48 protein-coding genes and 1 pseudogene (1 of these 49 running past the window's edge) are annotated in these 57,671 nt (G+C 70.5%); 25 read left to right on the top strand and 24 right to left on the bottom strand.

The genetic code is table 11. The annotated features are described in order from the left end of the window. Positions 1 to 1,105: the 5' portion of an AMP-binding protein gene (locus A5706_RS24325; protein WP_068136456.1), read on the bottom strand. It extends 497 nt beyond the left edge of the window; 1,105 of the gene's 1,602 nt are visible here — the first part of the coding sequence; its start codon is at positions 1,103 to 1,105; its stop codon lies beyond the left edge, outside the window. Between the two features lie 111 nt (positions 1,106 to 1,216). Between A5706_RS24325 and A5706_RS24320 the strand changes: the two genes are divergently transcribed. Next, positions 1,217 to 2,131 carry a class I SAM-dependent methyltransferase gene (locus A5706_RS24320; RefSeq protein ID WP_068136453.1) on the top strand — a complete coding sequence of 305 codons (915 nt, stop codon included), beginning with the start codon at positions 1,217 to 1,219 and terminating at the stop codon, positions 2,129 to 2,131. A 13-nt stretch (positions 2,132 to 2,144) separates the two neighbouring features. Further along, positions 2,145 to 3,332 carry a CoA transferase gene (locus A5706_RS24315; protein WP_068136451.1) on the top strand — a complete coding sequence of 396 codons (1,188 nt, stop codon included), beginning with the start codon at positions 2,145 to 2,147 and terminating at the stop codon, positions 3,330 to 3,332. Here A5706_RS24315 and A5706_RS24310 read toward each other — a convergent pair. From A5706_RS24310 to A5706_RS24285, 6 genes and pseudogenes are all read right to left on the bottom strand, one after another. After that, positions 3,329 to 3,778 carry a response regulator gene (locus tag A5706_RS24310; protein ID WP_068136448.1) on the bottom strand — a complete coding sequence of 150 codons (450 nt, stop codon included), beginning with the start codon at positions 3,776 to 3,778 and terminating at the stop codon, positions 3,329 to 3,331. The genes A5706_RS24315 and A5706_RS24310 overlap by 4 nt on opposite strands. Next, complete coding sequence (locus tag A5706_RS24305; RefSeq protein WP_082964594.1) at positions 3,753 to 5,264, bottom strand: CHASE3 domain-containing protein; 1,512 nt, start codon at positions 5,262 to 5,264, stop codon at positions 3,753 to 3,755. Before A5706_RS24305 ends, A5706_RS24310 begins: the two co-directional genes overlap by 26 nt. 71 nt (positions 5,265 to 5,335) lie before the next feature. Continuing rightward, complete coding sequence (locus A5706_RS24300; protein ID WP_231985398.1) at positions 5,336 to 6,481, bottom strand: PP2C family protein-serine/threonine phosphatase; 1,146 nt, start codon at positions 6,479 to 6,481, stop codon at positions 5,336 to 5,338. 255 nt (positions 6,482 to 6,736) lie between these two features. Continuing rightward, on the bottom strand, positions 6,737 to 7,906 hold the full coding sequence (locus tag A5706_RS24295) for an acyl-CoA dehydrogenase (RefSeq protein WP_068136440.1): 1,170 nt from the start codon (positions 7,904 to 7,906) through the stop codon (positions 6,737 to 6,739). Between the two features lie 25 nt (positions 7,907 to 7,931). Then, positions 7,932 to 8,447 (bottom strand): 5-(carboxyamino)imidazole ribonucleotide mutase, encoded by a 516-nt coding sequence (gene purE, locus A5706_RS24290; protein ID WP_068136436.1) that lies wholly within the window; start codon positions 8,445 to 8,447, stop codon positions 7,932 to 7,934. A gap of 3 nt (positions 8,448 to 8,450) precedes the next feature. Continuing rightward, positions 8,451 to 9,735: pseudogene (locus A5706_RS24285) on the bottom strand (5-(carboxyamino)imidazole ribonucleotide synthase); the annotation flags it as partial. 66 nt (positions 9,736 to 9,801) lie between these two features. Between A5706_RS24285 and A5706_RS24280 the strand changes: the two are divergent. Further along, positions 9,802 to 10,461, top strand: a complete 660-nt coding sequence (locus A5706_RS24280) for a GtrA family protein (RefSeq protein WP_068112495.1) — start codon at positions 9,802 to 9,804, stop codon at positions 10,459 to 10,461. Here the strand turns inward: A5706_RS24280 and A5706_RS24275 are convergent. After that, positions 10,416 to 10,934, bottom strand: coding sequence for a PH domain-containing protein (locus A5706_RS24275; protein WP_068136433.1), 519 nt, complete (start codon positions 10,932 to 10,934; stop codon positions 10,416 to 10,418). The two genes, A5706_RS24280 and A5706_RS24275, sit on opposite strands and share 46 nt — an antisense overlap. A gap of 10 nt (positions 10,935 to 10,944) precedes the next feature. After that, entirely contained in the window at positions 10,945 to 11,769 is an 825-nt protein-coding gene (locus A5706_RS24270; RefSeq protein WP_068136431.1) for a biotin--[acetyl-CoA-carboxylase] ligase, read from the bottom strand. 50 nt (positions 11,770 to 11,819) lie between these two features. Between A5706_RS24270 and A5706_RS24265 the strand changes: the two genes are divergently transcribed. From A5706_RS24265 to A5706_RS24235, 7 genes are all read left to right on the top strand, one after another. Then, positions 11,820 to 13,460 (top strand): acyl-CoA carboxylase subunit beta, encoded by a 1,641-nt coding sequence (locus tag A5706_RS24265; RefSeq protein WP_068136428.1) that lies wholly within the window; start codon positions 11,820 to 11,822, stop codon positions 13,458 to 13,460. After that, positions 13,457 to 13,684 (top strand): acyl-CoA carboxylase subunit epsilon, encoded by a 228-nt coding sequence (locus tag A5706_RS24260; protein ID WP_068112508.1) that lies wholly within the window; start codon positions 13,457 to 13,459, stop codon positions 13,682 to 13,684. Before A5706_RS24265 ends, A5706_RS24260 begins: the two co-directional genes overlap by 4 nt. Continuing rightward, the gene (locus tag A5706_RS24255; protein ID WP_068136425.1) at positions 13,681 to 14,316 is read left to right on the top strand and encodes a nucleoside triphosphate pyrophosphatase; all 636 of its coding nucleotides are present in this window, start codon (positions 13,681 to 13,683) and stop codon (positions 14,314 to 14,316) included. Before A5706_RS24260 ends, A5706_RS24255 begins: the two co-directional genes overlap by 4 nt. Positions 14,317 to 14,326: 10 nt before the next feature. Then, complete coding sequence (locus A5706_RS24250) at positions 14,327 to 15,217, top strand: sulfurtransferase (RefSeq protein ID WP_068136422.1); 891 nt, start codon at positions 14,327 to 14,329, stop codon at positions 15,215 to 15,217. Then, complete coding sequence (locus A5706_RS24245) at positions 15,217 to 15,636, top strand: SufE family protein (RefSeq protein WP_068112517.1); 420 nt, start codon at positions 15,217 to 15,219, stop codon at positions 15,634 to 15,636. Before A5706_RS24250 ends, A5706_RS24245 begins: the two co-directional genes overlap by 1 nt. Before the next feature lie 123 nt (positions 15,637 to 15,759). Then, positions 15,760 to 17,553 (top strand): acetyl/propionyl/methylcrotonyl-CoA carboxylase subunit alpha, encoded by a 1,794-nt coding sequence (locus tag A5706_RS24240; RefSeq protein ID WP_068136416.1) that lies wholly within the window; start codon positions 15,760 to 15,762, stop codon positions 17,551 to 17,553. A gap of 192 nt (positions 17,554 to 17,745) precedes the next feature. Further along, positions 17,746 to 18,165 carry an STAS domain-containing protein gene (locus tag A5706_RS24235; RefSeq protein ID WP_068136496.1) on the top strand — a complete coding sequence of 140 codons (420 nt, stop codon included), beginning with the start codon at positions 17,746 to 17,748 and terminating at the stop codon, positions 18,163 to 18,165. Here A5706_RS24235 and A5706_RS24230 read toward each other — a convergent pair. Then, complete coding sequence (locus tag A5706_RS24230) at positions 18,136 to 18,924, bottom strand: RNA polymerase sigma factor SigF (RefSeq protein WP_067010372.1); 789 nt, start codon at positions 18,922 to 18,924, stop codon at positions 18,136 to 18,138. The two genes, A5706_RS24235 and A5706_RS24230, sit on opposite strands and share 30 nt — an antisense overlap. Next, on the bottom strand, positions 18,921 to 19,358 hold the full coding sequence (locus A5706_RS24225; RefSeq protein WP_068136413.1) for an anti-sigma factor: 438 nt from the start codon (positions 19,356 to 19,358) through the stop codon (positions 18,921 to 18,923). The genes A5706_RS24230 and A5706_RS24225 overlap by 4 nt, the downstream gene beginning before the upstream one ends. Positions 19,359 to 19,606: 248 nt before the next feature. Between A5706_RS24225 and A5706_RS24220 the strand changes: the two genes are divergently transcribed. Continuing rightward, entirely contained in the window at positions 19,607 to 19,990 is a 384-nt protein-coding gene (locus A5706_RS24220; protein ID WP_068136411.1) for a phage holin family protein, read from the top strand. A gap of 19 nt (positions 19,991 to 20,009) precedes the next feature. Beyond that, positions 20,010 to 20,345, top strand: a complete 336-nt coding sequence (gene usfY / locus A5706_RS24215) for a protein UsfY (RefSeq protein WP_231985395.1) — start codon at positions 20,010 to 20,012, stop codon at positions 20,343 to 20,345. 10 nt (positions 20,346 to 20,355) lie between these two features. Here usfY and A5706_RS24210 read toward each other — a convergent pair whose 3' ends face one another. From A5706_RS24210 to A5706_RS24200, 3 genes are all read right to left on the bottom strand, one after another. Next, a complete protein-coding gene (locus tag A5706_RS24210; protein ID WP_068136407.1) occupies positions 20,356 to 20,739 on the bottom strand; it encodes a hypothetical protein in 384 nt (127 codons plus the stop codon). 116 nt (positions 20,740 to 20,855) lie between these two features. Further along, on the bottom strand, positions 20,856 to 22,178 hold the full coding sequence (lat, locus tag A5706_RS24205) for an L-lysine 6-transaminase (protein ID WP_068136404.1): 1,323 nt from the start codon (positions 22,176 to 22,178) through the stop codon (positions 20,856 to 20,858). A gap of 44 nt (positions 22,179 to 22,222) precedes the next feature. Beyond that, complete coding sequence (locus A5706_RS24200; RefSeq protein WP_068136400.1) at positions 22,223 to 22,675, bottom strand: Lrp/AsnC family transcriptional regulator; 453 nt, start codon at positions 22,673 to 22,675, stop codon at positions 22,223 to 22,225. A 42-nt stretch (positions 22,676 to 22,717) separates the two neighbouring features. Between A5706_RS24200 and A5706_RS24195 the strand changes: the two genes are divergently transcribed. The 6 genes from A5706_RS24195 to A5706_RS24170 are packed head-to-tail and all read left to right on the top strand — an operon-like array spanning position 22,718 to position 32,014. Continuing rightward, positions 22,718 to 23,956: a VOC family protein gene (locus tag A5706_RS24195; protein WP_068136395.1), complete on the top strand. Its 1,239-nt coding sequence runs from the start codon at positions 22,718 to 22,720 to the stop codon at positions 23,954 to 23,956. Beyond that, on the top strand, positions 23,953 to 25,494 hold the full coding sequence (locus A5706_RS24190) for an aldehyde dehydrogenase family protein (RefSeq protein WP_068136393.1): 1,542 nt from the start codon (positions 23,953 to 23,955) through the stop codon (positions 25,492 to 25,494). Before A5706_RS24195 ends, A5706_RS24190 begins: the two co-directional genes overlap by 4 nt. A gap of 54 nt (positions 25,495 to 25,548) precedes the next feature. Next, the gene (locus A5706_RS24185) at positions 25,549 to 26,214 is read left to right on the top strand and encodes a TetR/AcrR family transcriptional regulator (RefSeq protein WP_068136391.1); all 666 of its coding nucleotides are present in this window, start codon (positions 25,549 to 25,551) and stop codon (positions 26,212 to 26,214) included. A gap of 49 nt (positions 26,215 to 26,263) precedes the next feature. Then, entirely contained in the window at positions 26,264 to 30,868 is a 4,605-nt protein-coding gene (locus A5706_RS24180; RefSeq protein ID WP_068136389.1) for an ATP-dependent helicase, read from the top strand. Between the two features lie 3 nt (positions 30,869 to 30,871). Next, positions 30,872 to 31,636: an endonuclease VIII Nei2 gene (gene nei2, locus A5706_RS24175; RefSeq protein ID WP_068136385.1), complete on the top strand. Its 765-nt coding sequence runs from the start codon at positions 30,872 to 30,874 to the stop codon at positions 31,634 to 31,636. A gap of 57 nt (positions 31,637 to 31,693) precedes the next feature. Then, on the top strand, positions 31,694 to 32,014 hold the full coding sequence (locus A5706_RS24170) for a DUF732 domain-containing protein (RefSeq protein WP_068136382.1): 321 nt from the start codon (positions 31,694 to 31,696) through the stop codon (positions 32,012 to 32,014). Between the two features lie 6 nt (positions 32,015 to 32,020). On the opposite strand, the gene pstS is transcribed toward A5706_RS24170, so the two are convergent. Then, positions 32,021 to 33,130: a phosphate ABC transporter substrate-binding protein PstS gene (gene pstS / locus A5706_RS24165; protein WP_068136380.1), complete on the bottom strand. Its 1,110-nt coding sequence runs from the start codon at positions 33,128 to 33,130 to the stop codon at positions 32,021 to 32,023. 44 nt (positions 33,131 to 33,174) lie between these two features. Continuing rightward, the gene (locus tag A5706_RS24160) at positions 33,175 to 34,068 is read right to left on the bottom strand and encodes a PHB depolymerase family esterase (RefSeq protein WP_068136493.1); all 894 of its coding nucleotides are present in this window, start codon (positions 34,066 to 34,068) and stop codon (positions 33,175 to 33,177) included. Between the two features lie 167 nt (positions 34,069 to 34,235). Here A5706_RS24160 and A5706_RS24155 point away from each other — a divergent pair, with 167 nt between their 5' ends. The 3 genes from A5706_RS24155 (at position 34,236) to A5706_RS34550 (ending at position 35,378) form a co-directional block, all read left to right on the top strand. Continuing rightward, on the top strand, positions 34,236 to 34,589 hold the full coding sequence (locus tag A5706_RS24155) for a DUF732 domain-containing protein (RefSeq protein ID WP_068136378.1): 354 nt from the start codon (positions 34,236 to 34,238) through the stop codon (positions 34,587 to 34,589). A gap of 150 nt (positions 34,590 to 34,739) precedes the next feature. Continuing rightward, positions 34,740 to 35,051 carry a DUF732 domain-containing protein gene (locus tag A5706_RS24150; RefSeq protein WP_068136489.1) on the top strand — a complete coding sequence of 104 codons (312 nt, stop codon included), beginning with the start codon at positions 34,740 to 34,742 and terminating at the stop codon, positions 35,049 to 35,051. A 156-nt stretch (positions 35,052 to 35,207) separates the two neighbouring features. Then, complete coding sequence (locus A5706_RS34550) at positions 35,208 to 35,378, top strand: hypothetical protein (protein ID WP_231985244.1); 171 nt, start codon at positions 35,208 to 35,210, stop codon at positions 35,376 to 35,378. A gap of 6 nt (positions 35,379 to 35,384) precedes the next feature. Here the strand turns inward: A5706_RS34550 and A5706_RS24140 are convergent, their stop codons facing one another. The 4 genes from A5706_RS24140 to phoU are packed head-to-tail and all read right to left on the bottom strand — an operon-like array spanning position 35,385 to position 43,253. Next, on the bottom strand, positions 35,385 to 38,288 hold the full coding sequence (locus tag A5706_RS24140; RefSeq protein ID WP_068136373.1) for an arylsulfatase: 2,904 nt from the start codon (positions 38,286 to 38,288) through the stop codon (positions 35,385 to 35,387). A gap of 53 nt (positions 38,289 to 38,341) precedes the next feature. Next, positions 38,342 to 39,874: an APC family permease gene (locus tag A5706_RS24135; protein ID WP_255406335.1), complete on the bottom strand. Its 1,533-nt coding sequence runs from the start codon at positions 39,872 to 39,874 to the stop codon at positions 38,342 to 38,344. Next, complete coding sequence (mgtA, locus tag A5706_RS24130; RefSeq protein WP_068136370.1) at positions 39,871 to 42,534, bottom strand: magnesium-translocating P-type ATPase; 2,664 nt, start codon at positions 42,532 to 42,534, stop codon at positions 39,871 to 39,873. Before mgtA ends, A5706_RS24135 begins: the two co-directional genes overlap by 4 nt. Before the next feature lie 53 nt (positions 42,535 to 42,587). Next, positions 42,588 to 43,253 (bottom strand): phosphate signaling complex protein PhoU, encoded by a 666-nt coding sequence (phoU, locus tag A5706_RS24125; protein WP_068136367.1) that lies wholly within the window; start codon positions 43,251 to 43,253, stop codon positions 42,588 to 42,590. 109 nt (positions 43,254 to 43,362) lie between these two features. Between phoU and A5706_RS24120 the strand changes: the two genes are divergently transcribed. The 3 genes from A5706_RS24120 to A5706_RS24110 are packed head-to-tail and all read left to right on the top strand — an operon-like array spanning position 43,363 to position 51,056. Further along, positions 43,363 to 47,706 (top strand): cation-translocating P-type ATPase, encoded by a 4,344-nt coding sequence (locus A5706_RS24120; protein ID WP_068136365.1) that lies wholly within the window; start codon positions 43,363 to 43,365, stop codon positions 47,704 to 47,706. Between the two features lie 9 nt (positions 47,707 to 47,715). After that, positions 47,716 to 48,318, top strand: coding sequence for a DUF5994 family protein (locus A5706_RS24115; protein WP_068136483.1), 603 nt, complete (start codon positions 47,716 to 47,718; stop codon positions 48,316 to 48,318). Positions 48,319 to 48,335: 17 nt separating this feature from the next. Beyond that, positions 48,336 to 51,056, top strand: a complete 2,721-nt coding sequence (locus tag A5706_RS24110) for a cation-translocating P-type ATPase (RefSeq protein WP_068136363.1) — start codon at positions 48,336 to 48,338, stop codon at positions 51,054 to 51,056. Here the strand turns inward: A5706_RS24110 and A5706_RS24105 are convergent. Together A5706_RS24105 and A5706_RS24100 are read right to left on the bottom strand one after the other, a co-directional pair. Continuing rightward, positions 50,975 to 52,513, bottom strand: a complete 1,539-nt coding sequence (locus tag A5706_RS24105) for an FMN-binding glutamate synthase family protein (protein ID WP_068136361.1) — start codon at positions 52,511 to 52,513, stop codon at positions 50,975 to 50,977. The genes A5706_RS24110 and A5706_RS24105 overlap by 82 nt on opposite strands. Further along, on the bottom strand, positions 52,510 to 52,914 hold the full coding sequence (locus A5706_RS24100) for a CBS domain-containing protein (RefSeq protein ID WP_068136358.1): 405 nt from the start codon (positions 52,912 to 52,914) through the stop codon (positions 52,510 to 52,512). Before A5706_RS24100 ends, A5706_RS24105 begins: the two co-directional genes overlap by 4 nt. Positions 52,915 to 53,013: 99 nt before the next feature. Between A5706_RS24100 and A5706_RS24095 the strand changes: the two genes are divergently transcribed. Next, positions 53,014 to 55,344: a heavy metal translocating P-type ATPase gene (locus A5706_RS24095; protein ID WP_082964591.1), complete on the top strand. Its 2,331-nt coding sequence runs from the start codon at positions 53,014 to 53,016 to the stop codon at positions 55,342 to 55,344. Here the strand turns inward: A5706_RS24095 and A5706_RS24090 are convergent. Both A5706_RS24090 and A5706_RS24085 read right to left on the bottom strand, forming a co-directional pair. Further along, positions 55,333 to 56,469, bottom strand: coding sequence for a PPE family protein (locus A5706_RS24090; RefSeq protein ID WP_068136350.1), 1,137 nt, complete (start codon positions 56,467 to 56,469; stop codon positions 55,333 to 55,335). The genes A5706_RS24095 and A5706_RS24090 overlap by 12 nt on opposite strands. A gap of 1 nt (position 56,470) precedes the next feature. Continuing rightward, the gene (locus A5706_RS24085) at positions 56,471 to 57,610 is read right to left on the bottom strand and encodes a PPE family protein (protein ID WP_068136347.1); all 1,140 of its coding nucleotides are present in this window, start codon (positions 57,608 to 57,610) and stop codon (positions 56,471 to 56,473) included. Between the last annotated feature and the right edge of the window lie 61 nt (positions 57,611 to 57,671).

The raw sequence follows: 57,671 nt of genomic DNA, 5'->3' as shown, positions 1-57,671 counted from the left end.
CCACCGCACCGACGCATCCGGGCTCGACGGCCAGGTCGGCGGGCGTGGCGATGGTGGCGTAGGCGACCTCGGTGGAGCCGTACATGTTGTAGACCACGGGTCCCAGCGCCTCCATCGCGCGGGCGGCCAGCGCCGCCCCGAGTTGGGATCCGCCGACGAACACGATGCGCAACGAGGACAGATCGTGTTGGGCGAGGGCGGACCCACCGAGATCGAGGATGCGCCGCAGCATGATCGGGACCACGATCATGGCGCTGGCCCGATGCGCGGCCACGCCGGCCAGGGCTTGGGCGGGATCGAATTCGCGGCGCAGCACCAGCGTCGAGCCCAGCACCATCGCATACATCGCGTGGCTGAAGCCCAGCGAATGAAACAGCGGCACACAGCATTCGGTGACTTCCCGGCCGCGGAACGGCACCTTGCCGAGCAGCCCGCCGACCGGGATCAGGGAATATGGCTCGGAACGGGCGGCGCCCTTGGGCACGCCGGTCGTGCCGCTGGTCAGGATGACTATCTTGGGCCGGCCGCCGGATCGGGGTGGCGGACCGGGATCGCCGCGCTCGATCAACGCATCGAGCGTGTCGGGACCGGGCGACTGCGCCCAGGCCCGGATGCGGCCCAGCCTCGGCCGGACGTCCGCGACGATGCCGGCGTAGTCGTCGTCGTACACGAGCAGGTCGGCACCCTCGCGGGACAGCATCTCGGCGAGTTGCGCGCCGCCGAAGCCGGTGTTGAGCAGCAGGACGCCGGCGCCACACTTGGCCGCGCCGTAGACGGCCTCCAGGAAGCCCCGGTGATTGGCGGCCAGGATGCCCACGCTCGCGCCCGGGCCAAGCCCGCGCCGGCGCCACTCGTTGGCCAGCGCGTTGGTCCGCTCGTCCAGCTCACCGAACGTCAACGGGCCACGCTCGTCGATCAGCGCCAGCCCGTCGCGGTCCCGGGCGGCGGCGATCGCCGTCGCGGCGCCCAGGAGCCCGTAACGGTCCAGTGCCCGCAGCACCGTAACGATCCGACCGGGTGGGATCAACCGCAACCCCCCGGACCGTGCATACATAGCGAGCGACCAGGTTTCCAACCTGAGACGCCCGAACATCTTCGCCGCCATTGCCTTCACCCTGCTGGTCGAGGCGGCCGTCGATAAGTGCGTAACGCCACCACCGGCGGGGTCTTTGGTCACAGTTATTGTGGCTAACGAGTAGCGGAGAGAAGGGACGACATGGCGCGCACTGACAACGACACCTGGGACCTGGCGACGAGCGTGGGAGCCACCGCGACCATGGTGGCCGCGGGACGGGCCCGGGCGACCCGGGACGGGCTGATCGACGACGTGTTCGCCGAGCCGCTGGTGCGCGCGGTCGGGGTCGACTTCATGACCCGATGGGCCGCCGGCGAATTGAGCACCGAGGACGTCGACGAGCCGGGCGCCCCATGGGGCATGCAGCGCATGACCGACATGATGGCCGCCCGCACCCGCCACATCGACGCGTTCCTCGCCGAGGCGCAAAGCGCGGGCATCCGCCAGGTGGTGATCCTGGCCTCCGGCCTGGACGCGCGCGCGTACCGGCTGCCGTGGGCGCCGGGCACGACGGTGTACGAAATCGACCAGCCCGAGGTGATCGAGTTCAAGACTGCGACGATCGCCGAACTCGGCGCCAAGCCGACCACCGAGGTGCGGGCGGTGCCGATCGACCTGCGCCAGGACTGGCCGTCGGCGCTGCGGCAGGCAGGGTTCAACACCGCCCGCCCGGCCGCGTGGGTCGCCGAGGGCCTGCTCGGCTTCCTGCCGGGCGACGCCCAGGACCGGATGCTGGACCACATCACCGCGCTGTCCGCTGACGGCAGCCGGCTGATGGCCGAGGTCTTCTTCAACACGGGCGTCAGCGGGGACGCGCTCAATGCGGCGAGCGAGAAGTGGCGGGCCAACGGCCTCGATATCGCGCTGGGCGACCTGGGTTTCCCGGGCGAGCGCACCGACGTGGCAACCTACCTGGAGCGGCACGGCTGGCGCACGGTCCGCACACCCCTCAACCAGTTGTTGGCCGACACCGGGTTACCTTTGCAACGCAGCGAACCCGACGCGCCCTTCGCACGCAACTACTACTGCACCGCGGTGCTGGACCGGGCAGCTTAGAGGAAGGCCGCGCATGCCAAACAGCAAGCCCGCCAAGCCACTTGACGGGTATCGGGTACTGGACTTCACCCAGAACATCGCCGGGCCGCTGGCCGGACAGGTGCTGGCCGACCTGGGCGCCGAGGTGATCAAGGTGGAGGCCCCCGGTGGCGAGGCGGCCCGGCACATCACCGCCGTCCTGCCCGGGCGCCCGCCACTGCCCACGCTGTTCCTGCCCCACAACCGGGGCAAGAAATCGGTGGCCGTGGACCTCACCGACGACGAGAGCAAGCAGCGGATTCTGCGGCTCGTCGACACCGCCGACGTTGTGCTGGAAGGCTTTCGGCCCGGGGTCATGGAACGCATGGGCCTGGGACCCGACGAGCTGCGGGCGCGCAACCCGAAGCTGATCTACGCGCGGCTGTCGGCCTACGGCGGCAACGGCCCGCAGGGCAACCGGCCCGGCGTCGACCTGATGGTCGCCGCCGAATCGGGCATGACCACCGGAATGCCCACCCCGACCGGCAAGCCGCAGATCATCCCCTTCCAGCTCGTCGACGCGGCCAGCGGTCACGTGCTGGCCCAGGCGGTGCTGGCCGCGCTCCTCAACCGCGAGCGCCACGGGGTGGCCGACGTCGTGCGCGTCGCGATGTACGACGTCGCGGTCAACCTGCAGGCCAGTCAGCTGACCATCCACCTCAACAAGCCGAGCGAGCCGAAGCCCGACGCGGAGCCGAAACCCAAGAAGCGCAAGGGAGTTGGCTTCGCCACCCAGCCGTCCGACGCGTTCAAGGCCGCCGACGGCTACCTGGTGATCAGCGCGTACGTGCCCAAGCACTGGGCGAAGCTGTGCGAGATCATCGGCCGCCCCGACCTGCTGACTGACGAGCGGTTCATCGACCAGCGTGCCCGTGCGCTCAACTACCCGGAGCTGACCGAGGAATTGGAATCGGCGCTGGCGGCCAAGACCGCGGCCGAATGGGTCGAGCTGCTGCAGGAAGGCGGCCTGATGGCCTGCCACGCCCACACCTGGAAGCAGGTGGTCGGCACCCCGCTGTTCGCCGAGAACGAGCTCGCCCTGCGGGTCGGCAGCGGCGAGGACGCGATCACCGTCGTCCGCATGCCGGCGCGCTATTCCAGCTTCGACGCCGCGTCGGCCGGTTGGGCCACCGAACCCCCACCAGCGCCCGGGCAGCACAACGAGGAGTTCCTCACCGATTAGAGCCCCGGGAGCCGCACCACCTGAATGAAGAACTCGTCGATCTGGCGAACCGCGTTGATGAACGCGTCGAGGTCGACCGGCTTGGTGACGTAGGCGTTGGCGTGCAGTTGGTAGCTGCGCAAGATGTCCTCCTCCGCCGAGGAGGTGGTGAGCACGACGACCGGGATGCGCGCCAGGTCCGGGTCGGACTTGACCTTCTCCAGCAGCTGTCGGCCGTCGTATTTCGGCAGGTTCAGGTCGAGCAGGATGAGGTCCGGTCGCGGCGCGTCGGCGTATGGGCCGCGCCGGTAAAGGAAGTCCAGGCCCTCCTCCCCGTCGTGGGCGACGTGCAGGTTGTTCTTGAGCTTGTTGTGCTCGAACGCTTCTCGCGTGATCAGCTCGTCGCCCGGATCGTCCTCGACGAGCAGGATCTCGATCGCTCTACCGGCCGATGACGCTGATGTCATTGTGGGCTCCTTCCGAGGTGGCGATGGGCAGGGTGAACTGAAGCCGCGTCCCGTCGGTGTAGGTCGAGTCGACCCAGACGGTGCCGCCGTGCTGCTCGACGATCTTCTTGCACAGCGCCAGGCCCACCCCGGTTCCGGAGTACACGTCCCGGCCGTGCAGCCGCTGGAAAATGACGAAGACCTTCTCGGCGAATTCTTCGGCGATGCCAATGCCGTTGTCCGACACGGAGAGTAACCACCCGTCGGCGCGACGTTCGCAGTCGATGACCACGCGGGGCCGGCGGTCCTTGTGCCGGAACTTCACCGCGTTGCCGATCAGGTTCTGCCACAGCATGGTCAGCAGTGTGGGATCCCCCATGATGACCGGCAGCGGCTCCGTGGGCCGCACGATTTCGGCGTCCGTCTCCTCGATGGCGGCGGCGAGGTTGGCCAGGCCGGCGTCGAGCGCCGTGCCGAGGTCGACCTCGGTTTGCATCGTGGCCAGGCGGCCCACGCGGGAGAAGGTGAGCAGGTCGTTGATCAGCACCTGCATGCGCTTCGCCCCGTCGACGGCGTAGCCGATGTATTCGATCCCGCGCTCGTCGAGCTGGTCGCCGTAACGCTTTTCGAGCAGCTGGCAGAACGAGGCGACCTTGCGCAGCGGCTCCTGCAGATCATGGGACGCGACATAGGCAAACTGCTCGAGTTCGGCGTTGGAACGCCGCAATTCGACGGCTTGCTCGTCCAAAAGCGCACGGGCCGAACGGGATACCTCGAGCTCCTCGACGAGGCGCTCCCGCATGTTCTCCACATCGATCGCCATTTTGCGAATGTCCTTGGGGCGCTTGGGCGGTGCGATGCTTTCGCCGAAGTCGCCCTGCGTGATCCGCCGGCAGGCCGCGGCCAGCGCCGCCAGCGGGACGGTGACCGCGTCGCGCATCAACAGGCCGAGCGCGGCGGCCGTGGCGAAGAACAGCAACACCATCGCTCCGAGCACCCTGTCCCGCCAGACATCGGTGCGCTGCAGATCCTCGGCCGCGCTCGCCGAGGCCGCCGCCAGGTTCGCGTTTTGCCTGTCGAAAAGCGCACGCAGATGGTCGAATTCGGCTTTGCCGCGTTCGGTGGCGGGCCGGTTCGTGACGTTCCGGGAGTCCGGGGCCACGCTGGCGATCGCCGGCTCGGCATAGTTCGTCCGCCAGTTGGCGGCGGCCTTCTCGATCGAGTCCAGGTCGGCGACCAGGTCCGCGCGCTGCCCCAGCCGGCGCCGGATGTCTTCGGCCGCTTCCCGTTCGGCGTGCTCGCCGTCGTAGTACGGGGTGAGGAACTGCCGATCGGCGGTGATCAGGTAGCCCCGGACGCCCGTTTCCTGGTCCCGCAGCGCCGACTGCAGTTGGAACGCCGCCACCCGCGCGGGCTGGATCGCGTCGGTCAGCGCGCGCGACGTGTTGTCGGAGCGCTGCAGCAGCACGGCCCCGACCACTGCGCCGGCGAGCACCATCACGCCCATGCTGGACAGGACCAGGAACTGCCAGCCGCGCACGGTCAGCTCCTTCAGGCGCGGCACTCGCAGGGCGGGGCTCACGTCGTGGTCCGCTCGACGCGCACCACCGCGATGTCGTCGCTGAGCCCGCCGCGCGGGCGGGCGAGTTCCTCGGCGCCGTCGACGAGGGCGTCGACGAACGCCGGTCCGGGCAGCCGCGCATGCTTGCGGGCCAGCGCGAGCAGCCCGTCCTCGCCCAGGCGGCGGTTGCCTTCCCCGGAGTACCCCTCGAAGAGCCCGTCGGTCAACAGCAGCAGTCCGTGCCGCGCGGGCAGGCGCAGCTCGTGCCGGGGCCAGTGGTCGCCACCCAGGCCCAGCGCCGGACCGCCCGGCGGCTCCACCCATTCGACGCCCTCGCCGTGTTGCAGCAGCATCCCCGGATGGCCGGCCCGGACGGCGGTGACGCCACTGCCGTCGGGGTGGATCTCGAGGCTGAGCACCGTCGCGAAGATCCCGTTGCCGGTGCGTTCGGACTGCAGCACCCGCTCGAGCTTCGGCATCAGCTCGACGCCGTGCACCCCGGCGAAGGTGAGCGCGCGAAACGCGATGCGCAGGGCCGCCCCCAGCGCCGCCTCGTCCGGCCCGTGCCCGGCGACGTCGCCGATGAGGACGTGCACGACCCGGTCGGGTGTCTGCACGACGTCGTAGAAGTCCCCGCACAACAGGGCGTCCTCGCGGCTCGGCCGGTACCGGGCCACGATGTCGATGCCGGGCTCGTCGAGCAGCAGCGGCGACGGCAGCAGGCCGCGTTCCAGCAGCGCGTTCTCGCGGGCCCGAAGCTGGCTCGCGTGCAGGTCGGCGGCGATGAGCTCGGCCCGTTTGCGCTCGATCGCGTAGAGCAGCGCGCGCCGCAGCATCTCGGGCTCGACGCGCCCCTTGACGAGGTAGTCCTGCGCGCCCGCCGCAACCGCGGAGGCCCCGAAGTATTCGTCGTTCAACCCGGTCAGGACGACGATGGGGACCGTGGCGTCGCGCTTGGCGATGCGGTCCAGCGCGTCGATCCCGCTGGCGTCGGGGAGGTTCAGGTCCAGCAGCACGCAGTCGGGCCGCACCGATGCGAGCTCCTCTTCGGCCTGCGCGATCGACTGCGCCCAGGTCAGCCGGATGTCGGCGACCGCTTCGGCGATCAGCTCTTCCACGAGCAGCGCGTCGGCGCGGTCGTCCTCGACCAACAGCAGCGACAACGACTGCCAGTGCGCGGCGGGGCTGGAGGGAGGGCGCACGGGCGTCAATTCCCGGTCAGCCATGGAAGCCCATGGGAAGCCATGTTAAGCAATTGGACGCTCCAGTGGCCGCGATAAGACTTTGCTCTTGCACGACGGTCGGAGTGGATGGCCGGTGCCTGTTTACCGACGCTGGGGCCGGACTTACCGGCCCATCTCGTTGCCGTCGGAGATCCTATTCGGTGCGCCGACGCGTTCCCAAACGGAGTCCCGCATTCAGCGCAGCAGCGCCCGCGACATCACCACGCGCTGAATCTGGTTGGTGCCCTCGTAGATCTGCGTGATCTTGGCGTCGCGCATCATCCGCTCGACGGGGAAGTCGGTGGTGTAGCCGGCGCCGCCGAACAACTGCACGGCGTCCGTGGTCACCTCCATCGCGACGTCGGAGGCGAAGCACTTGGACGCCGCCGAGATGAAGCCGAGGTCGGGTTCGCCGCGCTCGGCCCGGGCGGCGGCCTGGTAGACCAGCAGCCGCGCGGCCTCGACCTTCATCGCCATGTCGGCCAGCATGAACTGCACGGCCTGGAAGCTGCTGATCGACTCCCCGAACTGCTTGCGGTCCTTGGTGTAGGCGATCGCGGCATCCAGCGCGCCCTGGGCGATGCCCACGGCCTGGGCCCCGATGGTGGGACGGGTGTGGTCCAGCGTGGCCAGGGCGGTCTTGAAGCCGGTGCCAGGCTCGCCGATGATCCGGTCGCCCGGGATGCGGCAGTTCTCGAAGTACAGCTCGGTGGTCGGCGAGCCCTTGATGCCGAGCTTCTTCTCCTTGGGGCCGACGGTGAAGCCCTCGTCGTCGATGTGCACGATGAACGCCGAGATGCCGTTGGCGCCCTTGTCCGGGTCGGTGACGGCCATCACCGTGTACCAGGTCGACTTGCCGCCGTTGGTGATCCAGGCCTTGGCGCCGTTGAGGATCCAGTCGTCGCCGTCGGCCTTGGCGCGGGTGCGCATCGACGCCGCGTCGCTGCCGGCCTCCCGCTCGGACAGCGCGTAGGACGCCAGCGCGCCGCCCTCCGCGAGCGAGGGCAGCACCTGCTTCTTCAGCTCCTCCGAGCCGCGCAGGATCAGGCCCATGGTGCCCAGCTTGTTCACCGCCGGGATCAACGAGGCGGACGCGTCGACGCGGGCCACTTCCTCGATGACGATGCACGCCGCGACCGAGTCCGCGCCCTGCCCGCCGTACTCCTCCGGCACGTGCACCGCGTTGAACCCCGACGCGTTCAGCGCGTCGGCCGCCTCCTGCGGGAACCGCGCGTTCTCGTCCACTTCGGCCGCGTGCGGCGCGATCTCCTTCTCCGCCAGCGCGCGGATCGCCGCCCGCAGCTCCCGGTGTTCCTCGGGCAGTTGGAACAGATCGAAAGACGGGTTTCCGGCCCATCCAGCCATGGTCGGCCTCCTTGCACTCGCTAAGCTACTCGCCGGTAACTTTACCGTGGCGCTGTTGCAGCGCCGAATCCTTGGCACGCACGGTCTCGGCCAGCTCGTCGGAGAACGCGACGAGCCGCGCCCGCAGCGCCGCGTCGGTCGCGGCCAGGATGCGCACCGCGAGCAGGCCCGCGTTGCGGGCGCCGCCGATCGAGACCGTGGCGACCGGAACGCCGGCCGGCATCTGCACGATCGACAGCAGCGAATCCAGGCCGTCTAGGCGGGCCAGCGGCACCGGCACGCCGATCACCGGCAGCGGCGTGGCTGAGGCGACCATTCCGGGCAGGTGCGCGGCGCCGCCGGCGCCGGCGATGATCACCTGCAGGCCGCGGTCGGCCGCCGTGCGCGCGTAGTCGAACATCACCTGCGGCGTGCGATGCGCCGAGACCACCCGGACCTCGGCCGGGACGTCGAACTCGGCCAGCGCCTCGGCGGCGTCGGCCATCACCGACCAGTCGCTGTCGCTGCCCATGATGACGCCGACGCGCGCCCGCTCACCCATATTGCGCCGTTCCTCTCCCCCGCAAGCGGGAGGTGCCCCCACATCGCTCTTTTGCTCTGCATCGTCACCGGCGCGCATGTGGGTCCCATCCGTCCGTCCACTGCCCGTGTGACAACCAGTGTGCCGCCAGGTCGGCGCGTTCACGCAGCTGGATCAGCCCCGCCGGGTCCGCGCCCAGGAAGTTGACGTGCCCGATCTTGCGGCCGGGCCGCTCCTCTTTGCCGTAGAGGTGAACCCGGGCGTCGGGCATCCGCGCGAACAGGTGGTGCAGCCGTTCGTCCATGCTCATCGCCGGGGTCTGCGGGGCGCCCAGCACGTTGGCCATCACGGTCACCGGCGCGATGGCGTCGGTGTCGCCGAGCGGGTAGTCCAGCACCGCGCGCAGGTGCTGCTCGAACTGGCTGGTGCGCGCCCCGTCCATGGTCCAGTGCCCGGAGTTGTGCGGCCGCATCGCGAGCTCGTTGACCAGCAGCGCACCATCGGTCGTCTCGAACAGCTCGACCGCCAGCACGCCGACGACACCGAGTTCGGCGGCCAACCGCAACGCCAGCTGCTGGGCCCCGGAGGCCACGCCGTCGTCCAGGTCCGGCGCGGGCGCGATCACCTGCACGCAGATCCCGTCCCGCTGCACCGTCTCCACCACGGGCCAGGCCGCGCCCTGCCCGAACGGCGAGCGCGCCACCAGGGCCGACAGTTCGCGGCGCAGGTTCACCTGCTCCTCGGCCATCACCGGCACGCCGTCGGCCAGGAAGCTGGCCGCGATTTCGCGGGCGTGCAAGGGGTCGCGGGCCATCCGCACCCCGCGCCCGTCGTAGCCGCCGCGGACGGCTTTGACGACGACGGGACCGCCCACCCGCGCGGCGAAGGCCTCGAGCTCGTCCAGGTTGCCGATGCCGGCATACCTCGGCACCGGTGCGCCCAGCGCCTCCAACCGCCGCCGCATCACCAGCTTGTCCTGGGCGTGCACCAGGGCGTGCGGCGGCGGCGCCACGTTGACGCCCTCGGCGACCAGCTTCTCCAGCAGCTCGGTCGGGACGTGCTCGTGGTCGAAGGTCAGCACGTCGGCCCCGGCCGCGACCCGGCGCAGGTCGTCGAGATCGGCGTGCGAGCCGATCATCACGTCGGGGCTGACCTGCGCGGCCGATTCGCCGGGGGCGGTCGCCAGCACCCGCAGCGTCTGCCCCAGCGCGATCGCGGACTGGTGGGTCATGCGGGCGAGCTGACCGCCGCCGACCATCGCCACGACGGGGGCGGCCTTCGGTGAGCGCTTGTTCGGCACGGCAATCATGGTGTCACGGCCCGCGGCGACGCCGATTTTGCGTCGTTTTCGCGTCCGTCCGTACACTGACGTGTTGTGTCCTTCGCCGATGCCGTAATTTCGCGCCTGCCAGAGGCCGTTCAGCCTCATTTGCTGCGCCATCACGAGCTGATCAAATTCGCGATCGTCGGCGGCACCACGTTCGTCATCGACTCGGCGATCTTCTACACCCTCAAGCTGACGATCCTCGAACCCAAGCCGGTGACCGCCAAGGTGATCGCGGGCATCGTCGCGGTCATCGCCTCCTACGTCTTGAACCGGGAGTGGAGCTTCCGCGACCGCGGCGGCCGCGAGCGCCACCACGAGGCGTTCTTGTTCTTCGCCTTCAGCGGCGTGGGCGTGCTGCTTTCCATGGCGCCGCTGTGGTTTTCGCACTACGTGCTGCAGCTGCGGGTGCCCGAGGTGTCGCTGACGCTGGAGAACATCACCGACTTCATCTCGGCCTACATCATCGGCAACCTGCTGCAGATGGCGTTCCGCTTCTGGGCATTCCGGCGCTGGGTGTTCCCCGACGAGTTCGCCCGCAACCCCGACAAGGCGATCGAATCCGCCCTTACCGCAGGCGGTTTCGCCGAGGTGCTGGAGGACGAGCTGGAGAAGAGCAACGTCACCCTGTTGCGGTCGTGGCGGAAAAAGGCGAGCCGATTCGGTCAGCTCGGCGACTCCTCGGAACCGAGGGTGTCGAAAACTTCGTGATACAGCAGCGCGTGCACCTCGCGCAGCCGCGGAATGTTGTAGAACTCCAACGGGTCTTGTGACGCCGACTCGATGATCAGCGTTCCGGTGCGAAACATGCGCTCGCTCAAGCGGTCCCGGAACTCCACGCTGTTGATCCGCGCCAGCGGGATGTCGATGCCGCTGCGCGTGAGCACCCCGTGCCGAAACATCACCCGGCGGTTGGTGACGACGAAATGCGTGGTCAGCCAGCCCAGGAGCGGCCAGAGCGTGAGCCAGCCGACGATCACCAGCCAGATGCCCCAGATGACGCCGTAGATGATGTTCTTGGCGAGCTGCTCCCAGTGCGTCGAGTTGAGGTAGCCGGAGCCGAACGCGGCCAGCGCGGTCGCCAGCACCAGCACCACGACGGGCCAGATCAACCGCTTCCAGTGCGGGTGGCGGTGCAGGACAACCTGCTCGCCGGCGGCCAGGGCGTTGTCCGGATAGCTCACGTGAGAAAAGCTACCGCTGCTGGCGCAGATGCACGACGTCACCGGCGGAAACGACGACGGTTTGGCCGCCGGCCTCCAGACATAACCGGCCCTGGTCGTCGACGGCGGTCGCGGTGCCCACGACCTCCTTGTCGCCGGGCAGCACGGCGCGCACCGGGCGCCCGATGGTCAGGCTGCGCGCCCGGTAGTCGGCCGCCAGCGCCCAGTCGGCGCCCCGCGCGGCCCGCCAGGCCACGATCCGCCTGCCCAGTTCGGTCAGCACCGCGCCGGCCAGCCGGCCCCGGTCCGGGTCGGGCACGCCGAGGTCGAACAGCGACGTGGCGCCGGGCCCGTCGACCTCGTCGGGGGCCTGAGTCACGTTGAGCCCCAAGCCGATCACCACGACCGGGCGGGCCACCTCGGCGAGGATGCCGGCCAGCTTGCCCGGGGAATCCGGCGGACCGGCCAGCACGTCGTTGGGCCACTTGAGGCCCGCCTGCACCCCGGTGACGGCCAGCACCGCGTCGACGATCGCCACCCCGGTGGCCAGCGACAGCCAGCCCCAGCCCTCGGTGGGGACGTCGACGACGCTGACGCCCACCGACATCGTGATCTGGGCCCGCCGGCTGGCCGTCCAGCCGCGCCCGTGGCGCCCGCGGCCGGCCGTCTGGTGCTCGGCGATCAGCACCGCCCCGGCGACGTCGTCGCCCGCCGCGGCGCGCGCCAAGAGGTCGGCGTTGGTGGAGCCGGTCTGCTCCACGACGTCGAGCCGGCGCCAGCCCAGCCCGGTCCCGATCAGCTCGGCGCGCAACGCGGCCTGATCCAGCGGCTGCCGAAGCGAATCGCGGTCCGTCACTCCACCCAGCCTAAGCACCGGCGCGGGGCCTGCCGATACCATCGAGTCCCATGACAAGCGTTACCGACCACACGGCCGAGCCCGCCGCCGAGCACACCATCGACATCCACACCACCGCGGGCAAGCTGGCCGAGCTGCACAAGCGGCGGGAGGAGTCGCTGCACCCGGTCGGCGAAGAGGCCGTCGAGAAGGTGCACGCCAAGGGCAAGCTGACCGCCCGCGAGCGCATCCTGGCCCTGCTCGACGAGGACTCGTTCGTTGAGCTCGATGCGCTGGCCAAACACCGCAGCACCAACTTCGGGCTGGACAAGAACCGCCCGCTGGGCGACGGCGTGATCACCGGCTACGGCACCATCGACGGCCGCGACGTGTGCATCTTCAGCCAGGACGCCACGGTGTTCGGCGGCAGCCTCGGCGAGGTGTACGGCGAGAAGATCGTCAAGGTGCAGGAGCTGGCGATCAAGACCGGCCGCCCGCTCATCGGCATCAACGACGGCGCCGGGGCGCGCATCCAGGAGGGCGTGGTCTCGCTGGGCCTGTACAGCCGCATCTTCCGCAACAACATCATCGCGTCCGGCGTCATCCCGCAGATCTCGCTGATCATGGGCGCGGCCGCCGGCGGGCACGTCTACTCCCCCGCCCTGACCGACTTCGTCGTCATGGTGGACCAGACCAGCCAGATGTTCATCACCGGCCCGGACGTCATCAAGACGGTCACCGGTGAGGACGTCACCATGGAGGAGCTCGGCGGCGCCCACACCCACATGGCCAAGTCGGGCACGCTGCACTACGTCGCCTCCGGCGAGCAGGACGCCTTCGACTGGGTCCGCGACCTGCTCAGCTACCTGCCGCCGAACAACGCCACCAACCCGCCCCGGTACGCCGAGCCCGCCCCCGCCGGTCCCATCGAGGAGAACCTCACCGACGAGGACCTCGAGCTGGACACGCTGATCCCGGACTCGCCCAACCAGCCCTACGACATGCACGAGGTGATCACCCGGATCCTCGACGACGACGAGTTCCTGGAGATCCAGGGCGGTTACGCACAGAACATCGTTGTCGGGTTCGGCCGCATCGACGGCCGGCCGGTCGGGATCGTGGCCAACCAGCCGACCCAGTTCGCCGGCTGCCTGGACATCAACGCCTCGGAGAAGGCGGCCCGCTTCGTGCGGACCTGCGACTGCTTCAACATCCCGATCGTGATGCTGGTCGACGTCCCGGGCTTCCTGCCGGGCACCGGCCAGGAGTACAACGGCATCATCCGGCGCGGGGCCAAGCTGCTGTACGCCTACGGCGAGGCGACCGTGCCCAAGATCACGGTCATCACCCGCAAGGCCTACGGCGGCGCCTACTGCGTCATGGGTTCCAAGGACATGGGCTGCGACGTCAACCTGGCCTGGCCGACGGCCCAGATCGCGGTGATGGGTGCCTCCGGCGCGGTCGGCTTCGTGTACCGCCAGCAGCTGGCCGAGGCCGCGCGCAACGGCGAGGACGTGGACGCGTTGCGCCTGCAGCTGCAGCAGGAGTACGAGGACACACTGGTCAACCCCTACGTCGCGGCCGAGCGCGGCTACGTCGACGCGGTGATCCCGCCGTCGTACACCCGCGGCTACATCGGCACGTCGCTGCGCCTGCTGGAACGCAAGATCAGCCACCTCCCGCCCAAGAAGCACGGGAACATTCCGCTGTGACCGACGACGCTCACCACGAGCCGCACATCCAGGTACTCAAGGGGAACCCCACCGACGCGGAGCTGGCGGCGCTGGTTGCCGTGCTCGGCGGCGTCGGCGCCGCCTCGCCCGAGCCCACCCAGCCGGAGAGCACCCGCTGGGGCTTGCCGGTCGACCGGCTGCGCTACGCGATGTCGAACTACCAGCGGCTGACCATGCAGCAGATGACACACATGCGGCATTGACCCGGCTGGTGCTGGGGTCGGCCTCGCCGGGCCGCCTCAAGGTGCTGCGCCAGGCGGGCCTCGATCCGCTCGTCGTGGTGTCCGGCGTCGACGAGGACCTAGTCGCCGCGGGCCTGGCACCCGCCGCCCCACCCGACCAGGTGGTCTGCGCGCTGGCCGCGGCCAAGGCCGACGACGTCGCCGGGCGGCTCGACGGCGCGACCGCGGCGGATTGCGTTGTGCTGGGCTGTGATTCGATGCTGGCCATCGACGGCCGGCTGTGCGGGAAGCCGGGATCGCCCGAGGCCGCGATGATCCAGTGGCGGCTGATGGGCGGCCGCTCGGGCCGGCTGCACACCGGGCACTGCCTGCTGCGGCTGCGCCACGGCGCGATCACCCACCGCGAGGTCCAATCCGCCTGCACCACAGTGCATTTCGCCGCCCCTGCCGAGGCGGATCTGCGGGCGTACGTAGCCGACGGCGAGCCGCTGCGGGTGGCCGGCGGCTTCACCCTGGACGGGCTGGGCGGCTGGTTCGTCGACGGGATCGAGGGCGATCCGTCGAACGTGATCGGCGTGAGCCTGCCGCTGCTGCGTGAGCTGCTGGAGCGAGCCGGGTTGTCCGTGGCCTCGCTGTGGGAGAGCCGGCGGTAGGCTCGGAGTCGTGTCCTTACCCCCCGATCCAGACCCGTCCCTGACCGAATACGCCCACCCCGAACGACTGGTCACCGCTGACTGGCTGTCCGCCAACATGGGCGCCCCCGGCCTGGCGATCGTCGAGTCCGACGAGGACGTGTTGCTCTACGACGTCGGCCACATCCCCGGCGCGGTCAAGATCGACTGGCACACCGACCTCAACGACCCGCGGGTCCGCGACTACATCAACGGCGAGCAGTTCGCCGAGCTGATGGACCGCAAGGGCATCGCCCGCGACGACACGGTGGTGATCTACGGCGACAAGAGCAACTGGTGGGCGGCCTACGCGCTGTGGGTCTTCACGTTGTTCGGCCACCCCGACGTGCGCCTGCTCAACGGCGGTCGCGACCTGTGGCTGGCCGAGCGCCGCGACACCACCCTGGACGTCCCGACCACGACGTCGAGCGGCTATCCCGTCGTGCAGCGCAACGATGCGCCTATCCGCGCGTACAAGGACGACGTGCTGGCCATCCTCGGTTCCGAGCCGCTCATCGACGTGCGCTCGCCGGACGAGTACACCGGCAAGCGCACCCACATGCCCGACTACCCCGAGGAGGGGGCGCTGAGGGCCGGGCACATCCCCACCGCCGTGTCGATCCCGTGGGGCAAGGCGGTCGACGAGAGCGGCCGCTTCCGTCCCCGCGCCGAGCTCGAGGAGCTCTACGGCTTCCTGCGGCCGGACGACAAGACCGTCGTCTACTGCCGCATCGGCGAGCGGTCCAGCCACACCTGGTTCGTGCTAACCCACCTGCTGGGCAAGCCCGGGGTCCGCAACTACGACGGATCGTGGACCGAGTGGGGCAACACCGTGCGGGTGCCGATCGTAGCGGGCGAGCAGCCGGGAGCCGTTCCGGTCTGATGAGCATGCCCGCCCCCCTGGCCGAGGTGGTGTCCGACTTCGCCGAAGTCCAGGGCCAGGACAAGCTGACGCTGCTGCTGGAGTTCGCCAACGACCTTCCCGCGCTGCCGGCCGACCTCGAAGAGGCGGCGATGGAACCGGTGCCCGAGTGCCAGTCGCCGCTGTTCCTGCACGTCGACGCCAGCGACCGCAACCGGGTGCGCCTGCACTTCAGCGCGCCCGCCGAGGCGCCCACCACCCGGGGGTTCGCGTCGATCCTGGCCGCCGGTCTGGACGAGCAACCGGCGGCGGACATCCTCGCGGTGCCCGAGGACTTCTACACCGAGCTGGGCCTGGCCGCGCTGATCAGCCCGCTGCGGCTGCGCGGCATGTCGGCGATGCTGGCCCGCATCAAGCGGCGATTACGCGAGACGGCCTGATCAGGAACGGATTTGGAGACCGGGTATCAGCCGCTACGGCGCGCCGCATAAACTTCCCCGGGACAAGACTTGTAAGAATTTCTCTTAGAGACGCATATGACGTCCAGCCGAACAGGAGGCGAAGTGGCTAGTCACGCCAGCTCGAGGATCTCCAAGGTGCTCGTCGCCAATCGCGGTGAGATCGCCGTCCGGGTGATCCGTGCGGCCCGCGACGCGGGCCTGCCCAGCGTGGCGGTGTATGCCGAGCCCGACGCCGACGCGCCGCACGTGCGGCTGGCCGACGAGGGGTTCGCCCTGGGGGGTCAGACGTCCGCGGAGTCCTACCTGGACTTCGGCAAGCTCCTCGACGCGGCGGAGAAGTCCGGCGCCAACGCCGTCCACCCCGGCTACGGCTTCCTCTCCGAGAACGCCGACTTCGCGCAGGCGGTCATCGACGCCGGCCTGATCTGGATCGGCCCCAGCCCGCAGTCGATCCGCGACCTCGGCGACAAGGTCACCGCCCGCCACATCGCCGCCCGCGCCCAGGCGCCGCTGGTGCCCGGCACCCCGGACCCCGTCAAGGACGCCGACGAGGTGGTGGCCTTCGCCGAGGAGTACGGCGTGCCGATCGCCATCAAGGCCGCGTTCGGCGGCGGCGGGCGCGGCATGAAGGTCGCCCGCACCCTCGAGGAGATCCCCGAGCTGTTCGAGTCGGCCACCCGCGAGGCCGTCGCCGCGTTCGGCCGCGGCGAATGCTTCGTCGAGCGGTACCTGGACAAGCCCCGCCACGTCGAGGCGCAGGTGATCGCCGACCAGCACGGCAACGTCGTCGTGGCCGGCACCCGCGACTGCTCGCTGCAGCGCCGCTTCCAGAAGCTGGTCGAGGAGGCGCCGGCGCCGTTCTTGACCGACGCGCAGCGCAAGGAGATCCACGAGTCGGCCAAGCGGATCTGCAAGGAGGCCCACTACTACGGCGCGGGCACCGTCGAGTACCTGGTCGGCCAGGACGGCCTGATCTCCTTCCTGGAGGTCAACACCCGCCTGCAGGTCGAGCACCCCGTCACCGAGGAGACCGCGGGCATCGACCTGGTGTTGCAGCAGTTCAAGATCGCCAACGGCGAGAAGCTCGACATCACCGAGGACCCCACCCCGCGCGGGCACGCCATCGAGTTCCGGATCAACGGCGAGGACGCCGGGCGCGGCTTCCTGCCCGCCCCGGGGCCCGTCACCAAGTACGAGACGCCCAGCGGCCCGGGCGTCCGGCTGGACTCGGGCGTCGAGGCGGGATCGGTGATCGGCGGCCAGTTCGACTCGATGCTGGCCAAGCTGATCGTCTACGGCGCCGACCGCACCGAGGCGTTGGCGCGCGCCCGCCGGGCCCTCGACGAGTTCCACGTCGAAGGCTTGGCGACCGTTATCCCGTTCCACCGCGCGGTGGTGAGAGACCCGGCGTTCATCGGTGACGAGAACGGCTTCTCGGTGCACACCCGCTGGATCGAGACCGAGTGGAACAACACCATCGAGCCCTTCACCGGCGGCGAGCCGATCGACGAAGAGGACGCCCGGCCCCGGCAGACGGTGGTCGTCGAGGTCGGCGGCCGCCGGCTCGAAGTCTCGCTGCCCGGCGACCTGGCCCTGGCCAACGGTTCGGCCGACCCGGCCGGGGTCATCCGCAAGAAGCCCAAGCCGCGCAAGCGCGGATCGCACGCGGGGGTGGCCGCCTCCGGCGACGCGGTGACGGCGCCCATGCAGGGCACCGTGGTCAAGGTCGCGGTGGAGGAGGGTCAGGAGGTCGCCGCCGGCGACCTGGTCGTGGTCCTCGAGGCCATGAAGATGGAAAACCCGGTCACCGCGCACAAGGACGGCACCATCACCGGGCTTGCCGTCGAGGCCGGCGCGGCCATCACCCAGGGCACCGTCCTCGCCGAGATCAAATAGATCCGGGATCAATTGAATCCCAGATCAACCAAATGTTGTCCGACCCTGCCCGCCGCGGGTAGGGTCGGGTCAGGTTGAGTTCACAGCCACCCGGATCACGCCAGGCACGCGGGGTGCGAACTCCCGGTCTTGAACTATCACCGACCGTCTGACGTCATCCACAGCAGGATCCTCCAAATGACGGAGACACGCATGTCTGTGGCCCAATCTTGGCAACAAAGCCGAACCGCACAATTCTCCTCCCGCGCGAGCGCGCTGGGGGCGGTGCTCACCGTCGACGGTGAGCTCGACGCCGCCAACGCCGACCAGCTCGCCATCTACGCGCAACGCAGCGTCAGGCGCGCCCGCCGGATCATCGTCGACCTGCGCGGCCTGGAATTCATTGGTACCGCTGGCTTTTCGGCGCTGCACCGGATCAACGTCGCCTGCTCGGCCGCCCAGGTGCACTGGGCCATGGTGCCGAGCCCGGCCGTAGCGCGGTTGCTGAGGATCTGCGACCCCGACGGCACCCTGCCGGTGACGACGCCGCAAGCCGAGCCGCTGCTGCGCCCCGCACGGGCCGAGCGCGACGGGTCGCGACCGCTACTTCAGTTGGTCCCGCAGCCGCGTTAGCGACTTGGCCAAAAGGCGCGACACGTGCATCTGTGAGATCCCGACCCGCTCGGCGATCTGCGTCTGCGTCATCGACTCGAAAAACCTGAGCACCAGCACCATTCGTTCCCGCTCGGGCAGCGCCTCGAGCAGCGGGCGCAGCGCCTCGCGATCCTCGATGCGGTCGAGGCCGGCGTCCACGTCGCCCAACGTGTCGGCGATGGCGCGGGCGTCGTCGTCGTCGCTGCCGCCACCGGTGTCGATGGACAGCGTGTTGTAGGAGCTGCCCGCCACCAGGCCCTCGACCACCTCGTCACGCTCCATGCCGAGTTCGGCGGCGAGTTCGGTCGCCGTCGGCGCCCGGCCGAGCCGCTGGGACAGGTCGGCGGTGGCGGTGCCCAGCCGCAGGTGCAGTTCCTTCAGGCGGCGCGGGACCTTGACCGACCAGCTGTTGTCGCGGAAGTGGCGGCGGACCTCGCCCATGATCGTGGGCACCGCGAACGAGACGAAGTCCGACCCGGTCTCGACGTCGAAGCGGACGACGGCGTTGACCAGGCCGACCCGCGCCACCTGGACCAGGTCGTCGCGCGGTTCGCCGCGGCCCTCGAACCGGCGGGCGATGTGGTCGGCCAGCGGCAGGCACCGCTCCACGATCTTGTCCCGCTGGCGCTGGAATTCCATCGAGTCGGGGGCGACGCCAGCCAACTCCCGGAACATGTCCGGGACGTCCGCATACTCGTTCGGCCGCGAAACCGAACCGCCGGCAGCTCGCGCTGTCACCTGCTAGAGGCCGCCCGTCGCGCGGTCAGCGTGATACCGAAAACACTTCCGGTCTCATCGGGTTCGCGACCGTCGTGGAAGGTCTGGACTTCATCGGCCAGGGAGGTCAGGACGTGCCAGCTGAAGCTGCCGGGCGCCACCACGTCGTGGGTGTCGCACGCCGCGGAGGCCTCGACCACCAACTCGTCGTCGTGCGGGTCGACCACGACCACCAGCGTCGCACCCGGCGTGGCCGACCGAATCAGGCGGGTGCACACCTCGTCCACCGCGAGCCGCAGGTCGGCGACCGCATCGAAGTCCAGGTCCTCGAAGGTGCCGATGGCACCGACCAGCGTGCGCAGCATCGCCAGGTTCTCGAGGCGTGCCGCGACGTGCAGCTCGACGGCGCGCTGGCCGCGTTGACGCGTGTTCGCGCGAACTCCCGGATCGGTCATATGGTCTCCCGGCAATGTCTGCTTGACATTACTATTGCCGCGCAGCCCGCCGTCGACCGTGGGTTCCAACCGATTAGTCACAATCGCCGCCGCTGGTCATATCTATGGCAGTGGGCATCGATGTCGGTGTCGCTGACGCAACCCTTCCGGCACTCATCATGGTGTACAGCTGATACCCACTTGCGGCGGCGAATAACCCCGTCGGCGAACCCTTAACACCGTCCACGCCGCGACCTACACTTGTTGGCATGAAGCAGGCTCTGCTTCGTGCGGTTGTGCTTCTCGCGTCGTGGGCCGTCGGCCTGCTGGCGGCGGCCTGGGTTGTGCCCGGCGTCTCGGTATCGGCCTCGGGGTTCATCGTCGCCGTGCTGTTGTTCTCCGTTGCGCAGGCAAGCCTGTCGCTGCTGATCGTGAAGTTGCCGCGGGCCTACGCGTCGCTGTTACTCGGGGGCGCCGGGCTGGTGTTGACCCTGGTCGCGCTGAGCCTGGCCGCCACGTTCACCCACGGGCTCACCATCCACGGCGCCGCCTCCTGGCTCGCCGCGACGATCATCGTGTGGCTGGTGACCACGATCGGGGCGATTTCGCTGCCCGAGATGCCGGTTCGCGACACGGCCGGCTCGACGACCTGAAACGACCGAAGGAGGGGTGATGAGCGACAGGCATCGCGATCCGACGGACCACTTCCGGACGACGCAACCGCACGCCGGTTTCTCGATGAAGGACAACCTGTACTGGCCCGGGTTCATCCTGTTCCTCGTCGCGCTGGGCGGAATGATCAGCACCACGGCCGCGGCCGCCTACGGCCACTACGAATGGGTCGCCACTACCAGCCTGGTGGCCGTGCTCGGAACGATCGCCGGGGCGTTGTGGTTCGTCGCGGAGCACCGCCGCGTGGGCCGCATCGACGAGCAATGGCGCTTCGTCCCACGAACCGAGAGCGGCCCGAAGACCCAGAGCCCCGCGCGCCCCGACTCGCGCGTCTAGTCGGCGCAGGTCATAGGGCCAGCACCGGCCCGGCGATCGGGGATACACCAAGGCCGAGGGCCACCACCATCAGCGTCAGCAGGAACCAGCCCGCGCCGTGCCACCCCCACCAGGTGCCGTGGGCCTTCCATACCCGGTAGGTGCGCAGGAACGCCCAGAGCGCCCCGGCCAGCAGGATCAGCGGACCGCCCAGCGCCAGCATTGTGCGCTGGGGCGTGCCACAGGCCGCCGTGTCGACGCCCGTTCCGGGGCAGGTGCTGACCCACAACGCGGCAAGAACTAGGAAGCCCATGCCCGCGACCGCGGCCAGGGCGGCAAACCGGATGGCCGCGTGCACCTCGCGGTCCTCCTGCCCCAAGCGGTCACCCGGCGACCGCTGATCCGCCGTTTGCATAGTCGTCCCCCGTGTCCCGGCCCTGATTTCTTGGTTAATCGTTCGCTGCGCCGCATTGGTTACGCGCCACGATGATGCAGATCCGGATACCCGGCGCCCTCTCACGGTAAACCGCCTCAGCCCCACGTCACAGCCGTCAATGCGCCGCTCAGGGCGCAAACCAGCGCGTCGATCTCCCCGCGGGTGACCGTCAGCGGCGGCCGGAATCGGACGCCGTCCTCCCCGCAGCGCAGCGCGATCACGCGACGTTGCCACAGTTGGGCGATCACCGCCTCACGCGCGCGGCTGCTCGGCAGGCTGAACGCGCACATCAGGCCGCGGCCGCGGGGATCGAGAACCACGGCCGGGAAGTCCTGAGCCAGCTCGACCAGCCGGCCCAGCAGGTAGCGCCCGTGTTCGGCGGCGCGTTCAAACAACCCGTCGGCCTCGATCACCTGCAGGATGCGGCGGGCCCGCACCATGTCGGCCAGGTTGCCGCCCCAGGTCGAGCTGAGCCGGGAGGCGACCACGAACACGTTGTCGGGGACCTCGTCGACCCGGCGGCCGGCCATGACCCCACACACCTGCGTCTTCTTGCCGAACGCCACCACATCGGGTTGCACGCCCAGCTGCTGGTAGGCCCACGGCGTTCCGGTCAGCCCGCAGCCGGTCTGGACCTCGTCAAAGATCAGCAGGGCGTCGTATTCGTCGCACAACCGGCGCATCGCGGCGAAGAATGCGGGACGGAAGTGGCGGTCGCCGCCCTCCCCCTGAATGGGCTCGGCCACGAAGCACGCGACGTCGTGCGGGTGCGCGTCGAACGCCGCCCGGGCCTGCCGCAACGACTCGGCCTCGAGCGCGTCCATGTCCGTCGCCGGCCGGACATAGGGCGCATCGATGCGCGGCCAGTCGAACTTCGGGAAGCGGGCCACGGCCACCGGCTTGGTGTTGGTCAGCGACAGCGTGTAGCCGCTGCGACCGTGGAACGCGCCGCGCAAATGCAGGACCCGCGTGCCCAGCGCCGGGTCGATCCCGCGCGCCTCGTTGTGGCGGCTCTTCCAGTCGAACGCGACCTTGAGCGCGTTCTCCACCGCCAGCGCGCCGCCCTCGACGAAGAACAGGTGCGGCAACGCGGGGTCGCCCAGCACCCGGACGAAGGTCTCGACGAAGCCGGCCATTGCCGCCGTGGCCACGTCGGGGTTGCTCGGCTTGTTCAGCGCCGCCGCCAGGAGCTCCGCGCGGAACTCCTCGTCGTCGGCCAGCGCCGGGTGGTTCATGCCCAGCGCCGACGACGCGACGAACGTGAACATGTCGAGGTAACGGCGGCCGTCCCGGGCGTCGACCAGGCAGGAGCCGGCCGACCGCGTCAGGTCCAGCACCAGGTCGAAACCGTCGACCAGCATGCTGCGGGACAACGTCTCGCGGACACGGTCGGTGACGGCGGCGGTCATGCCGCTCATCCTAGCGTGATTCTTACGGTGCTACGGCATATATACAGGAAATATTATGGTATGTATTGCCGATCACTGTAAAAAGTATTGAGGATGATGGTGCTTCGCGTCTGGACGTCGGCCGCCGTGCGGATCCGCTGCAGCAGGTCCTCGAGCGCCCGCGCGGACTCGACGCGAACCAGCAGGACATAGCTCTCCTCGCCGGCCACCGAGTGACACGACTCGATCTCAGCGATGTGTTCCAGGCGGGCGGGCGCATCATCGGGTTGAGAGGGATCCAAGGGAGTGATGGCCACGAACGCCGAGAGCAGGTGCCCGACCGCCTCCGGGTTGATCCGCGCGGAATACCCCGACACCACGCCGCGCGACTCCAGCCGGCGCACCCGGGACTGCACCGCGGAGACCGACAGGCCCGCCTTCGCGGCCAGCTCCGCCAGGGTCGCGCGACCGTTGGCGACCAGCTCGCGCACCAGGGTCCGGTCAATCTCGTCGAGCGCGTCACCCATGGGCGGAGATTATCGCAGCAAAGCCGAAATCGACGGCGTGCCATGAGCCCCCGGCAGGGCACGCTGGCGGCGTGGCAGCTGCGCGCCCGATTCGCGGCCGGGCTGTCCGCCATGTACGCCGGGGAGGTCCCCGCGTACGGCACGCTGGTCGAGGTGAGCGGCCAGGTCAACGCCGCCCACGTGACGCGACATACCGATGCCGAACGCCTGGGGTCGCTGGATCGGGTCACCGCGGAGCGGCACGGCGCGATCCGGGTCGGCAGCCCGGCCGAACTGGCCGCCGTCGCCGACCTGTTCGCCGCCTTCGGCATGTACCCGGTGGGCTACTACGACCTGCGCCGCGCCGCCTCGCCGATTCCGGTGGTGTCCACGGCCTTTCGTCCCCTCGACGCGGATGAGTTGGCGCGCAACCCGTTTCGGGTATTCACCTCGATGCTCGCCACCCGGGACGCGCGCTACTTTCCCCCGGGGCTGCGGGCCCGGGTGGAGACCTTCGTCGCGCGCCGGCGGCTGTTCGACCCCGCCTTGGTCGAGCGGGCGCGAACGATTGCGGCCGACGGCGGCTGCGCCGCTGACGAGGCGCCCGCGTTCGTCTCCGCGGCGGTGGCGGCGTTCGCGCTGTCCCGCGAGCCGATCGACAAATCCTGGTACGACGAGTTGTCGCGGGTGTCGGCGGTGGCCGCCGACATCGCCGGGGTGGGCTCCACCCACATCAACCACCTGACGCCGCGGGTGCTCGACATCGACGAGCTGTATCGGCGGATGACCGCGCGCGGCATCACCATGATCGACACCATCCAGGGGCCGCCCCGCACCGACGGCCCCGCGGTCCTGTTGCGCCAGACCTCTTTTCGCGCGCTCGCCGAGCCCTGCCTGTTTCGCGGCCGGGACGGCCGCGTCACCGCGGGCAGCGTGCGGGTGCGCTTCGGCGAGGTCGAGGCGCGCGGGGTCGCGCTGACGCGCAAGGGCCGGGAACGCTACGACGCCGCGATGGGCGCGCCCGACCCGGCGTCGGTGTGGCACCGGCACTTCCCGCCGACCGACGCGGAAATGGCCGCCGAGGGGCTGGCCTACTATCGCGGCGGCGACCCGTCGGCGCCGGTCGTCTACGAAGACTTCCTGCCGGCGTCGGCGGCGGGCATCTTCCGCTCCAACCTGGACCGCGAAACCCGGGCGCGGGCGGCGGCCGACGACTCCGGCTACGACGCGCAGTGGCTGGCCGGGGCCATCGGCCGCGAGATCCGCGACCCGTACGCACTTTACGAGGAGGCAACCCGATGATCACCGAGCGTACCGAGGAGTTGCGGTCGCGGGTGCGCGCGGCCTATGAAGCGATGGGCGTCGGCGTCGCGCTCGGCGACCCGGCCGCGCACGGGCTGCCCGCCAGCACGCCGATCACCGGCGAGGTGCTGTTCACCGTCGGCCACACAACGCCCGAGCAGGCCTGCGCGATCATCGCCGACGCCGCCGACGCGTTCACGGCGTGGCGCGCCACGCCGGCCCCGGTGCGGGGCGCGCTGGTGGCCCGCCTCGGCGAGCTGCTCACCCGCCACAAGGACGACCTGGCGACGTTGGTGACCGTCGAGGTGGGCAAGATCGGCTCCGAGGCGCTCGGCGAGGTGCAGGAAATGATCGACGTCTGCCAGTTCGCGGTGGGCCTGTCGCGCCAGCTGTACGGCCGCACCATCGCGTCCGAGCGGCCCGGGCATCGCCTGCTGGAGACCTGGCACCCGCTCGGTGTGGTCGGGGTGATCACCGCGTTCAACTTCCCCGTCGCCGTGTGGGCGTGGAACGCGGCCGTGGCGCTGGTCTGCGGCGACACCGTCGTGTGGAAGCCGTCGGAGCTGACGCCGCTGACGGCGCTGGCCTGCCAGGCACTGATCGGCCGCGCGGCCGCCGACGTCGGCACCCCCGCCGCGGTCAGCGGCCTGGTCCTGGGCGAGCGCGACCTCGGCGAGCTGCTGGTGGACGACAACCGGATCGCGTTGGTGTCCGCCACCGGTTCGGTGCGCATGGGCCAAGCCGTCGGCCCCCGGGTCGCCGCGCGCTTCGGGCGGGCCCTGCTGGAGCTGGGCGGCAACAACGCGGCCGTCGTGACGCCGTCGGCCGACCTGGACCTGGCCGTGCGGGCCATCGTGTTCGCCGCCGCCGGCACCGCCGGGCAGCGCTGCACCAGCCTGCGCCGGCTCATCGTGCACCGCTCCGTGGCCGACGAGGTGGTCGCCCGGGTCGTGGCGGCGTGCGGGAGGCTGGCGATCGGCGACCCGTCGGCGCCGGGCACGCTCGTCGGCCCGCTCATCCACGAGACCGCCTACCGCGACATGGTCGGGGCCCTCGAGCAGGCGCGCGCCGACGGCGGCGAGGTCTTCGGCGGCGAGCGCGTTCATCTCGCCAGCCCTGACGGGCAAGAGGCCCACCCGAGCGCCTACTACGTCGCGCCGGCCGTCGTCCGCATGCCCGCACAGACCGACATCGTGGCCACCGAGACGTTCGCGCCGATCCTCTACGTGCTGACGTATGACGACCTGGGCGAGGCGATCGCGCTCAACAACGCCGTGCCGCAAGGACTTTCGTCGGCGATCTTCACCACCGACCTGCGCGAGGCCGAGCGCTTCCTAGACGAATCCGATTGCGGCATCGCCAATGTCAACATCGGCACGTCGGGCGCCGAGATCGGCGGCGCGTTCGGCGGCGAGAAGCAAACCGGCGGCGGGCGGGAGTCCGGCTCGGACGCGTGGAAGGCCTACATGCGCCGAAGTACCAATACCGTCAATTATTCCGACGCCTTACCGCTGGCCCAGGGCGTTCAGTTTGGTTGAGCCAGTTGAGCCAATGTGGCGGGCGTCTCATACCGAATGGGTACTATCTGACACATGCCGACAGCTAGAAGGCGGTTATCCCCTGAGGATCGCCGCGCGGAGCTGCTCGCTTTGGGGGCAGAAGTCTTTGGGAAGCGACCCTATGACGAGGTCCGCATTGACGAGATAGCCGAACGCGCGGGCGTCTCCCGCGCGCTGATGTATCACTACTTCCCGGACAAGCGGGCGTTCTTCGCCGCGGTGGTCAAGGACGAGGCGGACCGGCTCTACGACGCCACCAACAACCCGCCCGAGCCCGGCATGACGATGTTCGAGGAGATCCGGACCGGCGTGCTGGCCTATATGGCCTATCACCAGTCGAACCCGGAGGCCGCCTGGGCCGCGTACGTCGGGCTGGGCCGGTCCGACCCGGTCCTGCTCGGCATCGACGACGAGGCCAAGAACCGCCAGATGGAACACATCATGTCGCGCATCGGCGAGGTCGTGAGCGGGATGCCGGACACCAGCGCGCTGGAACCGAACGTCGAGCGGGACCTGCGGGTGATCATCCAGGGTTGGCTCGCGTTCACCTTCGAGATCTGCCGGCAGCGGATCATGGACCCCACCACCGACGCCGACCGGCTCGCCGACGCGTGCGCGCACACGCTGCTCGACTCCATCGCCCGGGTGCCGGAGATCCCGCCGCAGCTGGCGCACGCGATGGCGACAGCGAGGCTGTGAGAAGGCGCTCACCGACCACGATGTCGGTGCCCGTTGGCACCATGGTTGGGTGAGCACTCGCACCGACTCCCGGCCACCCGACCCGTTGGGCCGGTTCAGCGCGGTCACTCGCGAGTGGTTCACCGGCACGTTCGCCGCCCCGACCACCGCGCAGGCGCAGGCCTGGGAGGCCATCGCCGACGGCGACAATACCCTGGTGATCGCGCCGACCGGATCCGGCAAGACCCTCGCGGCGTTCCTGTGGGCCCTGGACTCCCTGGCTGACCTAGCCGGTCCCGCCGGGTCGGCCGAGCGGCCGGCCGGCACCCGCGTGCTCTATGTGTCGCCGCTCAAGGCGCTGGCGGTCGACGTCGAACGCAACCTGCGCACCCCGCTGGCCGGGCTCACCCGCATCGCCGAGCGGCACGGCCTGCCCCCGCCGGACATCAGCGTCGGGGTCCGCTCCGGCGACACCCCGCCCGCGGCCCGCCGGCAGCTCATCGCGCACCCGCCCGACGTGCTGATCACCACCCCGGAATCGCTGTTCCTGATGCTGACGTCGGCGGCACGGGAAACCCTTGCCGGCGTTCAGACGGTGATCGTCGACGAGATTCACGCCATCGCCGGCGGCAAGCGCGGCGCCCACCTGGCCCTGTCCCTGGAGCGCCTGGACGACCTGCGCCGCGCGTCGTCGCAAGCGCCGCCCGCGCAGCGCATCGGGCTGTCGGCCACCGTGCGCCCGCCCGAGGAGCTGGCGCGCTTCCTGTCGGGCGGCAGCCCCACCACCCGGACCAGGGTGGTCGCGCCGCCGTCGGCCAAGACCATCGAGCTCACGGTGCAGGTCCCGGTGCCCGACATGGCCAACCTCGCGAACAACTCGATCTGGCCCGACGTCGAGGCCCGGCTGGTGGACCTGATCGAATCGCACGGCTCGACCATCGTGTTCGCCAACTCGCGGCGACTGGCCGAGCGGCTCACCTCCCGGCTCAACGAGATCCACGCCGAACGCGCCGGGATCTCGCTGGACACGGACCCCAACCCTAAAGTGGCCGGTGGCGCCCCGGCGCACCTGATGGGCAGCGGCCAGAGCTTCGGCGCCCCGCCGCTGCTGGCGCGCGCCCACCACGGCTCGGTCAGCAAGGAGCAGCGCGCCCTGGTCGAGGAGGACCTCAAGCGCGGGCTGCTCAAGGCGGTGGTGGCAACCTCCAGCCTGGAGCTGGGCATCGACATGGGCGCCGTCGACCTGGTGATCCAGGTGGAGGCGCCGCCATCGGTGGCCAGCGGCCTGCAACGCATCGGGCGGGCCGGCCATCAGGTCGGCGAGGTCTCGCGCGGCGTGCTGTTCCCCAAGCACCGCACTGACCTGATCGGGTGCGCGGTGACCGTGCAGCGCATGCTCGACGGGCAGATCGAGACGATGCGGGTGCCCGCCAACCCGCTGGACATCCTGGCGCAGCAGACCGTCGCGGCGGCCGCGCTGGAGCCGCTGGACGCCGACCGGTGGTTCGACACCGTGCGGCGGGCCGCGCCCTTCGCGACCCTGCCCCGCAGTGTGTTCGAGGCCACCTTGGACCTGCTGGCCGGCAAGTACCCGTCCACCGAGTTCGCCGAGCTGCGCCCGCGCCTGGTCTACGACCGCGACACCGGCACGCTGACGGCGCGGCCCGGTGCGCAGCGGCTGGCCGTCACGTCCGGCGGTGCCATCCCGGACCGCGGGCTGTTCACCGTGTATCTGGCTTCCGAGGCCGAAAAGCCTTCGCGGGTCGGCGAACTCGACGAGGAGATGGTGTACGAGTCCCGACCGGGGGACGTGATCTCGCTGGGCGCGACCAGCTGGCGGATCACCGAGATCACCCACGACCGGGTGCTGGTGATCCCCGCGCCAGGACAGCCGGCCCGGCTGCCGTTCTGGCGCGGCGACGACGTGGGCCGCCCGGCCGAGCTGGGCGCCGCGCTCGGCGCGTTCACCGGGCAGCTGGCCGGCCTCGACCGCGACGCCTTCGACAAGCGTTGCGCCGCTTTGGGTTTCGACGCCTACGCGACCGACAACCTGTGGGGGCTGCTGGACGAGCAGCGGACCGCCGCCGGGGTGGTCCCCACCGACACCACCCTTTTGGTCGAGCGGTTCCGTGACGAGCTCGGCGATTGGCGGGTGATCCTGCACTCGCCGTACGGGCTGCGGGTGCATGGGCCGCTCGCGCTGGCGGTGGGCCGGCGGCTGCGCGAGCGCTACGGCCTCGACGAGAAGCCGACCGCGTCCGACGACGGCATCGTGGTCCGCCTGCCCGACACCGAGTTTTCCGCCGAAGACGGTACCCCGCCGGGGGCGGAACTGTTCGTCTTCGACGCCGACGAGATCGATCCCGTCGTCACCGCCGAGGTGGGCGGCTCGGCGCTGTTCGCGTCGCGGTTCCGGGAGTGTGCGGCGCGCGCGCTGCTGCTGCCCCGCCGCCACCCCGGCCGCCGCTCGCCGCTGTGGCACCAGCGCCAGCGCGCGGCCCAGCTGCTGGACGTGGCCCGCAAGTACCCCGACTTCCCGGTGGTGCTCGAGGCCATCCGCGAATGCCTGCAGGACGTCTACGACGTCCCGGCGCTGACCGCGCTGATGGCCGGCATCGCCCAGCGCAAGGTGCGCGTGCTCGAGGTGGAAACCGCGCGGCCCTCCCCGTTCGCGGCGTCGCTGTTGTTCGGTTACGTCGGCGCCTTCATGTACGAGGGCGACACCCCGCTGGCCGAGCGCCGGGCCGCCGCGCTGTCCCTGGACAGCACGCTGCTGGCCGAATTGCTGGGCCGCGTGGAGCTGCGGGAATTGCTCGACTCCGACGTCATCGCCGCGACGGGCCGGCAGCTGCAGCACCTGTCAGCCGACCGGGCCGCCCGCGACGCCGAGGGGGTCGCGGACCTGTTGCGGCTGCTCGGCCCCCTGACCGAGCAGGAGGTCGCGGCCCGCACTGACGTCGCCGACGGCAAAAGCGTTGCCGGGTGGCTGGAGGGCCTGCGGGCCGCCAGGCGCGCGCTGACCGTGCCGTTCGCCGGCCGCAGCTGGTGGGTGGCCATCGAGGACATCGGCCGGCTGCGCGACGGGGTCGGGGTGGCGGTCCCGCTGGGCGTCCCGACCGCGTTCACCGAGGCGGTGGCCGACCCGCTGGGCGAGCTGCTGGGGCGCTACGCGCGCACGCACACCCCGTTCACCACGGCCGAGGCCGCCGCCAGGTTCGGCCTCGGGCTGCGCGTCACGGCCGACGTCTTGGGTCGGTTGGCGGCCGACGGCCGGCTGGTGCGCGGCGAGTTCGTCGCCACCGAACTATCCGGGGGCGCCGGCGGCGAGCAGTGGTGTGACGCCGACGTGTTGCGCATCCTGCGGCGGCGTTCGCTGGCGGCGCTGCGCGCGCAGGTGGAGCCGGTGAGCACCGCCGCGTACGGGCGGTTCCTGCCGGCCTGGCACCACGTGTCGTCGCCGCAGTCGGGTCTCGACGGCCTGGTCGCCGTGATCGATCAGCTGGCCGGCGTGCGGATCCCGGCCTCGGCGCTCGAGCCGCTCGTGCTGGCCCCGCGGGTGCGCGACTACTCCCCCGCGATGCTCGACGAACTGCTCGCCGCCGGCGAGGTGACCTGGTCGGGCGCCGGGTCGATCTCGGCGGGCGACGGCTGGATCGCGCTGCACGCCAGCGATTCCGCTCCGCTGACGCTGGCCGGCCTGGCCGAGCTCGACTTCACCGACGCGCACCGCGCGATCCTGGACACGCTGGCCGGGGGCGGCGCGTACTTCTTCCGCCAGCTGGCCCAGGACGCGATCGGTGAGTCGGAGCTGAAAACCGCGCTGTGGGAGCTGATCTGGGCCGGCTGGGTCACCGGCGACACGTTCGCCCCGGTGCGCGCCCTGCTGACCGGCGCCGGGGCCCGCAAGCGATCCGTCCCCGCGCACCGCACCCGCCGCCCGCCCCGGCTGAGCCGCTACAGCGTCGCGCACGCCCAGCACCGCAGCACCGACCCGGCCGTGGCCGGCAGATGGTCGGCCCTGCCGGCGCCCGAGCCGGATTCCACGCTGCGGGCCCACTACCAGGCCGAGCTGCTGCTGGGCCGCCACGGCGTGCTGACCCGGGGCGCGGTGGCGGCCGAGGGCGTGCCGGGCGGTTTCGCGACCCTCTACAAGGTGCTGAGCACGTTCGAGGAGGCCGGCAGGTGCCAGCGCGGCTACTTCGTCGAGTCGCTGGGCGGCGCCCAGTTCGCCGTCGCGTCCACCGTCGACCGGCTGCGCAGCTACACCGACGACGTCGACCAGGAGCGTCCGGAGTACCGGGCGGTCGCGCTGGCCGCCGCCGATCCCGCCAACCCCTACGGCGCCGCCCTGCCCTGGCCCACCTCGAGCGCCGAGGGCGCGCGCCCCGGCCGCAAGGCCGGCGCCCTCGTCGTGCTGGTGGACGGCGAGCTGGCCTGGTTCTTAGAGCGCGGCGGCCGATCGCTGCTGACGTTCACCGACGACCCCGCGGCCCACCATGCGGCGGCGGTTGCGCTGGCCGACCTGGTCGCCGCCCGGCGCGTCGCGTCGATCCTGGTGGAACGCATCGACGGCACGCCGGCGCTGCAACCCCACGTCGGGGGACCGAACCCGGCCGCCGAGGCGCTGGCCGAGGCCGGGTTCGCCCGCACCCCACGCGGAATGCGGCTGCGATAGCCCATGCCCGAGGGCGACACCGTCTGGCACACCGCGGCCGTGCTGCGTGAGCACCTGGTCGGGCGCACGCTGACGCGCTGCGACGTGCGGGTGCCGCGGTTCGCCACCGTCGACCTGACCGGGCAGGCGGTCGACGAGGTGCTCAGCCGCGGCAAACACCTGTTCATCCGGGTGGGGCAAGCCAGCATCCACTCGCACCTGAAGATGGACGGCAGCTGGCGGGTCGGCCACCGCCCGGTGCGGGTGGATCACCGCGCCCGGATCATCCTGGAAGCCAACGGCATTCGCGCGGTCGGCGTCGACCTGGGCGTGCTGGAGATCCTGGACCGGGACGCCGACCAGGACGCGGTCGCGCACCTGGGACCCGACCTGCTGGGCCCCGACTGGGACCCGGCTCGCGCCGCCGCGAACTTGGCGGCGCACCCAGACCGGCCGATCGGCGAGGCGCTGCTGGACCAGCGGGTGCTGGCCGGCATCGGCAACGTCTACTGCAACGAACTGTGTTTCGTCAGCGGCCACCTGCCCACCGCACCGGTCGCCGCCGTCGCCGACCCGCGCCGGCTCGTCTCCCGCGCCCGAGACATGCTGTGGGCCAACCGCTTCCGCTGGAACCGCTGCACCACCGGCGACACCCGGGCGGGTCGGCAGCTGTGGGTCTACGGGCGCGCCGGGCAACCCTGCCGTCGCTGTGGCACCCGCATCCGCTACGACGACGGCGGTGATCGGGTCAGGTATTGGTGCCCCTCCTGCCAGGTCGGCATGCAATGATCTCTGTGCGCAGCGGCCCGGACGGGCCCCATCACTACCGAGCGGGAGGTCCCAGCGATGACGACCACCCGAGCGCGCCTATCGGCCGGCCTCGCCCTGGCGCTGCTCAGCCTCGCGGTCGCGGTCTGTCCGGCGTCGCGCGCCGACGCCGTCGACAACCTCTTCGTGACGGCGGTGAAGGCCAAGGGCATCGAATTCGCCACCCCGCAGGCCGCGATCGTGGCCGGTCACGAGGTCTGTGACGAGCTCGATCTCGGTAAGCAGAAGTCCGACATCGCCTCCGAGGTGATGACGAACAGCAACCTGGACGGCTATCGCGCCGGGTTCTTCATCGGCGCGAGCGTCGCCGCGTACTGCCCCCGCTACCGCGGGTCATGAGATGGCTCATGAGATGTCGTCGACCGCGGTCGACAACCGGGACTTGAACTCCTGCGGGATGGGGATGTACCCGTTGTCCGCCAGGCCGTCCTGGCCGGCCCCGATCGCGCTCTGCAGGAATGCCTTTACCGCCGCGCCGACCTGCGGGTCGGGGTATTTCGAGCACACGATCTCATAGGTCGCCAGCACGATCGGGTACGCGCCGGGCTGGTTGGGCCGATAGAACGAGATGGTGTCGAGGGCGAGGTCGTTGCCCTTGGCGATGAAGAAGGCCGACGAGATGGTCTTTCCCACGGATTCCGCGCTGATCGTCACCGGGTCCGGGCCGGCCGACGTGAGGACGTTGGCCGTGTTCAGTTGTTGCGCCTGGGCGAACGACCATTCGACGTAGGTGATCGCCCCCTCGGTGGTCTTGACGGCCGCGGCGGCGCCGTCGTTGCCCTTGGCGCCCTCGCCGACACCGCCGTTGAACGTCTTGCCGGCCCCCTTGCCCCACGCGCCGTTGGAGGCGCTGTCGAGATACCGCTGGAAGTTGTCGGTGGTGCCGGACTGGTCGTTGCGGAACACGACGCGAATCGGCTCGGCCGGCAACGTGACGCCGGGGTTGAGCGCCGCGATCGCGGGATCGTTCCAGCCGGTGATGCCGCCGCTGAAGATCCGGGCCGCGGTCGCGCCGTCGAGGTTCAGGGCGCTGACGCCGTTGACGTTGTAGCCGATGACGATCGGGCCGAACACCACCGGCAGGTTCCACGCGGGCGAGCCGCAGCGCTGCTGCGCGCGTGCGTACTCGTCCTTGCTCAGCGGCGAGTCCGAGCCGGCGAAATCGGTTTGACCGCCGACGAATTCGCCGATGCCGGCGCCGGAGCCGTTGGGCGTGTAATTGAGGGACTGACCTCCGCAGGCCTGTTCGAAGGCCTTGACGAATCGGGTCATCGCGTTCGCCTGGGCGGTGGAGCCGCTGGCCCGCAGGGTCGGCTTGCCGCCGCAGGCCACCTTCGCCGGCGGGCTGCTCGTGCCGCTTGGACCGGCGGCGTGGTGGTCGCTGCCGCACGCCGACAGGATCACCGCACCGGCGGCCAGGACCGCCACCGCTGCACCAAATCGATTGAGTTTCAAAGGGATGCCCTCGTCACGGCCATGAGGCATACTAACCGCTTCCGCTAGTTCCGGCCGTGCGCGAGGAAAAACTGGGCGATGACTTCCGAGGCGTCCAGGGCGCGCGAGGTGCGCCCGATGATCGCCTGGGGCAGATACTGCTTGCCCCCCGGCCAGGTGTGCCCGCCGTCCTCGATCCGGTAGAAGATCACCTCGGTGGACGCCGCGCAGGCCGCGGAATCGAAGCGGCGCACGACGGTGCCGTCGCCCACGCCTGGCAGCACCTGCGTCGACGGATCGCCCTGGCACCCATCGGCCGAACGCCAGGTGTCGACCATGCTGTTCGCCGAGATCGAATGGCTGACCCCGCCCCGTCCGCGCACGTTCCCGCCGTTGAACGGCACCAGCGGGTCGGCGGTTCCGTGGGCCGCCAGCACGGATACCGGACGCGACGGGTGGCAGACGACACCGGCGCCCAGCGTGCCGGCCACCGGCGCGATCGCGGCGAACACGTCGGCGCGGTCACAAGCGAGCCGGTTGGACATGAAGCCGCCGTTGGACATCCCGGTCGCGAAGACGTGCCCGGGCGCGATGTTGTAGTCGCTTTGCAGCTTGTCCGCCAGCGCGACAAGGAACCCGACGTCGTCGACGTGGTGACGATCCGCCGGTGACGCCCCCCGCCCGTCGGCCCAGCTCTTGTCGTAACCGTCGGGATAGGCCACCAGCAGGCGGTTGGCATCGGCGACGGCGTCGAAGTCGGTCAGGCCCTGCTGGCCGGTTCCGGTGCCGCCCCCGCCGTGCAGGCTGAGCACCAAGGCGACGGGATCGCCGGGCGGCACGTGCAACGTGTAAGTGCGGTCCATGCCGCCGGAACGCAAGGTGCCGGCCAGATCCCGGGCGCTGGCCGCCGAGACGTGGCGCACATCACAACCCGCGACGCCGACCGCCCAGGCCGCCAGGACGACGAGCGAAAACCAGCGCGGGTACGGTCGGCGGGAACCATTGTTGCGTTGTTCGCAATATCCGCGATGATTAGATGATGGCGAGCTGTAACCTGCTTGCAACGTTGGCGGCCGAACCTTCAGTCGTCAAACAACGGAACTTCAGAACCTTGGGGGTATTAGAAATGACGAGTACCGGTACCCGCAAGCCTCGCCGGCTGCTCCCGCTGTTGGCTGCCGGCTTCATCCCGGCGGTCGCGCTGCTCGGTCCGGTGACGGCGGCCCCGCCGGCTTACGCCGACAGCACCGACGACGCGTTCATCACGGCGCTGCACAACCACGGCATCGAGCACGAGTCGCCCAAAGCCGCCGTCGCGGCGGGGCATTTGGTGTGCCACCAACTCGATATGGGCAAGACGCAGGAACAGATCGCGACCGACGTGATGAACAGCAGCGGCATCGACGGCGACGACGCCGGCTACTTCGTGGCCCTGGCCGAACGCGCGTACTGCCCGCAGTACGCGGACGTGCCGTCGTAACGGCATAACGCCGGTCTAACTCGCGGAATCCGGTCGTCCGAACGCCTTTCGTGTCGACCTGATTTCAACTCGCCGATCCCCGCATTGTGCGAAGCTGTATGTTCGAAATTCGCGGCTGGCCCAATGGTGCCGACGATCCAGGAGGGCGAAATGACGATCACCCGCATCGCCCGCCTGGTCGTGCTGGCCGCGTTCGCTCCCCTGGCGGCCACGGCCGCGATCGCCCGCGCCGACGCCGCCGACGACGCGTTCCTCGCGGCGCTCAACGCCAAGGGCATCCATTTCGGTTCGCCCGACAAGGCCTTGATCGCGGGCCACGAGGTCTGCGACGAGCTGGACACCGGCCGGACGGTGAACCAGGTTGCGTCGACCGTCATGAGCAACAGCAGCCTCGACGGTTACCACGCCGGGTATTTCGTCGGCGCCAGCATCCGGGCGTACTGCCCCAAGTACGCGTCCTGACCTCACAGCGAACGTGCTTTTTTCTTAACCTGACGGCAACGCGCGCGGCCGCTCTTGCGAGATCTGCCGGCCCTACACTCCCGATATCACCTACCAGCTCGGAGAACTGATTACGTGGTATCGAGAATTTTAGTTGGCGCTGCTGTCGCAGTCGGGATGGCGATTTCGATCGCGGCACCGGCCGGCGCCGACCCCAGCGTGTTCAACGATCTGTCCTGCAGTTGCCCGCAGACGGTCTCGAACGGCGGCTCCTCCGTCGCTGACCAGATCAACCGGGGCATCCAGTCCGGCCTCGCCGGCGGGAACGTCGCCCGCGCCCAGCAGTAGCGGCCTTTAGCCCGCGGCGCCGCGCCCGACGGCCTGCACGGCCGCGTGCTCGTGCAGCGCCTGTTCGGCGTCCGGGTGAACGGGTTTGAGGTCGAACACGACGTCCTTGACGGTCCCGGTGAACGCGTACGGCGCCCTGTCCTCGTAATCGCGGTCCACGACGAGGCCGTTGTCGCGCCCGATGTCCATCCCCGCGTATGACGTGAAGGCCAGCGGCACCGTGTTGGCCATCGAGCCCTCACCGATCAGCCGGTCGTCGGCCCAAAGCGTCACCCGCCCACCCGAACCCGGGACGGGTTGATCGGATTCGAAGAGCATGCGCACCGTCACGTCCCCGGTGGGAATCGGCTCGGTGGACACTTGCTTGTAGGTGTCCACGCCGAGGAACGAGTACGTGTGGCGCAGCCGCCGGCGCTCGTCGACCCATAGCGCGAACCCGCCGATGAAGTCGGCGTCGGCGACGATCACGCCCTGCGCGCCGTCGTCGGGAACGACCAGCCGCGCCTCGATCGCGTAGGAGCGCCCGAAGATCCGGGGCACCATGCCGCGCTGGATGTTCTGCACGTCGCCCTTGAACGTGAACCGGGTGGTGGTCGGCAGCGGCGGCAGGCTGCCGAACATCACCGCAAGGCCACCCAGCAGCGGCAGCACCCGGTTTCGTTCGGCCTCCTGCCACCACAGCCGGGTGAGCTCGGCAACCTTGTCGGGATGCTCGGCGGCGACGTTGCGCGCCTGGGAGAAGTCGTCGGGCAGGTAGTACAGCTCCCAGACGTCGCTGTCCGGGTCGTACGTTCCGGGCGCGAACCGCGCCAGGGTCTGGGGCGAGAGGTCCCACGGCGCCTTGTCCAGCCGCGTGCACGCCCACCATCCGTCTTGGTAAATCGCGCGGCTGCCGAACATTTCGAAGTACTGCACCGTGTGGCGCTCTTCGGCCGCGGGGTCGTCGAAGGTGTGGACGAAACTGGTTCCGTCCATTGCTTCCTGCTCGAAGCCGTCGACGCTGACCGGCTGCGGTAAACCGATGGCCTCCAACACCGTTGGCGCGATGTCGATGCAGTGGGTGAACTGGCCGCGGATGGCGGCGTCGGGACGGATCCGGCTCGGCCAGGCCACCACCATCGGGTCGCGGGTGCCGCCCAGGTGGCTGGCCATCTGCTTGCCCCACTGGAACGGCGTGTTGTTGGCGTGCGCCCAGGCGCTCGCGAAATGCGGTGCGGTGAACTCGTTTCCGAGCGCCTCGATTCCCCCGTACTGCTCGATCAGCTCGAGTTGACGGTCGGCGTCGAGCAGCACCCCGTTCAGGAACGTCATCTCGTTGAACGAGCCGGTGACGGTGCCCTCCATGCTGGCGCCGTTGTCGCCCCAGATGTAGAAGACCAGCGTGTTGTCGGATTCGCCGAGATCCTCGATCGCGTCGAGCAGCCGGCCGACGTTCCAGTCGGCGTTCTCGGAGAACCCGGCGAACACCTCCATCTGGCGGGCGAAGAGCTTCTTCTGGTTGTCCGACAGGCCGTCCCAGGCCGGGAACAAATCGGGCCGCTCGGTCAGCTCGGCGTCGGCCGGAATCACGCCGAGTTGCTTTTGGCGTTCGAATGTCTTGCGCCGGTATACATCCCAGCCCTCGTCGAACTGGCCGCGGTACTTGTCGGCCCATTCGGCGAACACGTGGTGCGGCGCGTGGGTGGCGCCGGTCGAGTAGTACATCAGCCAGGGCTTCTCGGCGTCCTGTGCCCGCACGGCGTGCAGCCATTCGACGGCCTTGTCGGTGAGGTCGTCGGGGAAGTAGTAGGGCCGGCCGTCCTTGCCCTGGGGCACGCCGATGACGGAGTTGTCCTGGGTGATGATCGGGTCGTACTGGCCTGCGGCGCCGGACAGGAAGCCCCAGAAGTGGTCGAAGCCCCAGCCCACCGGCCAGTTGTCGAACGGGCCCGCCGCGCCCTGGACGCTGTCCGGGGTGAGGTGCCACTTGCCGAAACCGCCCGTCACGTAACCGTTGTCGCGCAGGATGCGGGGCAGCGCGGCGCAACTGCGCGGCCGGACCGAGGAATAACCCGGGAAGGGGCCGGGGAACTCGGTGACCGAACCGAAGCCGACCCGGTGGTGGTTGCGCCCGGTCAGCAGCGCCGCGCGGGTCGGCGAGCAGACCGCGGTGACGTGAAAGCGGTTGTAGGTCAACCCGTTCTGAGCCACCCGGGTCAGGGTCGGGGTCCGGATGGCGCCGCCGAAGGTGTCCGGGCCGCCGAACCCGGCGTCGTCGATGAGCACGATGAGCACGTTGGGTGCGCCGTCGGGCGCCTTGGCCCCCGGGACGATCGTCCAGTCGCCGACCGAGTCGGCCATGGTGCGGCCGATGGTGCCGCCGAAAGCTCGCTGCGGCAACGGCAGCCGGGTGCGGTCGGGGTTGAACTTGCCCATCGCCTCTTCCAGCGCCGCGCCCAGGCTGCGCAGCGTCGAACGGCTCAGCTCCGCAACGGATTTCATCGGGGAGCCGGCGCACGCCTGCTCAACGCCCAGGCGGCCCTCCGCCGGCGTCACGGCGATGATCAGGCCGCTGCCCGCGGCCAGCGCCTGCCCGATCTTGTCGGCCAGCCCGCTCTTGATCCGGTGGTCGGCGAACGTTCCCGCCAGCGCCCCGGCCGCCGCACCGACCGCGGCGGTGGCCAGCAGGGCCGGCGAGAACAGGCCGACCGCCAGGCCGGCGCCCGCCCCCCAGGCCGCGCCCCGGCGGCCCAGCCGGTTGCCCGTATCGAGCAGCACGGGATTGCCGTCGGCGTCCTTGCCGACCAGCACCGCGCCCCGCAGCGCGACCTCCTTGGCCTTGGTTCGCTCGGCCAGGGTTTCGAAGTCCCGGCGAGCCGCATCGAGGTCCTGATAACCGGCGACAATGACCAGCGCGTTGTCTTCGCTCATGACGAAACTCCCTCGCAGACGGATAGCGGCTCGTCGGTCCGAAATATAGACCTCTACTCTTTGGACCCTGTCGGTGTCGCATCGGGGACGGTGATCTCGGTGGCCGCATCCAGCGTCTTGCCGCGAAAGAAGTCGCGGCCACCGGCCGTGGCGCTGAGCACCGCGACCGGGACGCCCAACGCGACAAGACCCATGCCCAGGATGAACACGCCACCGACCGGTCCGACATGAGTTTTGCCGTAGTCGGGCGCGTACATGTCGACCGTGCTCTGCAGGAACACCCACGTCATGCCCAGCGCGCCGAGGAGCGGAAGACCGCCTCGCAACCAGAAGTCGCGCGCCGACCGCAGCAGCGTCTGCCGGTAGGTCCACACGCACGCGTAGGCGGTCATCGCATAGTAGAAAGCGGTCATCAAGCCCACTGAGGCCACCATGTCCGCCAGCGAGTCACGGCTGAGCAGCATCATCACCAGGTAGGTCGCGAATCCACCGGCGCCGACGAGCACCGTGCCCAACCACGGTGTGCGGTATCGGTTCACTCGGGCGAGCCGTTGGGGCAGGGCGCGATAGACGGCCATGGCCAGCATGTTTCGCGCGGTCTTTGCGAGCGAGGTCAGCGCCGAGGCGAGTGCTGACGAGCTGATGGCGAGCAGCAGCAGCACCGCCAGTGCGCCTCCCACCACCGGGTTGCCCAGGATGGCGAGGGCGTCGTTGGCGTTGAGTGGATTGTTCAAACCGATTCCGGTGGTGTCGAAACCGGCGAAGGCCTGAATCGCGCAGCTAACCATCACGTAGGTGCCCAGCACCACGACCGTCGCGAGCACCGCGGCCTTGCCCGGGTTCTTGTGCGGGTTCCTGGTTTCCTCCGACACCGAAAGGCAGGCATCCCACCCCCAGTACGCGAACACGCACAGGATCATCCCGTGGGCGATCGCCGACGCAGACAGCCCGGTGGGCGCCAGCCAGGACCACTGCGGAATGACCGCCTGCGGACCGGCATGGTGGCCGAATACTTTCGTCAAGGCGATCACGCTTACCAGCGCCAGCATGACGAACTGCGCGCCGACAAGGACAGCTTGAGTGCGCTCGGTGACGTCGATGCCCCGCACGCACAGCAGCGTGAGCACGACGACGGCCAGCCCGCCCGCCGCGATCTGCGCGGCCATCGAATTCGCCGCGCCCTGCAGGTGCAACGCCTCGAGCAAATAGATGGCGGCGATTTGGGCGCCGTTGCCGACGGCCACCACGGCCGCGATCAGCGAGCACCAGCCGGCGAGCCAGCCCACCCATGGGCCGAACGCGCGGGTTACCCAGGTGAAGGTGGATCCGCAGTCGGGGGTTTCACGGGCGAGTTCACGAAAAGCGAAGGCGGTCAGCAGCATCGGAACGAATCCGATCACGAACAGTGCAGGCGACTTTGCGCCCGTCGCGGCCACCATGCCCGCCAGCACGGCGGCCAAACTGTAAGCCGGAGCCACCGAGGATAGCGCGATGACAAGGCTGCCCTTCAGTCCGACAGCCCCCGGCCGCAGGCCCTTGCCGGCGGCCTGGCCGCGGCAAGACTCATCCGATGACCGAACGATCAAGTCCGGGCGCCGCGTGCGCGGGGCGACAAGCCGTTGACGTAGTGGAAGCGCGCGGCGCGGCGCCGGACGCGGTGGGCGTGTCCGCGAGTGCGGTGCGGCTGGCCGGTCTGGTTCATCGGCTCGCTGTAGAACATCAGCTTGGCGAGCTCCACCAGGACCAGGTAGACGACGACGAAGCCACCCAGCACTGCGAAGAACTGCCACGGCAGCGGCGTGAAGCCCAGGGTGTGGGCCAGCGGCGAGATGGTCAGCGCGACCCCGACGGCGACCACGGTGAGGCTGGTGACGGTCAGCGGGACGCTGGCTCGGCTGCGGAAGAACGGCACCTTGCGGGTGCGGATCGCGAAGATGATCAGCGTCTGTGTCGCAAGCGATTCCACGAACCAGCCGGTGCGGAATTCGACGGCGCCGGCGTGCAGCACGCCGAGCATCAACCCGAACGTCAAAAAGTCGAACAGGGAGCTGATCGGCCCGAAGATCAGCATGAACCGGCGGATGAAGGCGACATTCCAGTGCGAGGGCGCGTGCAGCTGTTCCTCGTCGACCCGGTCGGTGGGGATGGCAAGCTGGGAGCTGTCGTAGAGCAGGTTGTTGAGCAGGATCTGGCTGGGCAGCATCGGCAGGAACGGCAGCAGCGCCGACGCGGCGGCCGCGCTGAACATGTTGCCGAAGTTGCTCGAGGTGCCCATCAGCACGTACTTGATGGTGTTGGCGAATATCCGCCGGCCCTCGGCGACGCCGGTGGCCAGCACGCCGAGGTCCTTCTCCAGCAGCACCACGTCGGCCGCGTCCTTGGCGACGTCGGTGGCGCTGTCGACCGAGATCCCCACGTCGGCGGCATGCAGGGCCAGCGCGTCGTTGACCCCGTCACCGAGGAAGCCGACCGATCGCCCGTGGCGGCGCAGCGAGACGATCAGCCGCGCCTTCTGCTCGGGCGAGATTCGCGCGAAGATCGTGTTGTTGCGGGCGGCCTCGGTGAAGGCGTCGTCGTCGAGGGGATCGAGGTCCGCCCCGGTGGCGGTGCCCTTGGACGCCAAATCGAGGTCGGCGCAGACCTTTTCGGCGACACGCGGATTGTCGCCGGTGGCGATCTTGAGTTCGATGCCCAGCGCGGCCAGCTGTGAAAGAGATTGCCGCGCAGCGGGTTTAGGTTCATCGGCGAAGACCAGGAAGCCGGCCAGCGCGAGGTCGCGTTCGTCGGAGGGGGTGATCCCGGTCAGCTCCGTCAGCTCGCCCGCGGGCCGCAGCGCCACGGCCACCACCCGGCGCCCGGCGGCGAACAGGGCCGCGAGCGTCTCCTCCGCCGCCGGCGACGCCGCCCGGCAGCGGGCCAGCACCTGCTCCGGCGCGCCCTTGACCACGAGGACGCGCTTGCCGTCGTCGTCGACCAGGACCGACGTCGCCCGGCGCTCGTGGTCGAACGGCAGGATCGCGACCCGGCGCACCGCGTCGCCCACCAATTCCTGCGCCCCCGGGGACTCCCAGAGCGCGGCGTCGAGCGGATTGGCGCCGACGCCACCGGATTCCGGGTCGACGTCGGTGGCCAGCAGCCCCAGCCGCCGGACCGGGTCGGCGTGCGCGCCGGCGGGGTCGATCGCGTCGACCAGGCGGATTTGGCCCTCCGTCAGGGTGCCGGTCTTGTCGGTGATCAGGATGTCGATGTCGCCGAGGTCCTCGATGCACACCAGCCGTTTGACGAGCACCTTCGACTTGGCTAGTCGCCGCGATCCCGTCGCGAGGCTGGTGCTGACCACGGCGGGCAGCAGCTGCGGCGTGATACCGACCGCGATCGCCAGCGAGAACAGCACCGAATCGATGATCGGCTTGTGCAGCAGCAGGTTGCTGGCCAAGATGATCACCATCAGCGCGATCGCCACCTGCAGCAGCAGGTAGGAGAACTTGCGCAGCCCGACCTGGAAGTCGGTTTCCGGCTGGCGCTGATCCAAACCCGCTGCGATGCGCCCGAATTCGGCGTCCCGGCCGGTGGCGTACACCACGCCGACGCCCTCCCCGGCGCTGACGATGGTGCCCATGAAGGCCAGGTCCTCCGCTTCCGCCAGGTCGGCGCCCGCGGCTACCGGTTGAGGCGATTTCTCCGAGCCGGTCGATTCCCCGGTCAGGATGCTTTCGTTGCATTCCAGGCCGGTGACCTCGATCAGCCGGACGTCGGCGGGCACGGCCTCACCCAACGACAGCCGGATCACGTCACCGGGCACCAGGTCGGTGACGCTGACCGTGACGAATTTCGAGTCGCGGCGCGCCACGGCGTTGTGGTGCACCCGTCCGTGCAGGTCGGCGGCGGCTCGCTCGGCGCGATACTCGTTGACGAAGCCCAAACCGATGCTGGCCGCCAGGATGATCCCGATGATGACGGCTTGCATGCTGTCGCCGAGAAAGTACGAGACCACCGCGGTCCCGGCCAACAGGATGAGCACCGCGTTGCGCAGTTGCCGGCCCAGCACCGCGAGCGCGTTGACGTGATGGGTCCGCACGGCGTTGGGGCCGTGCCGCTGCAGGCGGGCGGACGCCTCGGCGCTCGACAGCCCGGCGGCCGAACTGTCCAGCCATTGCAGGACCTGATCGACGGGGGCCTCGGCGACCCGCTTGGCGGTCAGCGGCGGCGACTCGGGCGCGCTCGTCACCTTCGTTGACAACGACATTGCGCGGCTCCCCTGCGTCGGTCCCGTGAAACCAGTTGTTCAACTGCCGTCAATCAGTAGGTCGAGATCTCGTCCTCATCGGGTAGCTCGCCGGTAACCAGGAAGATGACGCGGCGGCCGATTTCGACGGCGTGGTCGGCGAAACGCTCGTAGAAGCGGCCCAACAGCGCCACTTGCACGCCCACCGACACGCCGTGCTGCCAGTCGTCGTCGAGCAGCACACGAAACAGATGCCGGTACAGTGCGTCCATTGCCTTGTCTTGTTCGTGCAGTTGGGCGGCCTGCTGCGGGTCGCGTGATGCCAGCACTCGTTTTGCGCTGTCGCCCAACGCGATTGCCACCTTGCCCATGTCGGTGAAGCACTCGCGAACATCGTCGGGAATTACCTGTTTCGGGTACTCCCGCCGGGCGATCTTGGCCACATGCACGGCCAGCGCGCCCATGCGTTCGGTGTCGGCGATGATCTGCACGCCGGCGAAGATGGCCCGCAGGTCACCGGCAACCGGCTGCTGTAACGCCAAGAGCGCGAACGCCTCTCGTTCGGCTTGCACGCGGATCGCCACGATCTGATCGTGGTCGCGGATCACCTGCTCGGCGGCGTCAAGGTCGCCCGCCAGCAAGGCCTGGGTCGCGCGCTTCATTGCGATCCCGGCCAGTCCGCACATCTCCCCCAGTTGCGCGGCCAAGTGGTCTAGCTGTTCGTGATATGCGGTTCGCATGGGTGCAAGCCTCACCTCATTTCGGCACTTTTCACAAGTGACAAAAGCCATCCGAACGGTGTCTAAATGACTCCCGTCAGCGCATCACCGCCGGTCTAGTCTTCGATGCATGTCGCGCACCCGCCTGCTGGCAGCGCCCCTGCGCGCAGTCGTCGCGGCGACCTCCACAAGCACGGCCCTGCTGGGCACGGCGGCGGGCATGGCGATCGAGGCGATCGGTGGCCCGCCGGCGCGGCGCACCAGCAGCAACGGCCCGCGGCGCTGGATCGAGGTGCGGGGCCTCGGTGGTGAGCACGCCTCGGCCGTCGCCACCGACGTGCTGGGCGCCGTCCGCATGACGCCGGGTGTGCGCGGGGTCTACCTGAACCGCACCGTTGCGCGACTGGTGGTGACCGTGGACGCCGGCGGCCCCTCGGCTGTCGAACTCGCCCGGATCGTCGCCGGCGCCGAACAGCGCCACCGCGGGCGCGTGCGGGCGCTCCCGGCGAGCCTGCCCGGCGACGACGCGCTGCTGGTCGGGCAGACGATGGCGGCCGCCGCCGCCGCTGTGGGACTTGGCCTTTCGCTGACCGGCAGCCTCCTGCGGCTGCCCCGGCTGCCCGACGTGGTGACCGTCCCGTCGACCCTGGCGGACCACCTCCCCCGGGTGCGCCGAGAGCTGGAGCGACGGCTGGGGCCGGAGGGCACCGACGTCTTGTTCGGCTTCGTCAACGCGGCGACGGCCGCGCTGACCCTGTCGCCGACGGCCGCGGCCGCGGAGGCCGCCACCCGGACGATGCTGGCGGCCGAGGGCTGGAACGGCCGGCTGGCGTGGTTTCGGCACGAGGAGGCGCTGAGTGAGCGGCCGGTGCCGGACGATGCGGTGTCGAAACCCAGAAGCATCCCGAATCCGCCCGACGGCCCCGCGGAACGCTACGCCAACCGGATCGGGCTGGCGGGCATCGGCGCCGCCGCCGCGGTCGGCCTGCTCTCGCGCAACCCCGACACCGCCGGCGCCGCCGCGCTGACCGCCGTGCCGAAGCCGCTGCGCACGGTGCGCGAGGCCTTCGGCGCGGCGATGAGCCGCGGCCTGACCACCCGTCACGATGCGCTCGTGCTGCGCCCCAGAGCGTTGCGGACACTCGACCGGATCGACGCGATCATGATCGACCCCCGGGCGCTGTACACCGAGGAGCTGATGGTCAGTCGCGTTCTGGGGGTGGACAATTCGGAACGTGCCCGGGCCTGGGAGGCGGTTCGGGCCGCGCTCGACGGTGACGGCCTGAAGCCCGGATGGCACCAGCTGGCGGACATCCCCAGAGCCGGCGGCCCCGGCGAGGCCCTGATCAGCCCGGTCCGCGATGGGTTCGCCGCGGCGGTGCTCACCGAAGCGCGGCAGTCGCAGCCGCGGGTCTTTTCTCTCGATGACGACGGATTGCGTTCGCTGGCACAGGGATTCGACCAGCTCTATCCGACGGACGGTTCGGTCGACCACGCGGTGGCGGCGGCCGTCGCCGAGCTGAAGGCCGGCGGCGCGACGGTGGCCCTGCTGACCACGTCGGAAATGCGGGCGGCGCACCGCGCCGACATCACGATCGGGCTGCTGCGCGACAGCGATCCCCCGCCGTGGGGCGCCGACGTGATCGCCAAAGACCTGACCGGCGCCTGGCGCGTCATGCACGCGCTACCCGCCGCGCGCGCCGCCACCGACGGCGCCATCCGGTTGTCGGCCTCGGCGTCGGCGATCGGCGCGTTGATGCTCATTCCCGGTGTCCCGGGCCGCAGTTCGGCATCTGTCAACGTCGGCATGGCCGCCAGCCTGTGGTTTGGATACCGGGCGGCCACGAAGGTCCTCCGGGCCCCGCTGCCGGAACCCGAAACCGGCCACGACTGGCACGGCCTGCCGGGCGCGGAGGTGCAGCGGCTGCTGCCCCGGCCTCCCGATGAACACCACGAGGAGGCGACCGCGTGGTGGCACAAGCTGCCACCGGTTCGCGTGCTGCACGGCGCCAGCGTGGCGTCGTGGCGAAGCGTCCGCGATTTCGTGGACGAGATGCGCGGCGACCTGGCGGACCCGATCACCCCGCTGTTGGCGACGGGCGCGCTGGCCAGTGCGCTGCTCGGCTCGCCGCTGGACGCGGTCCTGGTGGGCAGCGTCCTGCTGGTCAACGCCGCCCTGTCGGCCGAGCAGCAGTTGCACGCCGAAACCATCCTCAACCGTCTGCTGGCCGTGCAGGATCCGCCGGCGCGTCGGCGGGTGGGCCCGCTCGACGCGGGGCGTCGCGAGAAGGTTCCGACGGAGCGGCTGCGCCTGGGCGACATCATCGAGGTCCACGCCGACGAGGTGGTTCCCGCGGACGCCCGGGTGCTGCAGGCGCTCAACGTCGAGGTCGACGAATCCACGCTGACCGGCGAGTCGCTGCCGGTGTCCAAGCAGACCGATCCGACGCCGGGCGCCCCGCTGGCCGAGCGGACCTGCATGCTCTACGCCGGCACCACGGTGGTGGCGGGCACGGCCGTGGCCGTGGTGACCGCGGTCGGCTCGCGCACGGAGATGCGCCGGGCGCTGGCGATGGCCCCGCGGAAGCTGCAGGAGATCGGCCTGCAGCGCCAGCTGCGGCATATCACCCGTCGCGCGTTGCCCTTCAGCGTGGTCAGCGGCGGCGTGGTCGGGTTGCTCAGCGTGGCCCGGGGCACCCCGCTGCGCGAGGCGGCAGCCAGCGCGGTCACGCTCATCGTCGCCGCCATCCCGGAGGGGTTGCCGCTCGTGGCGACGCTGGCCCAGTTGGCCGCCGCGCGACGCCTCACCGGCGAATCGGTGTTGATCCGCAACCCCCATTCGATCGAGGCGCTGGCCCGGTTGGACGTGGTCTGCTTCGACAAGACCGGCACGCTGAGCGAGAACCGGCTCACGGTCAAGACCGTGCACCCGATGGCGGGTTTCACCGCCGCAGAGGTGCTGGACGCGGCGCTGAGCACCAGCTACGCCAGGCACACTCACCGCGTTGACCACGCCACCGACGACGCGATATACCGGGCCGCCGGCGATGCCGCCCTCCGCGGCGACGGCTCCGCACCGCGGCAGCCGACCCGTGACGCGTTCCTGCCGTTCCAGTCCGGCCGCCCGTTCGCCGCCGCCCTTGTGGGCACGCGGCTGACCATCAAGGGCTCGCCCGAGGCGCTCTCGTCGGCGCTGCGGCACGACGACGAGCCGCTGACGCAACTGATCGACGAGATGGCGGCCAACGGGCTGCGGGTCCTGGCGGCGGCCGAGCGGCAACTCAGCCCCGACGAGGCCGCGGCTGCTGCCGCGGATCCCGACCGGCTGGAGACCCTGTGCACGTCCGGGCTCACACCGATCGGCCTGTTGGGGCTGGCCGACACCCCGCGCCCAGCGGCCAGGGCGCTGCTGAAGGAGCTGGGCGAGCGCGGCATCGGCGTCCGGTTGATCACCGGCGACCATCCCACTACCGCGGCCGTGATCGCCCGGGAGCTGGGCATCGAGGTGACCGGTGACCAGGTGATCACCGGCAACGACTGGGAAACGCTGGCCGCCGGCCAACGGGCCGAGGCGGCGAAGTCACGGCTGGTGTTCGCGCGGATGACCCCCGAACACAAGATCGACGTCGTTCAGACCCTGGAGCGGGCGGGGCTGGTCACGGCGATGGTCGGCGACGGCGTCAACGACGCCGCCGCCATCCGGGCCGCCAGCGTGGGCATCGGGGTGGCCGCGCGCGGCAGCGACGCGGCACGCAGCGCGGCCGACGTGGTGCTGCTCGACGAGCGGATCGAGGCGCTGATCGACGCCCTCGACGAGGGCAAGCAGTTGTGGCTGCGCGTCCAGTCGGCGGTGTCGATGCTGGTCGGCGGCAACCTCGGCGAGGTGGGCTTCGCGCTGATCACCACCATCCTGACCGGGCGTTCGGTGCTCAACGCGCGCCAGCTGCTGCTGGTCAACATGCTGACCGACGCGTTGCCGGCCGCCGCCCTGGCCGTCAGCCCGCAGGCGGGTGACAGCGACGCCGACCGCGACGAAGAAGCGATGTGGCGCGCGATCGGGATTCGCGGCGTGTCCACCACGACCGGCGCCATGCTGGCCTGGTCGATGGCCAGCGTGACCGGAACCCCGCGGCGCGCGGCGACGGTCGCGCTGATCGGGTTGGTCGGCACCCAGCTCGCGCAGACACTGGTCGATTCGCACGGCCCGCTGGTGGTGCTGACGACGGCCGGGTCCCTCGCGGCGCTCGCGGCGGTGGTGAGCACCCCCGGGCTCAGCCAGGTGTTCGGCTGCACCCCCGTGGACCCGGTGGCCTGGGGTGAGGCGCTGCTGGCCGCGGCGGTGGCGTGCGTGCTGTCGGCCGTTGCACCCGAGCTGGCGTTTCGCGCGTCCGGGCCGCTCGTGTCGCGGGTGCGCCAGCAAGCCCTTACCGTTGGGCGCAACGTTGCGCAGCAGTCCCATAGTTTGAGCGAATAGGTGGTGGAGATGGAGCGCGAAATTCGGTTGCAGCTCAAGCCCTTTCGGCGTGCGGCCGAACATATCGACGGGGCCTGGTGGCCCCGGTCCAGGCATTTGGTCCAGGAGCTGCCGGACCTGGTGGCCTCGGTGTCCGACCGGCTCGGGCAGATCGTGATGATCGGGTACCGCCGCAACGGCTGGGACGAGACGCCGGCCCCGGTCGAAATCGGCGGCCACACGGTCGAATTGCTGGGATTCACCAGCGACGAGCCGGCCAGCGTCATCCTGATCGGCGCGGACGGCCGGCACCTCACGCTGCACGTCATCCGGCCGGACACCAGCGAAGAGGCCGCCCGGCAGGCGCTGGACGAGGCGCGGGGAACCGACGACGCCGGCGAGCCCCCGGCCGGCGTTCCCGCGGTGTCGAAGTCGGTCGCCGACGTCGCGGAAAAGCTGGCCCGCCACGAGGGGCGCCATGACCCCGAGCGCGACGCTCAGATCCTGCGGTGGTGCGAGGAGGCCGCCCAGCAATTCGTCGACGCACCGGTGCAGGCCTTCGTTCCGATCCTCGTCGAGCACATCGTTCGCAACCGGATGATGGAGTCCCGCGCCGCGACCGCCGCGCCCTAGTCACCGGGAGCGTTTCGGTGGTGCGCCCGCTGACCGACCCCGATCCCGCCCGGCTCGAGTCGTGGACCGTCGCCGAACGCCTGAAGACCGACCCCGAACGGGGTTTGACCGAGCGCGAGGCGGCGCGGCGGCGCGGCGAAGTCGGTCCGAACACCGTCGAGAGCGTCCCGCCGGTGCCGACGTGGCGGAAGCTCGTCGCGCAGTTCCGCAGCCCGCTGACCTACCTGCTGCTGGCCGCCCTGGCCGCGTCGCTCGGCGTCTGGGCCGCCGAGGGGGCCGCCGGCTGGCCGGTCGACGCCGTCGTGATCGGCGTCATCCTCGTCCTCAACGCGGCGCTCGGATATGCCCAGGAGACGCGCGCCGAGCACGCGGTCGACGCCCTGTCGCGGATGACCGCCGCCACCGCGGCCGTCGTGCGCGACGGGGAGCAACGCAGGATTGCGGCGAGCGAACTGGTACCCGGCGATGTGCTGGTGCTGGCCGAGGGCGACGCCGTGGCCGCCGACGCCAGGCTGCTGTCGGCCGACGGGCTGCAGGTGTCGGAGGCGGCGCTGACCGGCCGAAGCGAACCCGTCCCGAAAGACGCCGGCGCCCTCGCGGATCCGGCGGCACTGGCCGACAAAGTCAACATGGTGTTCAAGGGCACCGCGGTCACCAAGGGCGCCGCGCGGGCGGTGGTGACCGCGACGGCGATGGCGACCGAGACGGGACGGATCGCGGGCCTGGTGCGCGCCGTCGACAACGCCGAGACGCCGCTGCAGCGCGAGGTGGCCCGGGCCAGCCGGCTGCTGGGAATCGCCGTGCTGGCCATCGCCGTGGTGGTGATCGCGACCATCTTTCTCGTCTTCGGCATCCACAGCGCCGACGACGTCATCACGGCCGTGCTGCTCGGCGTTTCGCTGGCCGTCGCCGCCGTGCCGGAGGGGCTGCCGGCCATCATGTCGATGGTGCTCGCGCTGGGAATGCGGCGGATGGCCGCCCAGAGCGCGATCGTCAAGGAGCTGTCCTCCGCGGAGACGCTGGGTTCGGCCTCCGTGGTCTGCTCCGGCAAGACCGGCACCCTCACCACGGGCGAGCTGACGATCGAACGGGTCGTCACGCCGTTGGGCGAGGTGAACGTCACAGGCGCCGGCTACCGGCCCCAGGGCCGGCTGGAGCGCGACGGCGCCGCGCTCGCGGAGGGCAGCGACCTGTGGCGTCAGGCCGCGCTGGTGCTCGAGGCGGGCAGTGCCGGCGCCGCGCTGAAGGAGGCCGACGGGCACTGGACCGTCGAGGGCGATCCCATCGACGCCGCCTTCCTGGTGGCCCGGGCGAAGGCCGGTATACGGCATCGTCCGGACACCGGCTCGGTCACCAGGGGCGACCCCGACGTGGTGCTCGACCGCTGCGCGTATCTACGGATCGGTGATCGGCTGGAACCGCTCGACGACCCGGCGAGGGCGACGATCCGCGCCGACGCCGAGCGGATGGCGCGCGACGCGCTGCACCCGGTGGCCGTGGCCTACCGGGCGCGGGACGCTGAACCGGAGCTGGCCTACGCGGGCATGGTCGGCATCATGGACCCGCCCCGCCCGGAGGCCGCGGCGGCAATCGCCAGCGCGCACCGCGCCGGCGTCCGGGTCGTGATGATCACGGGCGACCATCCGCGCGCGGCGGCCCGGATCGCCCGCCAGCTCGGCATCGAGGACGACGAGTCGGCCGTGTCCGGCGCCGAGCTCGCCGCGCTGGACGACGCGGAGCTGCGGGAAACGGTGCACCGGCACTCGCAATACACCCAGGTCGACCCGTTGGACAAGCTGCGCATCATCGACGCCCTGCGGGCCGACCACGAAATCGTCGCCGTCACCGGCGAGGGCATCAACGACGCGCCCGCGCTGAAGTCTGCCGACATCGGCATCGCCATGGGCCGCACCGGCACCGAGGTCGCCCGGGAGGCGGCGAACATGATCCTGGCCGACGACAACTTCGCGACCATCGTGCAGGCGATCCGCGAAGGCCGGGGCATCTTCTCGAACATCAAGAAGTCGCTGCGCTACCTGCTCTCCTCCAACATGGGCGAAGTCCTTACCGTCTTTTTCGGCGTGGTGTTGGCCGGCCCGATCGGCCTGACGACGGGGCACACCGTCGCGCTGCCGCTGCTGGCCACCCAGATCCTGTGGATCAACCTGCTCACCGACGGCGCGCCGGCGCTGGCGATGGGCGTAGACCCCCAGACCGAGGAGGTCATGAGCCGCCCGCCGCGCTCGGCGTCGGACCGGGTCATCGACGGGCGGATGTGGAACAACATCGTCGTGATCGGCTCGGCCGTCGCCGCAGCGACCCTCGTCGCGATCCACCTGTACGTGCCCGGCGGCCCCATGCCGTCGTCTCTCGACACGGCCCGGACCGCGGGCTTCACGGTGCTGGTGATCACGCAGCTGTTCAACACGCTCAACGCCCGATCCGAGACGCAGACCGTGTTTCGCGGCCTCTTCGCCAACCGGTGGTTGTGGGCGGCGATCGCGCTGTCGGCGCTGCTCCAGGTGGCCGTGGTTCAGCTGCCGTTGCTGAACAAGGCCTTCACCACCACGCCGCTGTCGGTGAGCCAGTGGCTGGTGTGCACGGCGCTGGCCAGCACCGTGCTGTGGGTCAGCGAGGTCCGCAAGCTGATCCTGCGTTACGTGGACAGGCGGCGTGCCATGAGTTCGGTGAGCGCCGCGACGTCGGCCGCGCCGGGCACGCCCCAGCCCGGGCGGTAGTCGAGCAGCTCGTCGGCCCGCACGGTCTTCAGGTCGACATCGAGAAGCTCGATCGCTTCCAGCGGCACCAGGGCCGGGTGGACGTGGCCGCACGCGCGCGCCAGGCACAGCAGCTCGAAGCGCAGGGTGGCCAAATAGTTGGCGCAGCGCACCGATTTCAACGCCGGGTCGAGGCCGTGTTGCAGCCACGCGGACTGGGTGGCGACCCCGGAGGGGCAGCGGCCGGTGTGGCAGCGCTGGGCCTGGATGCAACCGATGGAGAACATGGCGGTTCGCGCGACGTTGATCATGTCGCAGCCCGCGGCCAGGGCCAGCAGGGCGTTCTCGGGGATGCCCAGCTTGCCCGAGCCGATGAACACCACGTCGTGGTGCAGGCCCGCCTCGGCGAAGGCTCGGTAGACGCGCGGCAGGGCCCACTTGAACGGCAGGGCGACGTGGTCGCTGAAGACGAGCGGGGCCGCGCCGGTGCCGCCCTCGCCGCCGTCGACGGTCACGAAGTCGACGCCGCGACCGGTGCGCGCCATGCGCTCGGCCAGCTGCAGCCAGAACGAATCCTCCCCGACCGCCGACTTGATGCCCACCGGCAGGCCCGTCTTGGCGGCGATGGTTTCCACCAGGTCGAGCAGCCCATCGACATCGCGGAACGCCGAGTGCCCGGCCGGGCTCTTGCAGTCCACCCCGACCGGAATGCCGCGGATCGCGGCGATTTCGGGCGTGACCTTGGCGCCGGGCAGCATGCCGCCCAGGCCGGGCTTGGCCCCCTGGCTCAGCTTGATCTCGATGGCCCGGATCGACGGCGTGGCGGCGACCCGGTCGATCAGGCGGGGCAGGCTGAAGGTGCCGTCGTCGTTGCGGCAGCCGAAGTAGCCGGTGCCGATCTGCCACACCAGGTCCCCCCCGCCCAGGTGGTACGGCGACACCCCGCCCTCGCCGGTGGTGTGCAGGGCGCCGGCGATCCCCGCGCCCTTGTTGAGCGCGGTGACGGCCGCGCCGGAGAGGGAGCCGAAGCTCATCGCCGAGACGTTGACCAGCGACGACGGCCGGAAGGCCCGGGCCCGGCCGCGCGCCCCGCCGAGCACCTTGCCGGCCGGCAGCGACACCGACGGGTCCGGATGCTCGGGTTCGCCCTCGGGGGTGGGCACCGGGAACGCCGCGTGCTTGATGATCGGGTAGTTGTGCACCCGTTCCAGGTCGTTGTCGGTGCCGAACCCGAAGTAGCGGTTGGTCAGCTTCGACGACGTGTACACCCAGCGCCGCTGGTCGCGGCTGAAGGGCCGTTCGGCGTCGTTGTCGGTGACGATGTACTGGCGCAGCTCGGGGCCGACGGCCTCGAGGAGGAACCGCAGGTGACCGACGATCGGGTAGTTGCGCAGGATGGTGTGGCGGCGTTGCAGCAGGTCCCAGGCCGTCAGGCCGGCCAGGCTGGCGCCGGCGAGGCCGGCCGGGCGGAATTTCACGCGCCGTAGGCGCCGTAGACGCCGAGCAGGTCGCGCGCCGAGACGATGCCGGCCAGCGCGCCGTCGCGCTCCACCAGGACGTGGCGGATGTAGTGGTCCATCATCCGGGCCGCCACGTCATCGATCGTCGCGTCGGCGTCGCACCACACCAGCTTGGTGCTGGCGATGTCGGAGGCCGAGACCCGAGCCGGATCCTTCCCGGCCGCCACCACGCGGACGACGTCGCGCTCGCTCACCAGCGCCGCGGGCCGGTCGTCGTCGCCCACAACGACGGCGCCGACGTCGCAGTCCGCGATGGCCATGGCCACGTCGGCGACCGTGGCGTCGGCGGCGACGCGCGCCACCGGGTCGCCGGTGATGGTGGAGATCGGGAGCGAGCCCGGTGCAGAAAAGCCAGTCACGCCAGCAATGTTCACCGGAACTTGGCCGGCCTTTCTAGTGACCTGAGTCCCTAGTTCAGGGACACCCGGCCCTATTTAACGAGGCGAAGCCGGTACAGGCTGGCCGCAGACCCGTCTCCCGAAGGGAATGGTGTGGGCGGAAGGGGATCTGCGATTTTGGTCGCGCTGAGCGTCGGCGCGCTGGTGTCGGGCGGGATCGCCTGGCTGGTGGGCGCGCACGACGTCGCCGACGGGTGCTGGATCGCGGGCACAGTGGTGGGCCTCGTCCCGGCGGTGGTCTGGGTGGTGGCCGGGCTGCGCCGCGGCCGGTTCGGGGTCGACCTGATCGCGGTGCTGTCCCTGATCGGCACGCTGCTGGTCGGCGAGTACCTCGCCGGTGCGCTGATCGCCGTGATGCTGGCCGGCGGTCGGGCGCTGGAGGCCGCGGCCGAGCGCCGCGCGTCCCACGACCTGCGCGCCCTGCTCGAGCACGCGCCCCGGTTCGCCCGACGGCGCGTCGGATCCGTCGTCAGCACGATCGAGCTGAACGAAGTGGCGATCGACGACCTGCTCGTCGTCGGCCCCGGCGAGGTGGTGCCGGTGGACGGGCGCATCGTCGGCGCGGCGGCGGTGCTCGACGAGTCGGTGCTGACCGGCGAGCCGCTTCAGGTGGAGCGTGGCGAGGGCGAACCGGTGCGCAGCGGCGTGGTCAACGCGGGCGGCGCGTTCGAGATGCGCGCCACCGCCACCGCCGACGCCAGCACCTACGCGCAGATCGTGCGGCTTGCCGCGGAGGCCGGGGCGCAGAGCGCACCGGTGGTGCGGCTGGCCGACCGGTACGCCGCGTGGTTCCTGCCGTTGGCGCTGTCGGTGGCCGGCGCGGCATGGCTGGCCAGCGGGTCGCCGGTGCGGGCCGTGGCGGTGCTGGTGGTGGCGACGCCGTGCCCGCTGCTGCTGGCGGCGCCGGTGGCGATCGTCTCCGGGCTGTCGCGCGCCTCGCGTCACGGCGTGGTGATCCGCAGCGGGGCCGCATTGGAAAACCTCGGGCGCGCAACGACTTTGGTGATGGACAAGACCGGCACGCTGACGATGGGGCGACCCGTCGTCATCGACGTCGCGGCCGCGCCGGGGCGCGACGCGATTGAGATCCTGCGGCTGGCCGCCTCGGTCGATCAGCTGTCCCCACACGTGCTGGCCGAGGCGATCGTCACCGAGGCGCTGGCCCGCGGCCTGCGGCTGGACCTGCCCACCGACGTGGTCGAGGAACCCGGGCGCGGCGTCACCGCCACCGTCGGCGATCGGCGCATCCAGGTCGGCAAGCTGGCTAGCGACACCTCGACGGAATGGGCGCGGGCCGCCGTGAACCGGGCCCTGCTGGACACCGCCGCGATCGCGTGGGTGTGCATCGACGGGCGACCGGCCGGTGCGGTGCTGCTGCGCGACCCGCTGCGCCGCCACGCCCCGCGCACCGTGCGGCGACTGCGCGCCGCCGGGTTGCGGCGATTGGTGATGCTCACCGGCGACCGCGCCGGGCCCGCCCGCGAGGTCGGCGCCGTGTTGGGGCTGGACGAGGTCTACGCCGAGCAGAGCCCGGCGGACAAGGTCGCCGCGGTGCGCGCCGAACAGGAGCGCGCGGTCACCGTCATGGTCGGCGACGGGGTGAACGATGCCCCCGCGCTGGCCGCAGCCGGCGTCGGAGTGGCGATGGGCGCGCGCGGTGCCACCGCCTCCTCGGAGGCCGCCGACGTCGTGTTGACCACCGACCGGCTGGAACGGCTCGCCGACGCGATGGACATCGCGCGGTGGTCGCGGCGCATCGCGGTGCAGAGCGCCGTCGTCGGCATGTGCCTGTCGCTGATCGCGATGGTCGTCGCCGCGCTGGGCTGGCTGCCGCCCGCCGCGGGCGCGCTGCTGCAGGAGGGCATCGACGTCGCCGTCATCCTCAACGCGCTGCGCGCCCTGCGCGGCAACCCGGCCACCGAGGTCGACCTACCCGCGCAGACTGAACGGATGCTGCGCCGCTTCGACGCCGAACACGACGAACTGCGCGACGCCATCGGGCTGCTTCGCGAGGCGGCGGACCGCCTCGCCGCCGCGCCCGATCAGTCTGCGCTGCAGGCGATTACGCGCGCACACCGGTTACTGGTCGATCGCGTCCTGCCGCACGAGCGCGCCGAGGAAACCGAGCTCTACCCCGCGCTGGCTCACCCCCTGGGCACCGGCGAGGCCACCGCGACCATGAGCCGGACCCACGCCGAGATACAACGGCTGTCGGACCGGATCGGTGCCCACGTCGAGCTGGCTCAGGCCAACGGCTCCATCGGGGACGACCAGGTCGACGACCTGCTCGCCTGCCTCTACGGGCTGTACGCGCTGCTGCGCCTGCACTTCGTGCAGGAGGAAGAGAACTACTTCACCCTGGCCGAGACTGCTGACGACTCAGCCCGCTGAGGGCGGGCGGGTCATGAACGTCCCCTTGATCTCCAGCCCGATTTCGAGGTCGTCGTAGTCACGCCCCCCGCGCTTGCTCTTGTCGCGCGGCGCGACCGGCGGCATCATCGGCGGCGGCATGAAGGGGAACCCGGATTCGTCCGCGGCCAGGGGCGACACCGCCGCCGCCAGCTGCACCGCAGATTTCGACGCCGACAACATCCCCACCGTGGCGGGCGGCGCCATCAGTTTGCCGAGCGAAACCCCCACGCCCACCGCCGCCGTCGGCGCCGACCCGGCCGCCCGGACCGCGTCGGCGAGGCCCGCCTCGACGCCGCCGAGCGCGGCCTCCCCCTCGGCCAGCCCCTGGCCCACGTCGCTGCCCACGCTCTGCAGCGCCTGGGCCGACGTGTATTGCGCGATGTAGCTGAGCAGGTTGATCGGGATTCCGCCGGCGATGAACTGGTCGGCATACGTGTTGGCCAGGCCGAACCAGCCCTTCTGGGGGTTGAAGCCGAAGGGGGTGCTGAGGATGTTGGTCAAGAGATCCCCCAGCGGCGTCGATGCCGCCGGGGTGGCGGCGGCGGCGGACGTGGCGGTGGCTTGCGCGGCCGCTGCCGCCGGGCTGACGATCGTCGGTGGCGACGAGAACTGCGGCAGCCGGGTGGCCTGTGCCGAGGTCGCCGCGTAGCGGTTCATCGCCGCCGAGTTGTTCACCCACATGCCCTCGTACTGGGCGTCGGTCTCCGCAATCGCGGCGAAGTTGGTCCCCAGCCAGTTCGTGGCGATCAGCTGCGCCAGCCGGGTGCGGTTGGCGGCGACCTGAACCGGGAAAACCACGGTCCGGCGGGTCAATTCGAATGCCGCGGCCACCGTCTGGATCGAGGAGCCGACCCGCTCGCACTGCTGCGCGGTGGCGGCCAACCACGCGAGGAAGGGGTTGACAGCCTGGATCATCGCGGCCTCGGACGGGCCGCCCCAGGCCTCACCCAGCGTCGAGAGCACCGAGCCGTAGCCAGGCAGGGAGTCCTCCAGCTCGATGCCCAATCGCTCCCACGCGGCGGACGCCTCGATCAACGACTCCGCACCGGGTCCGGAGTGGATCAGCGCCGCACTAATTTCTGGGGGCAGCGTCCCGAAGTCCATGTCATCCGGCCGATGGCGGTGTGTGGATCACTTTGCCCTTGACTTCGGCGCCCACCTGGAGATCTTCGAGCTTGGTCTGCTTGCGCTTGCGCCAGCCACTGCCCGCCGAGACCGGCGGGGGCATCAGCGGCGGAAGCATGCCGAACCCGGCGTCGGCGCCGTCGAGCGGCGACGCCGCCGACGCGAGTTGGACCGGCGTTTGCGTAGCGGGCAGCAGCCCCACGACGGCGGGCGGCGCGGTCAGCTTGCCCATCGACACGCCGACGGCCATGGCGCCGGTGGGCGCCGATCCGAGCGACCGAACCGCGTTGGACAAGCTGGCCCCCGCGGCTCCCAGCGCCGACTCGCCCTCTGAGAGGCCCTGGCCGATGTCACCGCCCACGCTCTGCAGCGCCTGGGCCGAGGTGCTCTGCGCGATGTAGCTGAGCAGGTTGATCGGGAAACCGGACGAGATGAACTGGTTGGCGTAGGTGTTGGCCAGCCCGAACCAGCCGGCGTTGGGGTCGAAGCCGAATGGGGTGCTGAGGATGTTCGTCAGGAGCTCCCCCAGCGGGGTCGTTGCCGCCGGCGTGGCGGCGGCGGCGGACGTCGCGGCGGCCTGCGCGGCCGTTCCGGCCGGGTCGGTGATCGCCGGCGGGGTGGTGAACTGCTGCAGGTCGAGCGCCTGCGCCGCGGCCGCCTGATATCGCGTCAGCGCCGCCGAGTTGTTCGCCCAGATGGCCTGGTACTGCTCTTCGGTCGCGGCGATGGCCGGCAGGTTGGCGCCGAACCGGTTGGTGGCGATCAGCTGCGCCAGCCGCGTCCGGTTGGCGGTCACCGTCGCGACCGGGACCACCGCCGACTGCGCAGAGTTGAACGCGGCCGCGGCGGCCTGCGTCGAGGAGGCCAGCTGGTCGGCCTGCTGGGCGGTGTCCCGCAGCCAGGTGATGTAGGGCTGGACGGCCTGAACCATCGCCGCGGCCGATGGGCCGTCCCACGCGTCCATTAGCGAGGACAGCGCCGACGTATAGGTGCTGACCGAGCTGTCCAACTCGTTGCCGATGCGCTGCCAGGCGGCGGACGCCTCGATCAGCGATCCCACCCCTGGACCCGAATGCACGAGCGCTGAGGTGACCTCGGGGGGCAGCGCTAAAAAGTCCATGACACTCACATCTCTTATTCGGGAAACCATCCAGGAAAGGTGCTCTGACTGGCCCGCGACC

The organism is Mycobacterium sp. E796, assembly GCF_001672815.1.
In the GTDB taxonomy this organism is placed as follows: domain Bacteria; phylum Actinomycetota; class Actinomycetes; order Mycobacteriales; family Mycobacteriaceae; genus Mycobacterium.
Note: the sequence above shows the minus strand (reverse complement) of the source record. Positions and strands in the feature narration are given on the sequence as shown.

Bases quoted from the DNA above. Each gene is read 5' to 3' on its own strand.
- A5706_RS24320 (WP_068136453.1), top strand. From the start codon at position 1,217: ATGGCGCGCACTGACAACGACACCTGGGACCTGGCGACGAGCGTGGGA.
- A5706_RS24245 (WP_068112517.1), top strand. From the start codon at position 15,217: ATGAGCATGCCCGCCCCCCTGGCCGAGGTGGTGTCCGACTTCGCCGAA.
- A5706_RS24305 (WP_082964594.1), bottom strand. From the start codon at position 5,264: ATGGGCGTGATGGTGCTCGCCGGCGCAGTGGTCGGGGCCGTGCTGCTG.
- A5706_RS24200 (WP_068136400.1), bottom strand. From the start codon at position 22,675: ATGGGTGACGCGCTCGACGAGATTGACCGGACCCTGGTGCGCGAGCTG.
- A5706_RS24085 (WP_068136347.1), bottom strand. From the start codon at position 57,610: ATGGACTTTTTAGCGCTGCCCCCCGAGGTCACCTCAGCGCTCGTGCAT.
- A5706_RS24155 (WP_068136378.1), top strand. From the start codon at position 34,236: ATGACGAGTACCGGTACCCGCAAGCCTCGCCGGCTGCTCCCGCTGTTG.
- phoU (WP_068136367.1), bottom strand. From the start codon at position 43,253: ATGCGAACCGCATATCACGAACAGCTAGACCACTTGGCCGCGCAACTG.
- purE (WP_068136436.1), bottom strand. From the start codon at position 8,447: ATGGGTGAGCGGGCGCGCGTCGGCGTCATCATGGGCAGCGACAGCGAC.
- A5706_RS24220 (WP_068136411.1), top strand. From the start codon at position 19,607: ATGAAGCAGGCTCTGCTTCGTGCGGTTGTGCTTCTCGCGTCGTGGGCC.
- lat (WP_068136404.1), bottom strand. From the start codon at position 22,178: ATGAGCGGCATGACCGCCGCCGTCACCGACCGTGTCCGCGAGACGTTG.
- A5706_RS24090 (WP_068136350.1), bottom strand. From the start codon at position 56,469: ATGGACTTCGGGACGCTGCCCCCAGAAATTAGTGCGGCGCTGATCCAC.
- A5706_RS24185 (WP_068136391.1), top strand. From the start codon at position 25,549: ATGCCGACAGCTAGAAGGCGGTTATCCCCTGAGGATCGCCGCGCGGAG.
- mgtA (WP_068136370.1), bottom strand. From the start codon at position 42,534: ATGTCGTTGTCAACGAAGGTGACGAGCGCGCCCGAGTCGCCGCCGCTG.
- A5706_RS24190 (WP_068136393.1), top strand. From the start codon at position 23,953: ATGATCACCGAGCGTACCGAGGAGTTGCGGTCGCGGGTGCGCGCGGCC.
- A5706_RS24310 (WP_068136448.1), bottom strand. From the start codon at position 3,778: ATGACATCAGCGTCATCGGCCGGTAGAGCGATCGAGATCCTGCTCGTC.
- A5706_RS24120 (WP_068136365.1), top strand. From the start codon at position 43,363: ATGTCGCGCACCCGCCTGCTGGCAGCGCCCCTGCGCGCAGTCGTCGCG.
- A5706_RS34550 (WP_231985244.1), top strand. From the start codon at position 35,208: ATGGCGATTTCGATCGCGGCACCGGCCGGCGCCGACCCCAGCGTGTTC.
- A5706_RS24170 (WP_068136382.1), top strand. From the start codon at position 31,694: ATGACGACCACCCGAGCGCGCCTATCGGCCGGCCTCGCCCTGGCGCTG.
- A5706_RS24115 (WP_068136483.1), top strand. From the start codon at position 47,716: ATGGAGCGCGAAATTCGGTTGCAGCTCAAGCCCTTTCGGCGTGCGGCC.
- A5706_RS24295 (WP_068136440.1), bottom strand. From the start codon at position 7,906: ATGGCTGGATGGGCCGGAAACCCGTCTTTCGATCTGTTCCAACTGCCC.
- A5706_RS24235 (WP_068136496.1), top strand. From the start codon at position 17,746: ATGTCTGTGGCCCAATCTTGGCAACAAAGCCGAACCGCACAATTCTCC.
- usfY (WP_231985395.1), top strand. From the start codon at position 20,010: ATGAGCGACAGGCATCGCGATCCGACGGACCACTTCCGGACGACGCAA.
- A5706_RS24315 (WP_068136451.1), top strand. From the start codon at position 2,145: ATGCCAAACAGCAAGCCCGCCAAGCCACTTGACGGGTATCGGGTACTG.
- A5706_RS24140 (WP_068136373.1), bottom strand. From the start codon at position 38,288: ATGAGCGAAGACAACGCGCTGGTCATTGTCGCCGGTTATCAGGACCTC.
- A5706_RS24265 (WP_068136428.1), top strand. From the start codon at position 11,820: ATGACAAGCGTTACCGACCACACGGCCGAGCCCGCCGCCGAGCACACC.
- A5706_RS24150 (WP_068136489.1), top strand. From the start codon at position 34,740: ATGACGATCACCCGCATCGCCCGCCTGGTCGTGCTGGCCGCGTTCGCT.
- A5706_RS24195 (WP_068136395.1), top strand. From the start codon at position 22,718: ATGAGCCCCCGGCAGGGCACGCTGGCGGCGTGGCAGCTGCGCGCCCGA.
- A5706_RS24225 (WP_068136413.1), bottom strand. From the start codon at position 19,358: ATGACCGATCCGGGAGTTCGCGCGAACACGCGTCAACGCGGCCAGCGC.
- nei2 (WP_068136385.1), top strand. From the start codon at position 30,872: ATGCCCGAGGGCGACACCGTCTGGCACACCGCGGCCGTGCTGCGTGAG.
- A5706_RS24210 (WP_068136407.1), bottom strand. From the start codon at position 20,739: ATGCAAACGGCGGATCAGCGGTCGCCGGGTGACCGCTTGGGGCAGGAG.